The 57,671-nt window shown below is 54.4% G+C and carries 52 protein-coding genes (2 of these 52 cut by a window edge); 13 read left to right on the forward strand and 39 right to left on the reverse strand.

Going from position 1 to position 57,671, the window contains the following annotated elements; translation table 11 throughout:
* From B5F35_RS05185 to B5F35_RS05195, 3 genes are all read right to left on the reverse strand, one after another.
* A protein-coding gene (locus B5F35_RS05185; protein ID WP_087238744.1) for an aminopeptidase P N-terminal domain-containing protein crosses the window boundary here: on the reverse strand, positions 1-224 show its 5' portion. 1,018 nt of this gene lie to the left of the window's left edge; only the first 224 of its 1,242 coding nucleotides appear in the window; its start codon is at positions 222-224; the stop codon falls past the left edge of the window.
* A gap of 138 nt (positions 225-362) precedes the next feature.
* Positions 363-2,174, reverse strand: coding sequence for a sensor histidine kinase (locus B5F35_RS05190; RefSeq protein ID WP_087238746.1), 1,812 nt, complete (start codon positions 2,172-2,174; stop codon positions 363-365).
* Positions 2,171-3,253, reverse strand: a complete 1,083-nt coding sequence (locus B5F35_RS05195) for a response regulator transcription factor (RefSeq protein WP_087238748.1) — start codon at positions 3,251-3,253, stop codon at positions 2,171-2,173. Before B5F35_RS05195 ends, B5F35_RS05190 begins: the two co-directional genes overlap by 4 nt.
* Positions 3,254-3,490: 237 nt before the next feature.
* Here B5F35_RS05195 and B5F35_RS05200 point away from each other — a divergent pair, with 237 nt between their 5' ends.
* The 5 genes from B5F35_RS05200 (at position 3,491) to B5F35_RS05220 (ending at position 9,988) form a co-directional block, all read left to right on the forward strand.
* A complete protein-coding gene (locus tag B5F35_RS05200; protein ID WP_242969407.1) occupies positions 3,491-4,444 on the forward strand; it encodes an ABC transporter permease in 954 nt (317 codons plus the stop codon).
* 14 nt (positions 4,445-4,458) lie between these two features.
* Entirely contained in the window at positions 4,459-5,391 is a 933-nt protein-coding gene (locus B5F35_RS05205) for a carbohydrate ABC transporter permease (protein WP_087238749.1), read from the forward strand.
* Positions 5,392-5,480: 89 nt separating this feature from the next.
* Complete coding sequence (locus B5F35_RS05210) at positions 5,481-7,082, forward strand: ABC transporter substrate-binding protein (RefSeq protein ID WP_087238751.1); 1,602 nt, start codon at positions 5,481-5,483, stop codon at positions 7,080-7,082.
* 69 nt (positions 7,083-7,151) lie between these two features.
* Positions 7,152-8,609, forward strand: coding sequence for a sulfatase family protein (locus tag B5F35_RS05215; RefSeq protein ID WP_087238753.1), 1,458 nt, complete (start codon positions 7,152-7,154; stop codon positions 8,607-8,609).
* Positions 8,610-8,626: 17 nt separating this feature from the next.
* Positions 8,627-9,988, forward strand: coding sequence for an alpha-L-fucosidase (locus tag B5F35_RS05220; protein ID WP_087238754.1), 1,362 nt, complete (start codon positions 8,627-8,629; stop codon positions 9,986-9,988).
* 88 nt (positions 9,989-10,076) lie between these two features.
* On the opposite strand, the gene B5F35_RS05225 is transcribed toward B5F35_RS05220, so the two are convergent.
* The 5 genes from B5F35_RS05225 to B5F35_RS05245 all read right to left on the reverse strand — a co-directional run bounded on the left by B5F35_RS05225 (position 10,077) and on the right by B5F35_RS05245 (position 16,562).
* Positions 10,077-11,432 carry a sulfatase family protein gene (locus tag B5F35_RS05225; protein ID WP_206424015.1) on the reverse strand — a complete coding sequence of 452 codons (1,356 nt, stop codon included), beginning with the start codon at positions 11,430-11,432 and terminating at the stop codon, positions 10,077-10,079.
* A 57-nt stretch (positions 11,433-11,489) separates the two neighbouring features.
* A complete protein-coding gene (locus B5F35_RS05230; protein ID WP_087238756.1) occupies positions 11,490-12,965 on the reverse strand; it encodes a sulfatase family protein in 1,476 nt (491 codons plus the stop codon).
* A gap of 14 nt (positions 12,966-12,979) precedes the next feature.
* Positions 12,980-13,879 carry a carbohydrate ABC transporter permease gene (locus tag B5F35_RS05235; RefSeq protein ID WP_087238758.1) on the reverse strand — a complete coding sequence of 300 codons (900 nt, stop codon included), beginning with the start codon at positions 13,877-13,879 and terminating at the stop codon, positions 12,980-12,982.
* A 14-nt stretch (positions 13,880-13,893) separates the two neighbouring features.
* Positions 13,894-14,835 (reverse strand): ABC transporter permease, encoded by a 942-nt coding sequence (locus tag B5F35_RS05240; RefSeq protein ID WP_087238760.1) that lies wholly within the window; start codon positions 14,833-14,835, stop codon positions 13,894-13,896.
* Between the two features lie 116 nt (positions 14,836-14,951).
* A complete protein-coding gene (locus B5F35_RS05245) occupies positions 14,952-16,562 on the reverse strand; it encodes an extracellular solute-binding protein (RefSeq protein ID WP_087238761.1) in 1,611 nt (536 codons plus the stop codon).
* A 233-nt stretch (positions 16,563-16,795) separates the two neighbouring features.
* On the opposite strand from B5F35_RS05245, the gene B5F35_RS05250 reads away from it, so the two are divergent.
* A complete protein-coding gene (locus B5F35_RS05250; protein WP_087238763.1) occupies positions 16,796-18,940 on the forward strand; it encodes a helix-turn-helix domain-containing protein in 2,145 nt (714 codons plus the stop codon).
* A 103-nt stretch (positions 18,941-19,043) separates the two neighbouring features.
* On the opposite strand, the gene B5F35_RS05255 is transcribed toward B5F35_RS05250, so the two are convergent.
* From B5F35_RS05255 to B5F35_RS05270, 4 genes are read right to left on the reverse strand one after another with little or no spacing between them, the layout of a single operon-like run.
* On the reverse strand, positions 19,044-20,828 hold the full coding sequence (locus B5F35_RS05255) for an L-fucose isomerase (RefSeq protein WP_087238765.1): 1,785 nt from the start codon (positions 20,826-20,828) through the stop codon (positions 19,044-19,046).
* A 22-nt stretch (positions 20,829-20,850) separates the two neighbouring features.
* The gene (locus B5F35_RS05260; RefSeq protein ID WP_087238767.1) at positions 20,851-22,296 is read right to left on the reverse strand and encodes a rhamnulokinase; all 1,446 of its coding nucleotides are present in this window, start codon (positions 22,294-22,296) and stop codon (positions 20,851-20,853) included.
* A complete protein-coding gene (gene fucU, locus B5F35_RS05265; RefSeq protein ID WP_087238768.1) occupies positions 22,293-22,727 on the reverse strand; it encodes an L-fucose mutarotase in 435 nt (144 codons plus the stop codon). Before fucU ends, B5F35_RS05260 begins: the two co-directional genes overlap by 4 nt.
* Before the next feature lie 18 nt (positions 22,728-22,745).
* Complete coding sequence (locus B5F35_RS05270) at positions 22,746-23,453, reverse strand: class II aldolase/adducin family protein (protein ID WP_087238770.1); 708 nt, start codon at positions 23,451-23,453, stop codon at positions 22,746-22,748.
* Between the two features lie 108 nt (positions 23,454-23,561).
* Between B5F35_RS05270 and B5F35_RS05275 the strand changes: the two genes are divergently transcribed.
* Positions 23,562-24,458, forward strand: coding sequence for a helix-turn-helix transcriptional regulator (locus tag B5F35_RS05275; RefSeq protein WP_162611337.1), 897 nt, complete (start codon positions 23,562-23,564; stop codon positions 24,456-24,458).
* Complete coding sequence (locus B5F35_RS05280) at positions 24,445-25,221, forward strand: GNAT family N-acetyltransferase (RefSeq protein ID WP_087238774.1); 777 nt, start codon at positions 24,445-24,447, stop codon at positions 25,219-25,221. The genes B5F35_RS05275 and B5F35_RS05280 overlap by 14 nt, the downstream gene beginning before the upstream one ends.
* Before the next feature lie 8 nt (positions 25,222-25,229).
* Here B5F35_RS05280 and spo0A read toward each other — a convergent pair whose 3' ends face one another.
* The 3 genes from spo0A to B5F35_RS05295 all read right to left on the reverse strand — a co-directional run bounded on the left by spo0A (position 25,230) and on the right by B5F35_RS05295 (position 28,920).
* Complete coding sequence (gene spo0A, locus B5F35_RS05285) at positions 25,230-25,991, reverse strand: sporulation transcription factor Spo0A (protein ID WP_087238776.1); 762 nt, start codon at positions 25,989-25,991, stop codon at positions 25,230-25,232.
* A gap of 134 nt (positions 25,992-26,125) precedes the next feature.
* Positions 26,126-28,159 carry an ABC transporter permease gene (locus B5F35_RS05290; protein ID WP_087238778.1) on the reverse strand — a complete coding sequence of 678 codons (2,034 nt, stop codon included), beginning with the start codon at positions 28,157-28,159 and terminating at the stop codon, positions 26,126-26,128.
* A complete protein-coding gene (locus B5F35_RS05295; protein WP_087238780.1) occupies positions 28,156-28,920 on the reverse strand; it encodes an ABC transporter ATP-binding protein in 765 nt (254 codons plus the stop codon). Before B5F35_RS05295 ends, B5F35_RS05290 begins: the two co-directional genes overlap by 4 nt.
* A 316-nt stretch (positions 28,921-29,236) precedes the next feature.
* Between B5F35_RS05295 and B5F35_RS05300 the strand changes: the two genes are divergently transcribed.
* A complete protein-coding gene (locus tag B5F35_RS05300; protein WP_087238782.1) occupies positions 29,237-31,144 on the forward strand; it encodes an SMI1/KNR4 family protein in 1,908 nt (635 codons plus the stop codon).
* A gap of 100 nt (positions 31,145-31,244) precedes the next feature.
* Entirely contained in the window at positions 31,245-31,607 is a 363-nt protein-coding gene (locus B5F35_RS19570) for a hypothetical protein (RefSeq protein WP_442856428.1), read from the forward strand.
* Here B5F35_RS19570 and B5F35_RS05310 read toward each other — a convergent pair.
* From B5F35_RS05310 to B5F35_RS05395, 19 genes are all read right to left on the reverse strand, one after another.
* Positions 31,520-32,236, reverse strand: coding sequence for a transglycosylase domain-containing protein (locus B5F35_RS05310; RefSeq protein ID WP_087238784.1), 717 nt, complete (start codon positions 32,234-32,236; stop codon positions 31,520-31,522). The genes B5F35_RS19570 and B5F35_RS05310 overlap by 88 nt on opposite strands.
* Positions 32,233-32,364, reverse strand: a complete 132-nt coding sequence (locus tag B5F35_RS19420) for a hypothetical protein (RefSeq protein WP_275532249.1) — start codon at positions 32,362-32,364, stop codon at positions 32,233-32,235. The genes B5F35_RS05310 and B5F35_RS19420 overlap by 4 nt, the downstream gene beginning before the upstream one ends.
* Before the next feature lie 189 nt (positions 32,365-32,553).
* Positions 32,554-33,258 carry an enoyl-CoA hydratase/isomerase family protein gene (locus B5F35_RS05315; protein WP_087238786.1) on the reverse strand — a complete coding sequence of 235 codons (705 nt, stop codon included), beginning with the start codon at positions 33,256-33,258 and terminating at the stop codon, positions 32,554-32,556.
* A 34-nt stretch (positions 33,259-33,292) separates the two neighbouring features.
* Positions 33,293-34,249, reverse strand: coding sequence for a sugar phosphate isomerase/epimerase family protein (locus B5F35_RS05320; RefSeq protein ID WP_087238788.1), 957 nt, complete (start codon positions 34,247-34,249; stop codon positions 33,293-33,295).
* Positions 34,250-34,270: 21 nt separating this feature from the next.
* On the reverse strand, positions 34,271-35,533 hold the full coding sequence (locus B5F35_RS05325; RefSeq protein WP_087238789.1) for a hypothetical protein: 1,263 nt from the start codon (positions 35,531-35,533) through the stop codon (positions 34,271-34,273).
* 12 nt (positions 35,534-35,545) lie between these two features.
* Positions 35,546-36,082: a D-lyxose/D-mannose family sugar isomerase gene (locus B5F35_RS05330; protein WP_087238791.1), complete on the reverse strand. Its 537-nt coding sequence runs from the start codon at positions 36,080-36,082 to the stop codon at positions 35,546-35,548.
* A gap of 16 nt (positions 36,083-36,098) precedes the next feature.
* Complete coding sequence (locus tag B5F35_RS05335; protein ID WP_087238793.1) at positions 36,099-37,049, reverse strand: D-2-hydroxyacid dehydrogenase; 951 nt, start codon at positions 37,047-37,049, stop codon at positions 36,099-36,101.
* Positions 37,046-37,990 (reverse strand): transketolase family protein, encoded by a 945-nt coding sequence (locus B5F35_RS05340; RefSeq protein ID WP_087238794.1) that lies wholly within the window; start codon positions 37,988-37,990, stop codon positions 37,046-37,048. The genes B5F35_RS05335 and B5F35_RS05340 overlap by 4 nt, the downstream gene beginning before the upstream one ends.
* A complete protein-coding gene (locus B5F35_RS05345) occupies positions 37,987-38,820 on the reverse strand; it encodes a transketolase (RefSeq protein WP_087238797.1) in 834 nt (277 codons plus the stop codon). The genes B5F35_RS05340 and B5F35_RS05345 overlap by 4 nt, the downstream gene beginning before the upstream one ends.
* A gap of 130 nt (positions 38,821-38,950) precedes the next feature.
* The gene (locus tag B5F35_RS05350) at positions 38,951-39,655 is read right to left on the reverse strand and encodes a FadR/GntR family transcriptional regulator (RefSeq protein ID WP_087238799.1); all 705 of its coding nucleotides are present in this window, start codon (positions 39,653-39,655) and stop codon (positions 38,951-38,953) included.
* 133 nt (positions 39,656-39,788) lie between these two features.
* Complete coding sequence (locus B5F35_RS05355) at positions 39,789-40,649, reverse strand: carbohydrate ABC transporter permease (protein WP_087238800.1); 861 nt, start codon at positions 40,647-40,649, stop codon at positions 39,789-39,791.
* Positions 40,646-41,566 carry a carbohydrate ABC transporter permease gene (locus B5F35_RS05360; RefSeq protein ID WP_087238802.1) on the reverse strand — a complete coding sequence of 307 codons (921 nt, stop codon included), beginning with the start codon at positions 41,564-41,566 and terminating at the stop codon, positions 40,646-40,648. The genes B5F35_RS05355 and B5F35_RS05360 overlap by 4 nt, the downstream gene beginning before the upstream one ends.
* Positions 41,567-41,644: 78 nt before the next feature.
* Positions 41,645-43,069 carry an ABC transporter substrate-binding protein gene (locus B5F35_RS05365; RefSeq protein ID WP_087238804.1) on the reverse strand — a complete coding sequence of 475 codons (1,425 nt, stop codon included), beginning with the start codon at positions 43,067-43,069 and terminating at the stop codon, positions 41,645-41,647.
* Positions 43,070-43,141: 72 nt separating this feature from the next.
* Positions 43,142-44,413, reverse strand: a complete 1,272-nt coding sequence (locus B5F35_RS05370) for a hypothetical protein (protein ID WP_087238805.1) — start codon at positions 44,411-44,413, stop codon at positions 43,142-43,144.
* 161 nt (positions 44,414-44,574) lie between these two features.
* The gene (locus tag B5F35_RS05375) at positions 44,575-45,714 is read right to left on the reverse strand and encodes a glycerate kinase family protein (RefSeq protein ID WP_087238807.1); all 1,140 of its coding nucleotides are present in this window, start codon (positions 45,712-45,714) and stop codon (positions 44,575-44,577) included.
* Between the two features lie 259 nt (positions 45,715-45,973).
* The gene (locus tag B5F35_RS05380; RefSeq protein ID WP_330396264.1) at positions 45,974-46,414 is read right to left on the reverse strand and encodes a divergent PAP2 family protein; all 441 of its coding nucleotides are present in this window, start codon (positions 46,412-46,414) and stop codon (positions 45,974-45,976) included.
* Positions 46,401-47,156 carry a TVP38/TMEM64 family protein gene (locus B5F35_RS05385; protein ID WP_087238811.1) on the reverse strand — a complete coding sequence of 252 codons (756 nt, stop codon included), beginning with the start codon at positions 47,154-47,156 and terminating at the stop codon, positions 46,401-46,403. The genes B5F35_RS05380 and B5F35_RS05385 overlap by 14 nt, the downstream gene beginning before the upstream one ends.
* A 108-nt stretch (positions 47,157-47,264) precedes the next feature.
* On the reverse strand, positions 47,265-48,491 hold the full coding sequence (locus B5F35_RS05390; RefSeq protein WP_087238812.1) for a HAMP domain-containing sensor histidine kinase: 1,227 nt from the start codon (positions 48,489-48,491) through the stop codon (positions 47,265-47,267).
* Positions 48,479-49,153: a response regulator transcription factor gene (locus B5F35_RS05395; protein ID WP_087238814.1), complete on the reverse strand. Its 675-nt coding sequence runs from the start codon at positions 49,151-49,153 to the stop codon at positions 48,479-48,481. Before B5F35_RS05395 ends, B5F35_RS05390 begins: the two co-directional genes overlap by 13 nt.
* 187 nt (positions 49,154-49,340) lie before the next feature.
* Here B5F35_RS05395 and B5F35_RS05400 point away from each other — a divergent pair, with 187 nt between their 5' ends.
* Positions 49,341-50,735 carry an MATE family efflux transporter gene (locus B5F35_RS05400; protein WP_087238816.1) on the forward strand — a complete coding sequence of 465 codons (1,395 nt, stop codon included), beginning with the start codon at positions 49,341-49,343 and terminating at the stop codon, positions 50,733-50,735.
* 285 nt (positions 50,736-51,020) lie between these two features.
* A complete protein-coding gene (locus B5F35_RS05405; protein WP_087238819.1) occupies positions 51,021-51,440 on the forward strand; it encodes a DUF4854 domain-containing protein in 420 nt (139 codons plus the stop codon).
* Positions 51,441-51,530: 90 nt separating this feature from the next.
* Here the strand turns inward: B5F35_RS05405 and B5F35_RS05410 are convergent, their stop codons facing one another.
* Positions 51,531-52,499 carry a Gfo/Idh/MocA family protein gene (locus B5F35_RS05410; protein ID WP_087238821.1) on the reverse strand — a complete coding sequence of 323 codons (969 nt, stop codon included), beginning with the start codon at positions 52,497-52,499 and terminating at the stop codon, positions 51,531-51,533.
* Positions 52,500-52,532: 33 nt separating this feature from the next.
* Positions 52,533-53,336: an AraC family transcriptional regulator gene (locus B5F35_RS05415; protein WP_162611338.1), complete on the reverse strand. Its 804-nt coding sequence runs from the start codon at positions 53,334-53,336 to the stop codon at positions 52,533-52,535.
* A 123-nt stretch (positions 53,337-53,459) separates the two neighbouring features.
* On the opposite strand from B5F35_RS05415, the gene B5F35_RS05420 reads away from it, so the two are divergent.
* The gene (locus B5F35_RS05420; RefSeq protein ID WP_087238824.1) at positions 53,460-54,776 is read left to right on the forward strand and encodes an alpha-L-fucosidase; all 1,317 of its coding nucleotides are present in this window, start codon (positions 53,460-53,462) and stop codon (positions 54,774-54,776) included.
* 66 nt (positions 54,777-54,842) lie between these two features.
* Here B5F35_RS05420 and B5F35_RS05425 read toward each other — a convergent pair whose 3' ends face one another.
* The 3 genes from B5F35_RS05425 to B5F35_RS05435 form a co-directional block, all read right to left on the reverse strand.
* The gene (locus B5F35_RS05425) at positions 54,843-55,574 is read right to left on the reverse strand and encodes an SGNH/GDSL hydrolase family protein (RefSeq protein ID WP_087238826.1); all 732 of its coding nucleotides are present in this window, start codon (positions 55,572-55,574) and stop codon (positions 54,843-54,845) included.
* A 180-nt stretch (positions 55,575-55,754) separates the two neighbouring features.
* On the reverse strand, positions 55,755-57,527 hold the full coding sequence (locus B5F35_RS05430; RefSeq protein WP_087238828.1) for an ABC transporter ATP-binding protein: 1,773 nt from the start codon (positions 57,525-57,527) through the stop codon (positions 55,755-55,757).
* A 15-nt stretch (positions 57,528-57,542) separates the two neighbouring features.
* Positions 57,543-57,671, reverse strand: partial view of an ABC transporter ATP-binding protein gene (locus B5F35_RS05435; protein ID WP_087238830.1) — the final stretch only. Its footprint extends 1,629 nt past the window's final position; the window shows 129 of its 1,758 coding nt (coding positions 1,630-1,758); its start codon lies off the right edge, out of view; its stop codon occupies positions 57,543-57,545.

The following is a 57,671-nucleotide window of genomic DNA, read 5'->3' on the forward strand; positions in this document are numbered from 1 at the left end:
ATATAGAGCCGTTCGGTCGTCACCCCCGCCGTCTTTTGCAGGTACAGGACAAATCCCGCAAAATCCACACCTGTGAGATACAGAAAATTACGGCTGCAAAAGAAGGGATAGTAAGCATCCGCGGACTGGCGGGGAGCATTCCCCGAAAACAGCACGGCCGCGGAATTGTCCGGCAGAAAGTCCAGCAGAGTTTTCCGGTTTGCCTGATAGAATGATGCTTCCATTTCATCGTCCTCTTTTCACTGGAATAAAAAATCAGCTTTACCAAGAGTTTTGTGAAATTGGAATGAAGCAATTTCACTATTATGAAATTATTATAAGATTATTTTGGGAAATGTCAAGACACCTCATGACAGACAAACTCACAAAATACATTCTCCGTGCCCGGATACCGTATGTACCGATCCTGAGGGAATGGTAATTCTCGCCAGCAGCTTTTTTCCTTCATAATTCAGGTACCGCAGTCCGCCGCAGCCCGGATAGCGAAGCTTCAGCCTTTCGTTTACATTGCGGATACCAAAGCCGTGCGTCACCTGCAGATCCACCTCTTGATAGTCCAGGTAAGCGTTCAGCTTTTCCGCGTCCGCTCCCGTCCCCGTATCCGTCACCTCTACCCGAAGCTCTCCGCCTTCCTCATACGCGCGGAGGAATATGGTAATTCCCGCGTCCTGCCGGGTAATCCCGTGCCGCATGGAATTTTCCACAAGCGGCTGCAAGGTAAATTTCGGTATCACAACCTGGTCGGCGGGCAGACCAGGAAGAAGCTCCAGACGGATTTCCTGGCGGAAGCGGAGAACATAGACGGAAATATATTCCCGGATATTATCCAGCTCGGTGCTCACGGTCACCAGGCTGTCCGGCTCGGTGATACTGTACCGCATCAGGTTGGCAATGGAATCCACTGTGGCGGCAATATCGTCCTGCTCCCGCTCAAGTGCCATATAATTGACGGCATTCATTGCATTGAGCATGAAGTGAGGATTGATCTGTGCCTGCAAAGCGCGCAGATCGCTTTCCCTCTTGAGGTTTTCCTTCTCCCGCACCTCCTCAATCAGCGTATTGATGCGCCGGAGCAGGCTGCCAAAGCTGCGGTTGAGCCTCTGGATTTCCAAAGGCCCCCGCACGCAGGCATCATCCCACTGGATGCCTCGCGTATCCTGGATGGCTTCCAGCTTTTTCGTGAACTGCACCACCGGTTTGGAAACTCCCCTCGACAGCACCAGCGACAGGATGATTCCAAGCACCATAAAAACAGCAGAACAAATCAGATAGGGAGACATCATCAGCCAGACCTGATGGCTGATGTCGCGGTAGGGCGTCAGAAAAACCAACTGAAGCCCCCACTGCAGTTCCTGAGAGCTGCACAGATACTGTTCGTTTCCGATCACCATCTGCGAGCTGAGTTTTGTGGGAACAAACGAAACGTCCGACACCGCAAGCTCTTCCAGTTCCTCAGAGCAGTACACCTGCTTGCCCTGATCGTTGAGCAGAAGAAAGCCGCTGTGCTCGGTGACCGGGACAAGGGAAAGCAGCCTGGGGATCTGGGAGATGGGAATGCTTCCCAGCAGAACCCCTACGCCCTCCTTTTGATGCGGGCCGGTATAGGAGCTGTTTTGAAGCTTGCAGGCAAAGCAGAGGCGAGACTGCTCCTCATCCACAAAAATATATTGTCCGCTTCTGCGCTCCAACGCTTTCTGATACCATTCCTCGTCAGCCACCTTCTCCCCGCTGAACACATTGCTGACATTGGCGATCGTGTTATTGGGAAGAAACAGATCGCTGATGGGAAGCTGCGGATTCACATACAGCTCCACCTGAAATCCATTGTTCAAAAGCAGCGACTGTGCGTAAAGCTGAGAGGACAGGCAGTTGTTGAGCGAATACTTCGTATTCAGATCCATCAGCTCATCCTGCCCGATGGATCGGCTCAGCAGGACTCCAAGCTGTTCATCGCTGGTATATTCGTAGGTAAGCTGATCCACCGTCTGCGTAAAAACGCTGCTCAGGCGGACGTTCGCCTGCACAACCGCGGCCTGTGACGTGATCAGATGCTGCGTGATGGAATAACGGAACAGCAGATAGGTTGCGGTGTTAAGCGTCAGAAGGATGGCCGAAATCATGCAGCAGACGATCAGAAACGTGCGCTTTGTGATACTCATCGCCGCGATATTCATAGGCTGTTTTCCTCGCCGATCAGATCGGAAACATTTCCGGCCGCATACAGGTTCCGGTATTCGCTGGGCGTCATGCCCGTATGCTTTTTAAAGAATTTCGCGAAATACTGAGGATTATCGTAGCCGGAAGCAAAGCAGATGTCCCGGATCGCGATGGAAGGATCCCGAAGCAGGGCCTGCGCATGATTCAGCCTCCGGGCGGAAAGATAGCTGCTGATATTCTGTCCCGTCACATTTTTAAACACCGTGCTGAGATACGAAAGGGAGAGATGCAGAGAATCCGCCAGATTGGAGATGTTGAAATTGGAATCCGTATAATTCTCCTGGATTGCCTTTAAACAATACGATACAATAGGATGGGCATATTCTGCCTTCTGCTCCTGTGCATACTCCATCAAATCGTAATACTGCGCGGCCAGGTACGCCAGACGTTCCCTCTGTGTGCTCAGCCTCCAGTATGCCGTCATCGCTTTTTGGCGCATGGCATCCAGAGAAGAGCGATCCTTTCCCAGCTCCTCCTGATAGGAGAACAGATAGTTCAGCAGCTGAATTCCCAATACATCTTTTCGGTCGGACAAGGATCCCGATACCTCATCGCTGATCAGCAGTTCGCCCATTGCGGCCATATCCCCCTTGTGAAGCGCCTCGCTGACACGCATCCGCAGGCTTTCATCCCCGGCGTACCACGGCGGGACATCCGCGCTCAGCTCGCTCTGAATGGCGATCAGCCGCTCCTCCAGGCTGTTGAGCTTGGCCCGGGTGATCGGTTTCAGAATATAGTCTGTGACGTGATATTGGAGCGCGCGCTGGGCGTATTCAAATTCACTGTGCCCGCTGATCAGGATCATGCGGGTATCCGGGCAATTTTCAAACAGATACCGCGATAACTCCAGCCCGTCCACATCCGGCATACAGATATCTGATATCACCACATCGGGCTTTTTCTCCTCGATCAGCTCGATCGCTTCCCGCCCGCTGGCGGCACAGCCTGAAAGCTTTCCGGAAAAACGTTCCCAGTGCAGCATGCGGGAAATCCCCTCCAAAGCCAGGCAATCATCGTCCACAAGAATGATCTTCATGATCTGTAGTTCCCTCCCCAAACAAGAGACTTATATTACCTCAACAAGTCTCAGTATAGCACATTTTACACAAAACGAGGAAATTTTCAAAGGGCTTTTGACTGTTTTTTCTTTTTTTCTCCTGAAAAAAGTACACTCCACTTAAAATTAGTCTCGTTGTGGAACAGACTTTGGACATTTATAATGGAGACAGAAAGAGAAAAGCGAACCAAATGCCGTTCATGAGGAGGGGCCGCAATGAAACAAGCGACAATGCACGCTGGCAGCGTGCGAAAAAAAGACGGTTTCGTCAAAACCTTCAAGAAAAACTTCCCGCTGACCCTGATGGCGCTGCCCGCGCTCGTTGTGATGATTCTGTTCCGGTATCTTCCCATGTCCGGACTTCTGCTTGCTTTTAAACGCTTCAGCGTGCGCAAGGGAATCTTCGGAAGCGAATGGGTTGGCCTGAAGAACTTTGAGTTCCTGTTCCAGACCTCCGACGCCTGGATCATCACCCGAAACACCATCTGCTATAACGCACTGTTTATCTTCCTGGATCTTGTCCTTGCCGTCGCAATGGCCATCGGCCTGAGCGAGCTTCTGAACAAAAGACGCGCCAAGCTGTATCAGACCATCTTTATGGCCCCTTATTTCCTTTCCTGGGTTGTGGTCTCCTTCATGGCCTTCTCCCTGTTCAGCATTGACGACGGCCTGTTCAACCATCTGCTGGCTTACTTCGGCATGGAAGGGGTCGACTGGTATTCGGAACCAAGCAAATGGCCCTTTATCCTGACCTTCTTCCAAATATGGAAAACGATAGGATACTCCACCGTTATGTACATCAGCAGCCTCACCGGCATCTCCAATGATTACTATGAGGCCGCCATCATCGACGGCGCCACCAAATGGCAGCAGATCAAGAGCATCACCCTGCCGTGCCTGCGCCCCATGATGATTGTTCTGACCATTCTTGCCATCGGCCGTATTTTTTACGCGGATTTCGGTCTGTTCTTCCAGCTCCCGCGCGATTCCGGTCCGCTGTATCAGGCCACGCAGGTCATTGACACCTACGTTTACCGTGCTCTGAAGGAAACCGGAAATGTGGGCATGGCCGCCGCGGCCAGCCTGTACCAGTCCATTGTGGGCTTTGTTCTGGTGGTGGGCGCAAACCTGGTAGTCCGCCGCATTGAGCCTGACAGCGCTCTGTTTTAAGGGAGGAGAGAACGATGAAGTATTTCAAAAAGAAAGCGGGCGGATCGGGGGACGATCTTGCCGTCAACCGGATATCCACCAAAACCAATGTGATTCTGAATGTTGTCTTTCTCTTCTGGACTCTTGTCTGTGTCCTGCCGCTGATTCTGGTCGTGATCGTTTCGTTCAGCAGCGAGCAGAGTATTTTCCAGAACGGTTACACCTTCTTCCCGTCTGAATGGAGCCTGGACGCCTACAATTTCTTCTTCAAGCTCGGCGATCAGCTCCTGCGCTCCTACGGCATCACCATTTTTGTGACCGTGGTGGGCACACTGTTCAGCCTGGCCATCACGGCGATGTTCGCCTATGTGCTCAGCCGGAACGACTACGCCTACAACCGCATCTTTACCTTCCTGATGCTGTTCACCATGCTTTTCAACGGCGGTATCGTGGCCACCTACATGGTCAACACACAGCTTTTGAAGCTGGGCGACAGCGTGGGCGCTCTGATTTTCCCCATGTCCCTCAATGCATTCTATGTGATTGTCCTGCGGACCTTCTACAAGGGAATCCCGATGGAAATCATTGAGGCCGCCCGCATTGACGGCGCGGGAGAGTTCAAAACCTTCTTCAGCATCGTGCTGCCGCTCTCCAAGCCCGGCCTTGCCACCATCGGCATGTTCACCACCATCGCCTACTGGAACGACTGGTTCCTCGGCATGCTCTACATTGTGGATCAGAAAAAGTATCCCGTGCAGACGCTGCTCTGGAGCATGCAGAACAGCCTGGAATTCATGAAGCAATCCTCTGCCAACGCTCTGGAATACGCGGAAATGGCCGCGAACGCCCCCACGGACAGCGGACGAATGGCTCTCACCGTGCTGGTTGTCCTTCCCATCCTTCTGGCCTATCCCTTCTTCCAGAAATATTTTGTCAAGGGCCTCACCGTCGGCGGTGTGAAAGGCTGAAATCCCCGGGTTTTCCGCGCCTCACCGGCGCGATGCCAAGATATACCAACATATTGCAAACCATGCAACATTGGATAAGGAGGAGCATTATGAAAAACTTGTACAAACGCGCAGCGGCCCTTGCCTTGGCGGCAACCATGACGGCAGGAGTTCTGGCTGGCTGCAATGGCAGCAACACCACCGCCAGCACCGGCGGCGGAGAGGTATCCACCCCGGCTTCCGGCGATGCCGCTGATCCGGCTTCCCAGCCTTCCTCGGAGCCGCAGGAAATCACCCAGCTGATCTGGTACATGTCCATTAACCCTGTGGCAGCCGACACCGAAAAGGTCATTGAAAAGCTCAACGAGTACACGCGGGAAAAGATTGGCGTGGAGATTGACTACAAGGTCATTGCCAACCCGGACTACAAAGAGAAAATGCCCAACCTGATCAATGCGGGCGAGTACTTCGACATCTGCTTTACCTCCAACTGGACCACCGACTATCTCCAGTTTGTCGGCAAGGATGCTTTCATGGACATCACGGAGCTTCTGCCGCAGTATGCCCAGGATACGTACAAATTTATCCCTGAAGCAATGTGGAACGCTGTGAAGGTCAACGGCTCCATCTATGGCGTCCCCTCCTACAAAGAGATGGGATGGCAGGGCGGCCTTGTCTACAACAGCGACATGGCGGAAGCCTATGGCCTGGACATGACGGCCGTCACCTCTCTGGAAGATTACACGGATGTGCTCAAGACCGTTTCGGAGAAATCCAAAGCGGAAGGCAAGGACGTTGTGGGCGTATCCGGCCTGACCAATGCCTGGCCGATGGCCGCTCCTTATGAGTCTCTGACGGGCACTCCTTCCCTCCCCGCCGCCGGCGCTGTACCGGAGTTCAAGAACTTCGCGGACGTCGCGGATCAGGGCGTCTTTAACCAGTACACCAGCGAAGAATACATGAACTACTGCCAGACCGTGCGCGGCTGGAACCAGAGCGGCTACCTGGGCGGCGACCCGGTCAACTATGACAGCGATACCGCTAACCGCGACAACGATTTCAACAACGGCGCTCTGTTCTCCTACTTCATTCAGTACGCTCCCGGCACGGCCGAGTCCATGAGCGCTTCGAGCGGCCACGGCGTTGGCTTCGCTCCCCTGATGCAGCCTCTGTTTGAAACCCGCAGCGCGATGGGCGGCCTGCTGGCCCTGTCCTCCGCGAGCGAGCATCCGGAAAAGGCTCTGGAATTCATCAACCTGCTGAACACCGATGAGTATGTCGGCACCCTGATCCGTCACGGCATTGAGGGCGAGCACTACACCGCTGTGGGTGAAAACCAGGTGGACAAGACCATGGGCGGCACTCTGACGGACAACGGCTATGACTACACCTATGGCTGGCAGTTCGGCACCCCCTTCAACCAGAAGTGGGATATCAGCTATCCTGAGAACATTGAGGAGCTGTTCATGGATTACAACGAGTCCGCGATCATCTCCCCCAACAACGGCTTCACCTTTGACACGGTTCCCGTAGAGACACAGGTCGCCGCTCTGACCAACACCATTGCGGAATATGCACCTTCTCTGGAAACCGGCTCTGTGGATCCGGCTGACTACATTCCGAAGTTCCTGGAGGCTCTCAACGCCAACGGTGCAGAGGCTCTGATTACAGAAGTCAAGACGCAGCTCGATGCGTTCAATGCATCCAAATAAACCCAACTCAAAAGGCCGGCGGCCCCTTCCGGGCATTGCCGGCCTTTCTTCCACAGGAGGGAAATCCCTATGAACAAACGACCCAATCTCCTCTTTCTGCTCACTGACGATCAAGGGGCCTGGGCAATGCGGTGTGCCGGAAACACCGATATCCACACCCCCAATCTGGATCGTCTGGCTTCCCAGGGCATGCGCTTTGACAATTTCTTCTGCGCCTCCCCTGTATGCAGCCCGGCACGCGCTTCCATCCTGACCGGCCGTATTCCTTCCCAGCACGGTGTGCACGACTGGATCCGCAGCGGCAGCCTGGACAAGCAGGCCTTGGGAGAACACGCTTCCCATCCCTATTTCGCCAGTGAGGACGTTCCCATCCAATATCTGGACGGCCTTGTGACTTACCCGGATCTGCTGGAACAGCAGGGCTACACCTGCGCCCTGTCCGGCAAATGGCATTTGGGCGACAGCATCCATCCCCAGCATGGATTTTCCCACTGGTATACCATTGGGCGGGGCGGATGTCTCTACAAGCAGGCGGATGTGATTGAGAACGGCGAGCTGCATTTTGAAACCCGCTACATCACGGATTTGATCACGGAGCATGCGCTGAACTATCTGGACTCCTTTGCACATCAGGACAACCCCTTCTACATCAGCGTTCATTATACCGCCCCTCACGATCCCTGGGATGAAGATCAGCATCCCGCCGAATATATCGATCTCTACCGTGACTGTGCCTTCACCGCCACGCCGGATGAACCCCCGCACCCCAATCAGATTCCCACCGCCCCCTGCGGAACCGGCGAAGAGCGCAAGCGCCTTCTTCGCGGATACTACGCCGCCATCTCCGCCATGGATGCGGGTGTGGGACGGATTCTGGATCGTCTTGACGAGCTGGGCCTTGCGGAAAACACCCTGGTGATCTTCACCGCGGACAACGGCATGAATATGGGTCACCACGGGATCTGGGGCAAGGGCAACGGCACCTTCCCCTTCAATCTCTTTGACACGGCGGTAAAGGTTCCGTTCATCGCCCGCTGGCCCGGACACATTCTGCAAAACCGGGTTACTTCCAGCATGTGCAGCCACTATGATATCATCCAGACACTCAACGACCTGCTGCATCTGGAAGCCGACCTGCCTGAGGATCTGCCCGGCCGCAGCTTCGCCCCCGTTCTGCTGGAAGGGGAGGACACCGACAATCATGTGGTAATCCTCGACGAATACGGAAACAGCCGCATGGTGCGCAACCGGGAATGGAAGTACATCCACCGCTATCCGTACGGCCCGCATGAGCTGTACCACCTGACGGAGGATCCCGGAGAAACCGAGAACCTTGCGGACAAGGCGGAATATGCCGATATCCAGGCTTCCCTGTGCGACACACTGCAAAAATGGTATGTCACCTATGCGGATCCGGCCGTGGACGGCAGCCGCGAGGCCGTGACCGGCTTCGGACAGATGCGGAGGCCCGGCATCTATGCAAACGGCAGGCCGGTTTATGCGCAGAGCCCCAAATACCAGAAATAAGAAGGGAAGGGAACAGCATGAAACAAAACATTGTCGCCAACGGGATTCACAACTATACCCCTCCGGAGGAATACATCCCGCCCCGCTCTCCCGAGGTGCAAAAGCACCTGGAATGGTTTATGGGGCTTAAACTTGGCTTCATGATGCACTGGGCGCCGGGCTGCCAGCTGGGAACCTATGAAAGCTGGCCGCTGAGCGACGGCGACGCCGCATGGAGCCAGGAGGATTTCACCTGGGCCCCGCGCGAGGAATGCAAACAGCAATATTGGGACGCAAACAAAACCTTCAATCCCGTGAAATTTGACGCGGCTTCCTGGGCGGAGCTTGCGAAGGAATGCGGCTTCCAGTATCTCCTGTTCACCACCAAGCACCATGACGGCTTCTGCATGTACGATACAAAAACCACGGATTACAAAATCACTTCCCCCGACTGCCCCTTCCACACGCACCGCGACGCGGATATCGTCGGCGCGCTCTACCGGGAATTCCGCAGCCGCGGCATGGCTATTTCCACCTACTTTTCCAAACCCGACTGGCACAGCCCGTATTATTGGGCTCCGCAGTTCGGCACGGCTCCCACGCGCAACGTCAATTATGACGTCAACGAGCACCCTGAGCTCTGGGAGCAATATGTACAGTTTGTTCATGAGCAGATTCGGGAGCTGTGCAGCAAGTACGGAAAAATTGACGTGCTCTGGCTCGACGGCGGCTGGGTCCGTCCCGACAACCTGGGGCAGGATATCCGTCTGGGTGAAATCGTGGAGGAGATCCGCTCCACCACACAGCCCCACCTGATCGTCTGTGAGCGCACCTGCGGCGGCGAGTATGAAAACTTCATCACACCGGAAAAAACTGTACCGGACACCGCTTTGCAGGTTCCGTGGGAAACCTGCACCACGATCGGCGAAAAATTCTCCTTCCATTACACAGACACCTTTAAGAGCGGACGGGAGCTGGTGCATCTGCTTCTGGAGGTTGTCAGCAAGGGAGGAAACCTGGCTCTCAACCTGGCTCCCCAGCCCGACGGCCTGCTGCCGGAGCGCGCGGTGCGTTCCCTGCGGGATCTCGGCGCGTGGCTCAAGCTGTTCGGAGACGGAATCTATGGGACGCATATTGTCAGCCCCTATTTTGAAAACCGTCTCTTCTACACACAGAAAGACAACCGTGTTTTTGCCTTCTGCACCTATGAGGAAATCCCGTCGCTTCCCGCAAAGCTGACGGTCCACTGTCCCCTCCCGGTGGAGCATGTGCAGAGCATGCGCACCGGTCAGACAGTAAAATTCCGCCAGAACGGCGACTCCGTTGTGCTGGACGTGTCCGGCCTTGCGATGGGCGGCGCGTTCTACGCTGAGGGCTTTGCTCTTTCCGTCTCCCTGTAAAAACAAACTCCTCCTTATCATAAAAAAGGCCCGTACCGGCCGGATCCACTGCGATCCTGAGCCGGTACGGGCCTTTTGATATGATGATTTATGATTCCCGGATTTCCGGATGCAGCCCTTCCTCTTTTGCAATATAGGACAGAAGGGTTTCCCGCAGGGAATCGCACACCTCACGGTATGCGGGATCCCCGCACAAATTATGCCGCTGATACGGATCGCTGGGAAGGTGATACAGGTATTTCTCCACATAGACCGGGGCATTGGGGAGACAGGTTTCCTCCCGGGAGGAAATGGGAGCCTCCACACAGTAGGTCCATTCCGGTGTGCGCAGCGCCCGCCCGATACAGCTTTCGCTGATCTGGATGAACACCTCCGGATGGATGGGCTCTCCCGGATGCTCAATCAAGCGCTGCATCGGCACGCCCCGCATCTCCTCCGGCTTCGGAATCCCCGCCGCGTACAGGAGTGTGGGAGCAATGTCAATCAGGCTGGTCAGCTCCGTGATCACGCGGCCCCCGTTAAAGATCCCGCCGCGCGCGAGGAACGGGACATGGATGCTGTCATCGTGGCAGGAGCGCTTATATTCGCTGTTTCGGGTGCAGAAGTGCGAGCCGTGATCTGAAGTATAGAATATGATGGTATCCTCATAAATCCCCTGCCGCTTCAGTTCCTCCATCAGTCTGCCCACATTGTCGTCAAGGCTCTTGCAGCAGCCAAGGTAATCGGGAAGCTGCTCTCTCCAATCCCCCTGGGTTCCTTCCAGATCGCCGGGAACGGGGAAATCCCGGAAACGCTCTTTGGAGCCCTCCGGCCCCTCAAAGCAGTTGCGATCGTTCTGATGGTGCGGTTCAATATAGGAAAGGAACAGGAAAAAGGGTTTATCCTTGGGCTTGCGCAGATATTCCAGCGCAAAATCCGTCACCGCGTCGGCGCGGTACCCGGTAAATTCCCGTTTTTTGTTGTCACCGTCGTACAGATAACCGCCATAACCATGCGAGGTATATTCCAGGACATCGGAAGCAATCCAGAAGTCACGGTAGCCGCCCCGATAAGGCTCGGGAATAGCGGTAATTTTATGATCTACGCTGTCCGGGCCAGGGCGGAAGGAACGGTGAGACGCCAGATGCCATTTTCCCACATAGGCCGTTTCATATCCGTATTCATGAAACCAGGAGGCAATCCCCTTTTCGTCAAGAGGCAGCATCCGATCGTTTACCTCACAGCCGATGGAGGTGGGATATTTTCCCGTCTGAATGCACGCCCGCGCCGGTCCGCAGACAGGCTGGCATGTCATCGCGTTCTCAAAACGGGTGCCCTCCGCCGCAAGCTGGTCGAGGTGGGGCGTCAGCTGAAAATGCTTTCCCAGCGGTTCCCCGTAGCAGCTCACCGTATCCCACCGCTGCTGATCGGAAAAAATAAACAGAACATTGGGTTTCGACAACATGATAATCTTCCTCTCTCAAAAATCAGAACCATCGTCTTTTTCTGTTTCATACAAGCCTTAAGCAAACGAAATCTGATCCGGATACCTGTTTTCCGTGCAGAGCATGGCGCTGAGAAGCTGCTCCCGCATCTTTTGCAGGATGGTCTCATAGGCCGGATCTCCCGCCATATTTCGTGTTTCGCGTGGATCCACGGCAAGATCGGTCAGCTCCTCCTCGCCGGTTTGGTATCTGACATATTTATAGCGCTGTGTGACAATGGAACGCGAAGCAACATCCATCGTTCCGAAGCCATTGCGGTATTCCGTCATACACCAGTTCCTCGCTTGTTTTTCGGGATCCAAAAGATGTTCCCTCTGAGACACACCATCCACATAGGACGGAATCGGCACACCAAGCAGCTCACACAGCGTTGGGGCCAGATCCACGGAGGAGAACAGCCCCTCATCCGTGCGCGCCTTCACGCCGGGAACCCGCATCAGCAGCGGCACGCCAACCAGTCCCTCATAGTAGAACGGCCCTTTCAGCCACAGGCCGTGATCGCCCAGCAGTTCGCCGTGATCCGAAGTGAACACCACCACGGTGTCCTCATCGAGCCCCAGTTCTGTCAGCGTATCAAGGATTTTCCCCACATTCTGATCGATAAGGGAGACCATCGCATAGGTATTGCGGATCCGCTCCTTAGACTGCACTTCTCCCAGACCGTCCGGCGTGGTATGTTTCGGCGTTACACCGGTGCGGTGCCACTCGCCTCGGAAATGCTTGCGGTAATGGGCAGGCCGTGTTTCCAAATCCTCCGGCCCGCCGATCGGAGAGGGCAGACCCTCCATGGGAAAGCGCGCGGCGGTCTCCTCCGGCGGATCGAAGGGATGATGCGGATCCGGAAAACTTGCCACAAGGAAAAACGGCTTGTCCGGATCCCGCTTCTCTTTGAGCCAGTTTACGGTACGTTCCCCAACAAAGGTGGAAGGATGCAGACGTTCCGGCAGATGCATGGAAACGCACATCGGATCTCCGGATTCGCTTTCCCCTTCATACATGGCGTCGCTGCCGCCGTTTTGCAGGAACCACTCCCGGTAATGGCCCTTTTCCCGGCTGTGTCCCACCGTAAGCTCCAGATAGTCAAAGCCCCAGTACGGCCCATGGAAGTTATAATGCGCGCAGCCGTCCGACCAGGTGCTCTCGGACTCAGGGCTTTCTCCCGGCGGTGTGGTCCCGTCCGTGGGTGTGAAATGGATTTTTCCGATATTCGCTGTCTGCCATCCGTTTTCCGAAAGATAATGCGGCAGGTTGCAGCCTGTATCGGGAAGCAGAAGGCCGTTTGTATAAACGCCATGGTTATGCGGATAACGGCCGCTGAACAGGCTGTGACGGTTTGGCATACAGATGGGATTCGCCACATAGGCACGCTCGAACTGCACCGCGCTCTGCGCAAACCGATCCAGGCAGGGCGTTTGCGCCCCCGGATTTCCATAACAGCCCAGAGAGTCTCTGCGCTGCTGATCGGTGATCAAAATCAGGACATTCTTCGGCATAGGATCCTCCTCTTTCAGCCTTTGATGGAGCCAATCATAACTCCCTTGACAAAATATTTTTGCAGGAAGGGATACAGGATCAGAACCGGAACACTTGCTACAATAATAATACCATATTTGATGGAAAATGCAATCGTCTCCATCTCCCGGATGGTTTCCGGATCGCTCATTCCATCCGCTGCCAGCGTCTGGCTGCTGATTAGGATATCCCGCAGGATCAGCTGCAGGGGATACAGCTTTTCATCGCTGACATAGATCAGGGCGTTGAAGAACGAGTTCCAGTGTCCCACCGCATAGTACAGCGCGATAACCGCAACGATCGCCTTGGACAGCGGAAGGACGATGGAGAAAAAGAAGCGCGGTGTGGAACAGCCGTCGATATCTGCCGCCTCCTGCAGCTCCACCGGAATGGTCGACTCAAAAAACGTGCGGGAAATAATAAGGTTAAACACCGTAAACGATCCGATGATGATCAGCACATAGCGGGTATTGATCAGATTCAGTCCCTGGACCACCAGATAAGTCGGAATCAGACCTCCCTGGAAATACATGGTGAACACCATGAGCTTTAAAATCAGTCCCCGGCCTGCAAAATCCCGTCTGGAAAGCGCATAGCCGGAAGGGATTGTGATGATCAGGCCGAACAGGGTACCAAAAAAGGTGTAGAAAATGGTGTTTCCATAGCCGGACCAGATACGCCGATCCTGGAAAATCATATTGTAGCTTTTGAAATTCAGGCCCACCGGATACAGCAGCGCCTCGCCGGAGGTGACCGCCGTGGGATCACTGACCGAAGCAATGACCACAAAATAAAGCGGATACAGCACACAAAGGCATCCCAGGATGAGCAGCGTGGTAACGACAATATCAAACACCAGGTCAAAGCGTGTCCTCTTAATTCTGTGCGCAGACATCAGCTCTCCCCCTTTCACCACAGGCTGGAGCCGGACAGGCGCTTGGCCACCCGGTTCACCGTCACAAGCAGAACAAAATTGATGACGTTGTTAAACAGGCCGATCGCGGTGGAATAGCTGTACTGCGCGCTTTGGATGCCCACCTTATACACATAGGTGGAGATAATCTCTGATACGCCGATGTTGATGTCGTTTTGCAGAAGATAGGCTTTTTCAAATCCCAGTCCCATGATGTTGCCTACATTCATGATCAGCATAATCACCGCTGTGGGAAGGATACTCGGCAGATCAATTTTTAAAATGCGCTGCAGCTTGTTTGCTCCGTCCACGATCGCTGCCTCATGCAGCTCCGGATTCACACCGGCCAGCGTAGCAATGTAAATGATGGAACCCCAGCCTGCCTGGCGCCACACACCGGACCAGACAAAAATATGCCGGAAATACTCGGGGCTTCCCATAAACAAAACCGGTTCCTGCATGCCAAACAGCTTTAAAAACTGGTTGATGGGGCCGTCCGGAGCAAAAAACACCTGGATCATACCGACCAGCACCACGACAGAAATAAAATACGGGGCATAGGTCACGGTCTGCGTGAATTTCTTGAATTTCCGGCTGATCGAATAGTTCAGCAGCAGAGCCAGAATGATAGGAATCGGGAAATTCATGCAAAGAGAATACAGGCTCAGAACGATCGTGTTTTCCATGAGCGTCCAAAATTGGTATGACTCAAAAAAACGCTGGAAATGGGTAAAGCCTGTCCATTTACTGCCCCAGATTCCCTGTGCGGCTGAAAAATCCTTGAACGCAAGCTGAATGCCATACAGCGGCACATAGTTGAAAATAATCAAATAAATCAGACTGGGTGCGACAAACAAATAAAGCATCCAGTTTTTCCGGACCTGCCGTACAATACGCTCGGAAAGCGGCCGTTTCACGGTGACAGCAGCTGCTTTCATCTTGTCTCCTCCTCACAAAAAGGAGTGCCTCGCAGGCGGCTGCGTGCCCTCTGCGCGGACACTCCTTTCTCTCCGGACTGTCTCAGATCAGCCGGTCTATGGTTCTGTTTTCATGCTTATCCCTGAATGCGATCCACAAAATTCTGGCAAAGCTTCTCATATTCTGCGGTTTTCAGCGATTCACAGGTTTTCAGATGCGCATCCCATCCGGCCTCATTAATGCCGTCCAGGATCGCGCTGGAGGTAAACTTTTTGAGATAGTTATCGATATCGACGAGCAGGATGGCGCGCTGGTTCGCGTTTTCCACATCATCCAGACCATCCGGCAGACCCTTATACATGTAAGGCAGATAGGACTCGACTGCCTCCACCTTCATAATGTCACGGTCGGTGGTGAATTCCTGTCCATCCGGTCCGGCGAGCTCAGACTGGAAGAAGAACGGCGCGGATCCGCCCGCAGAAATGGTGTGGCGCCACTGACCGTAGGGAATATCCTCCGGACGCTCATCCTGAACCACCATCCATTTTCCGTCCTCCGTGTAATCCCATGCCACGCCCTTGGGGCCTCTGTTCCAAAGAAGGGCTACCTCGAAGTCGGAGCGGATATAATCATACCAGCGAACCAAAACCTCCGGCTGCTCACACTTGACTGTGATGGAAAAGCCCGTACTGCTGATATTGCCGGTATCGTTCCACATCTGATCGCCATTGGGCCCTTTGAGGGGAGGCACCGCGACATAATCGTTAATCATCTCCGCTCCCACTACGATGGAGGGGTCAAACGCTATGACGGCTCCCAGAATATCCTTCCCTTTGAACTTGGAATTGAACTGCTCCTCGTTCTGGGTAAAGGTCTCGGGATCCAGCAATCCCTCACTGCTCAGTCCGTTCAACCATTGCAGACCCTGGTAGAAGCCATCCAGTGTGGGGGTAAACATTACCTTGCCGTCGATCGTGACAACGTGGCTGTTGTTGTCCAGCGCTCCGAACGATCCAAACAGGTTGCCGATCCTCGAAACCCCCTGCATGGAAAGAGGAATTTCGTCCGCCTGGCCGTTTCCGTTGGGATCCTCCGCTTTGAATGCCCGCAGAACCTCCGCAAACTCATCCGTGGTGGAGGGAATCTCTTTGCCCACCTGATCCAGCCACCGCTTATTAATCCAAAGCTGGTCGGCTGCTTTGTTGTTATAGGTTTCATCGCCGATCGGAAGAGAATGAATTTTCCCGTCTGAGGCGATGGAAGCCTCCCGCACATCCGGGCGGGCTTCAAAAAGCTCCTGAATGGCCGGAGCATACTGCTCAATGGCCGTATCCAACTCCGCAAGGGAGGGAAGATTGTTCGCCACATCAATCGTTCCAAGGAACGCATCCGGCAAATCTCCCGACGCAAGCATAATATTGGTTTTTTCCGTCCAGCCGGAAGCCGGAATCTCCATCCATTCAATCTTGACGTTGGTTGCCTTTTCCGTTTCCACCGTACATTCCTTTTCCGCAAAGGTATTCATGCACAGCGCTGCCTTGCTCACCGCAATCTTAAAGGTATCCGCTTCCTTTAGAATCGGCAGCCCTTCCGCATTCATATTCCCCGTATCCCCAGACTGCTGAGAAGTATCCGTGGAGTTTCCAGCGGGCTGAGAGGTTCCGCTCTGCTCCGCCGCACATGCCGCAGAAGAAAGAACAAGCGTGCTCAGAAGAAAGATGGAAAGCATTTGTTTGATTTTTTTCACAATTTTCCCTCCCTAACAGACTTTGTTTTTGATGCTTTCATTATATCCAAGCCTTTTTCCCGCGTAAATGAGCAAATCATGAAGGATAAGGCGAAATATGAATGAAAATAGGCCGAAATTGAACGATATATGCCAAACAGGAAATTAAAATTTTAAAAAACGTATTATTTCTACTGAAACACTGGAAAAAAGATAATTTTTTTATTATAATCGATCAAAAGAGGAGGAGTGATATGAGGAAACTACTGACACACCGGCGCGGCAGCACATCAAAGGAAGTTTTCTGGAAATACCTTGGTTCCTATGTCTGCATCGCTCTTCTTCCCATGATCATGAACAGTGTGCTGAGTTATACGCTGATCCGTGACTATCTGACCGGCCAGGTGGATCAGAACCGCACGGAAGCGATCAGCTACACGGAACACATGCTGGATCAACAGATTTCTTCGCTTGTCAGTATTGCAAGTGAAATGTCCATGAAAAGCTGTTTTACCATTGAAACGGAGAGCAGCATCGGCAATTTTTATGATATCACAGATTACCTCATGAGCAACAAGGCCAAAAACCAGTTTGTTTATGATATTCTGTATGCAGATATTTCCCGTGAACAGATTTACACAGCCAGCGGCCTGTATTCCAAAGAGGATTTCTCCGACAACCTGTATGCGTATACCGGAACGGACCTTTTTCGCTCCATGGAGGGCATTGGTCCCGGTCAACTTTCCCTGCTCCCTCTGGAAACCGCTTCCCAATACGGCCGTCCGCTTCAGATCGTGACGATTTCCATTCCCGTCAGCTATCGGTACCAAGAGAATAAACCGGCTGTAGATGGCTGTGCTGTGTTCATCATCGAAAAGAGCACGCTTGATGCCATGATACGAAGCGTCATGCAGAGCGAGAATGCTGTGGGAGCACTGTATTACGGGCAGACACCCGTCTATTGCTCCCAGGAAAGCCTCCTTTCGTTCCTTCCGCAGGAAGAGCTTCTGGCGGAAAGCATCGCGCTGGAGGGAGAACCATACGGTGTCTTTTCCGGGCGTGTCTCCCAGGAAAATTCGCTTCTGTCTGTTGTGGGGCTTGTGCCGGAAAATGAACTGAATGCTGTGCGCGACCTTATCCTGGGCTCCGTTGCCATCGTGGCCCTTCTGACTCTGGCACTGTGCAGTCTTCTGATTGCCTGCTTCATGAAACTGAATTATCAGCCCCTGCAAACATTGTTCCTCTTTGCCAGAAAGCAGCAGGGCGGCGAACTGCCCCGGATGAACGAGATGAAAACCATCCAATATGTCGTCTCCAAGCTTTCGGAGAAGCAAAATGAACTGCTGGCCCACAATCAGGTACTGCAAAGGGAGCGGTGCTTTTATGCCTTGATGGACGGAACGCTTCCTTTGGGGGAAAGCTTCCGCACACAATGCCTGCTGGCGGGGATCCGCCTGGACGGCCCCTGCTATCAGATTGTGATCCTCGAGAAGAAGGAAAATGTCGTGTTATATCTGCGCGATACCTATATTCCTTCATCCCGTCTATACTGGGATGACACCATCTCTCCCAATGAGATTATCCTTGTTCTGAGCGGAACACGGGAAGAACTGGAAAAGGACTGCGATCGGATCCATCAGTGGGAGATCGGAAAGGGAATCGGCACGGTATGCGATACTCTGGAAGGCCTGCGGGCCTCGCGGGACGAAGCTTCGCGCCAGCTTCACTGCACAGAGGGACATACGGACACCCTTCCTCTCGCGGAAATCCGATCCGCACAAGCTGCTATTTCGAGCGGCAACATGAAGCAGTTTCAATTTCTGGCACGAAGCGTGGCCGACCGTGTACGGCAGGCGGACAGCCTGGAGGGAGCTTGCATGGCCTACGCCTTGTTTATCATGGGAAGCCTGAATCAGATCCGTGCTCAGGAGGAACCCTTTGTCACATTGTCCCAATTGGAACAAAAATATGCTTTCCCACCTGCCAGTACGGAGAATGCCGCTCTCTTCCTGCTTCGTTTTGCGGATGAACTCTGCCGATCCGCCCGAGAAAAAAACGAAAAGGGAAAATTTTCCATTCAAACCGTTTTGGATTATATCGGCAGCAGCTGCTTTGATCCGACCTTCTCCATCAAAACCATGGCGGATCATTTCGGCGTTTCTTCCTCCAACCTCAGCCACTTTTTCAAAAATAAAACGGGACTTTCCCTGTCCCAGCACATTCAATCCATCCGTCTCACCAAGGCCCGGGAGCTGCTTCTGTCCACCTCTCTGCCGGTGGCGGAAATTATCAGCATGATCGGCTATACCGATGTTTCCTCCTTCATTCGCCGCTTCAAGCAGGAAACCGGCATGACGCCCGGCGAATTCCGCAGTTCTCCCCCGGCTGCTCAGATATAACGCACCGTCATATGACGGAAAATGCCGAAGCCCCGGAAAAGCAAATGCTTTTCCGGGGCTTCGGTGGTTTCAGAACCTTTTATTTGGATGTGGAAAGAAAGAATCAGCCATACAGCGGGCCATAATGTTTGCAGGCGGCGTAATCAGCGGCCTGCGCGTCCTGCGTGCCGAAGCTGGCCCAGGCATGCGGACGGTAAACCTTCTCCTCAGGAACATTGTGCATCGTCACCGGGATGCGCAGCATCGAAGCCAGCGTAATCAGATCCGCGCCGACATGGCCGTACACCGTCACGCCATGGTTGGCGCCCCAGTTGGCCATCACACTGTACACGTCCTTGAACGCGCCTTCGCCCGTCAAACGGGGAGCAAACCACGTCGTCGGCCAGGTGCGGTCAGTGCGCACGTCAATCGTCTGGTGGATCGCATCCGGCAGATCTGCCGTCCAGCCCTCGGCGATTTGCAGCACAGGGCCGACACCCTCCACGATGTTGTAGCGCAGCATGGTAACAGGCATCTCGGCACGGCAGCGGAAGTGGCTCGAGAAGCCGCCGCCGCGGAAATACTCAAAGTTGGCACGGCACCAGTCGGTCGCATCCAGGCAGGCCTTGACATCCTTTTCGCCCATCTGCCAGAAGGGCTTCATGACAGGCTCGCCCGCCTCGTTGCGGCAGGCGCCGGATCCGTCGAGCGCCGTGGCGCCGGAGTTGATCAGATGGATGAAGCCGTCCTTCGCGACGCCCTCGGGGCGCTTGCCCGTCACGCGCTCACATGCCTCGGGGCTCCAGTAGGTGCGCACGTCGTGGAAGCAAGGCGCGGTGTTCGTGACCAGCGTGCCGAGCAGCATGGAAACACCGTTGCAGGTGTCGTTTTCCGTGGCAAACGGAGTCGGCATCTTGGGGCCGTTCCAGTCAAAGGTGCTCGCGAGAATCGCCTCGGAGAAATCGGCGTTCGGCAGCCAGTCCGTCCACTGGCGCTGTCCCTGGAAGCCGCCCGCAACGGCGTTGCGGCCCAGTGCTTCCTCATGCCAGCCGAGATCATCCAGCTTCTTGTTGCCATAGAGAATGTCGCGCATGACCAGCGTCATCTTCGTGACAAACTCCCAATCCTTGTCCGCGGGAACAACCTTCGACTTTGTGATGACCTCCGGCAGATCCTTGCCGGCGTTGCAGTCGAAGCCCTCGCGGCAGTTGTCACGCACCCAGGCCAGAGCGCGCTCGTACTCCTGCGGATCGTAGATTTCCAGCTTGATGCGGCGCAGGATCTCCGTCATATCGACCCACTCGGCGCGCATACCGAAATACTTCTGGAACACGGACGCATCGCAGAAGCTGCCTGCAATGCCCATTGCCACGCCGCCAAGATTGACATATGCCTTGTTCTTCATCCAGCCGACCGCCACGGCACAGCGGGCAAAGCGCAGAATCTTCTCCGCGACGTCCGCCGGGATCTCCGTGTCGTTCGCGTCCTGCACATCATGGCCATAAATGGAGAAGGCCGGAATGCCGCGCTGGGCATGGGCCGCCATGACAGCCGCCAGATAAACCGCGCCGGGGCGCTCCGTACCGTTAAAGCCCCAAACCGCCTTGATGGTCTTGGGATCCATATCAAAGGTTTCCGTGCCATAGCACCAGCACGGGGTAACAGACAACGTGGCCGTTACATTCTGCACGGCAAATTCATCCGCGCATGCGGCCGCTTCCGCGCCGCCGCCGATGGTATGGCTGGCAACCACACACTGCACAGGTGTGCCGTCCGGGTAACGCAGCGTACCCTCAATCAGCTTTTTGGCGTTTTCCGCCATGTTCATAGTCTGTTTTTCCAGGCTCTCGCGCACGCCGCCCCAGCGGCCATCAATTACAGGCCGGATTCCAATCTTCGGATACAGCATGATAAACTCCTCCTTATTTTCCTTATACGCTTTCCAAAAGCGTCTGATATTTTTGATAAGCCGTTTCCCAGGCTTCACTTGTCTGCGGCAGATATTCCGTCAGCTTTTCCTCACGGGCAATCCAGCGCCGTCCCTCTTCCAGCGAGGGCATGGCGCCGAGCGCTGTGAGCTGAAGCATCAGATTGCCGAGCGCGGTCGCTTCCACCGGCCCCGCAACCACCCGCAGCCCGGCGGCGTCCGCCGTCATGCGGCACAGCAGACCGTCCTTTGCGCCGCCGCCCAGCACATGCAGCGTGCCGAAGCGCCGTCCTGTAGCCTGCTGAAGCTGGGAAATCGCCCAGCGGTATTTGAGCGCCAGGCTTTCATAAATGCAGCGCATGGTTTCGCCCACCGTCTGCGGCACAAACTGCCCTGTTTTGCGGCAGTATTCCTGCACGCGGCCCGGCAGATCGCCCGGCGGGGTAAACACCGGATCGTCGGGATCGATGAAGCAGCGCAGCGGCTCCGCGGCGAGAGCCAGACGCTCCAAATCCGCGTAAGAATACGATTCCCCTGCCCGTTTCCAGGCACGGCGGCTTTCCTGAATCAGCCACAGGCCGATGATATTTTTGAGATAGTTGATCTTTCCGTTCGCGCCCCACTCGTTGGAAAGGCCAAGCCGCATGCTCTCCGGCGTCAAAATCGGCGCATCCAGCTCACAGCCGAGCAGGCTCCACGTCCCGCAGGACAGGAAAGCCGCGTCCGGACCGGGATCCGGCAGAGCCGCCACAGCACACTGGGTGTCATGTCCCGCCGTGGCCAGAACAAGCGCGCCGTTTTCCGGCAGACGGCCCACAGCCGATCCTCCCGGAACAAGCGGCGGCAGAAGATCCTGCCCAATGCCATACCCGTTCAGAATGTTTTCGCTCCACTCGCCCTGCGGCAGCCGCAGCAGCTGAGCCGTTGAGGCCGCGCTGCGCTCCGTGGATACACCGCCGCACAGGCAGTACCGGAACAAATCCGGCATCCAAAGCAGCGTTTTGGCACGGGCAAGCGTTTCCGGCTCCTGCTCCCGCAGAGCCAGCAGCTGAAACAATGTGTTGATCGGCAGAAGCTGTGTGCCTGTTTCCCCATACAGGGATTCCCCGTCCATCACATGCAGAGCGCTGTCAAGAATGTGATCGGTGCGGGCGTCACGATAATGGACCGGATCGCTCAAAAGCTTTCCGTCCTCCCCCAAAAGGCCGAAATCCACGCCCCAGGTATCGAACGCCACACTGTCAAACGCGCCCGCCTTTTGAATTCCCGCGCGGATCTCGCGCAGCAAAGATTCAAAATCCCAGCGCAGATGGCCGTCCTTCTCGACAGGATTATTCTCGAAGCGGTGCAGCTCCTCCCAGCGGAAGGCTTCCCCGTCATACTCTGCCCGGATGGCACGGCCGCTCGACGCGCCGAGATCGAAGGCCAAAACCGTCGTCTTTTTTGTCATTTCACCACGCCCTTTTTCAGGAGGATATTCGCGTAAATCCGCTCCTCCCCGGTCGCGACAACGGCGTAAGCGTTCCGCGCGCGCTCATAGAAAGCGAAGCGCTCCGTCATCTCAATGTTCTGCGGGTTTTCTCCGTGCTTTTTCAGGATCTCCCTGTACTCATCCCAGATATCCGGTTTGCACGGATCGCCCGGCGTCACGGCCATAAGGGCGGCGGGCTTTTCCACATAGGAATCCAGCGGCAGAAGGGTGAGGACAGCGTCGAGCAGCTCCGGAAGCGGAAGTCCGTCCGCGCGCACCACAACGGCGTTTTTCCCCACGCTCTCGGACGGAAAATTCCCATCCGCCAGCACAATTTCATCCCCGTGTCCCATCTCACACAGCACCTTGAGCAGCTGGGGGCTGAGGATTTTCGGTATGTTTTTCAGCATGGCTGTCTCCTCCCGCTCTTACTTGTCGGTCGGTTCCCCGTGCTCACGGCGCGGATATTTCTTATAGCCGGGATGGCGGCCGGTGATCCGGTAATACTTGCGCAGGCCGATCAGCTTGTCCACGTTCTCGCGGCTGATGTCATAGCTGCCGCCAAGGATGATCGCGTTGATCGTGATCTTCGCCCACAGTTCCAGGCTCTCCATGCGGTAGAAGGCGGTGATCACATCGCTGCCGACAGCCAGGGCACCATGGTTCTCCAGCAGCATCACGTCGTGTTCATCCAGATACGGCTCGATGGCGTCCGGCACCTCGGAGGTGCTCGGCGTGCCGTAAGGGGTAAGCGGGACGCTGCCGATCGCGGCCACGTCCTCAATCATATTGTACATATCCATGCTGCGGTGCGCCACAGCAAAGCCCGTGGCTCCCGGCGGATGCGCGTGAATCACGCTGTTCACATCGGGGCGCTTCTCATAGCAGCGCAGGTGCATTTTAATCTCACTCGAGGGACGCAGGCCCTCCGCTGCTTCCAGCACTTCACCCTGCCCATTGATCAAAATCAGTTTGTCCGGCGTGATAAAGCTCTTGCTCATACCGGTGGGCGTGGCGAGGAAGGTGCCGTCATCCAGCTTTGCGGTCACGTTGCCGTCGTTCGCGGCCACCCAGCCAAGCTGCCACATCTTATGGCAGACGTCGCAGATCTGGTCTTTGATCTCCGAAATGTTCAAAAAATCAGCCCCTTTCTTCTGTTTTTTATTATACACTTGCAAAAAGGGAATTGCTTGGTATATACTGAAGAAAACTGGGACAATATTCACTTTTTGAAAGGAGCCCTCATGCGTTATTTGGCTGCACACGAGCGTGCCTCGCGCGGCACGTTTGATTTTCCAATTGAACTGTATCATGTTGACATCTCCCATCCCCGTTATGAGATGCCGTTCCACTGGCATATGGAAGCCGAGCTTCTCTTCGTTCTGGAGGGAGAATTTGCCCTTTCGGTGGAGGGAACCGAGTACGACGCACACCCCGGCGACTGCTTTTTTCTTCCCGGCGGCGCAATTCACGGAGGTTCTCCCGACCACTGCGTCTACGAATGCCTTGTCTTTGATATGGACCGCTTCCTGCCGGAAAGCGCTGTATGCCGCCGCAAATATGCCGCCGCACTGGGAGACGGAGCGCACATCCGCACCCATCTGCCTGCCAAAAGCCGCGCCGCGCAAGCCGCGCTCTCCCTCTTTTTCAGCATGGAAAAGGAGCAGCCCGGCTATGAATTCGTCACAACCGGGCTGCTCTGGCAATTTTTCGGATTGATTGTGCAGGAAAAGCTCTTTGTCCCCGATTCGGAGGAATCCCGCATCGGGCGGCAGAGAGCGGATCAAATGAAAAGCGTCCTGCGGCGGATCCGCCGGGACTATGCGTCTCCTCTCACGCTGGATGATCTGGCGGCGGAGGCGGGCATGAACCCGCGCTATTTCTGCCGCGTCTTTCGCCAGATGACAGGGCGCACGCCGATTGATTATTTAAATTACTACCGGATTGAGTGCGCGGCGGAGCTTCTGTGCACGGAGGGAGACAGTGTTACCGACGTCGCCCTCGCCTGCGGCTTCAACGATCCGGGCTATTTCGCCCGCCTGTTCCGCCGCCACAAGGGCATGTCCGCCGCCGCATACCGCCGTCAATACGGGGAATATCTCCCCCCGAAACAGGAGGAATCCGGAAATGAACCAGTCTGACATTCTGCAAACCGCGCTTGAGCAATCCGCCCGCGACTACGGCTGCGCACCGGGGGATTTTCTTCAGCCGGATCCCAAGACCGTCCTCTCCCGCCAAAACGAGGGGGCCAGGGTTTATCTTCCGCTTCCTCTGGCATGCAGCCTGGTCTCCTACGGAAACAACGTCGTCGCTCAGACCAGCGAAGATCTTTTGGAGCCGGTGCTGGCCTTTCTGCGCCGTTTTCCGCCGGAGCACTGCTTTGAAACACCGAACCTTTACGTCCTCAACAATCTGCTGGCTTCGCACGATCAAACGATCTGCTTCATGGCGGAATATTTCCTGCCAAGGCTCGAACGTCTGCGGCCTCTTTCCTGCCCCTATCCCATCCGGCTGCTCGGCCGGTCCGATTTCGCGGATCTCTATCTGCCGCAATGGAGCAACGCACTGTGTGACAAAAGGCCCGAACGCGACGTCATGGCTGTGGGCGCATACGACGGGGAAACGCTTGTCGGCCTGGCGGGAGCGTCCGCCGACTGCGAAACCATGTACCAGATCGGCATTGACGTGCTGCCTGCCTACCGCCGCCGTGGAATCGCATCCGCGCTGACCAGCCGCCTGGCGCTTGAAATTCTTGCGCTCGGGAAGGTCCCCTTCTACTGCGCCGCCTGGAGCAATCTGCGATCGGTACACAACGCCCTGCGCTCCGGTTTTTCCCCGGCATGGGTGGAAACCACCGCGCGGGCACGCTCCTTTGTTGATTCACTCAACGCGGGGGAGGGATGATCCCCGGTTCAGCTGGCGGACTTCATATGCAGGCGCAGACGGTCGGAGATCATAGCGATAAACTCGCTGTTGGTCGGCTTGCCGCGCGTGTTGTGGATGGTATACCCAAAATACCCTGTCAGCACATCGACATCTCCCCGATCCCAGGCCACCTCGATGGCGTGACGGATGGCGCGTTCCACGCGGGAGGGCGTGGTGTCGTAGTCCTTCGCCACGCTGGGATAGAGCTGCTTCGTAACAGCATTGATGATATCCGGCGTGCGCACCGCCATTAAAATGGAATCGCGGAGATAGTGGTATCCTTTAATATGGGCCGGAACGCCGATCTGGTGCAGGATCTCCGTCACCTGGATTTCCAGCGGCTCCTCCCCCTGCGCAGCGCCGGATGCCGGCGGCGGTGTGAGAGCCGCGATTTGCAGCACGCGCTCCGCCAGCTCACTTGCGTCAAACGGGGACACCATGAAATAGGATGCGCCCGATCCCATCACCTCACGCTCAATCGCGGGACTCGTAAAGTTGGAAAGGATAAGAAAAACGGGAACGTCCTTTTTGCCTGCGCAGGCCTTCATCACCCCAATTCCGTCCAAACGCGGCATAAACAGATCCGCCAGCACGACATCGGGGTGCTCCGACTCAATCTTTTCCAGCAGCACCCGGCCGTCACGCTCCGTGCAGATTACCGTCATTCCCGCCTCTTCCAAAGCAGGAACATATTCCTGCATAAATTCCCCACTGTTTTCCGAAATCAGAACTTTTAACCGCTTTTCCATGGATTGATCCCCCTATGTGATTGATTCTGTTACCAATATTACCATATATTGGAATAAATAGCAATACATAGAGTGGAATTTTTTGGAAAAACCTCGCTTTTCACGGGAGTCCTTCACAGACAGACGTTTTCCGCTCATAAAGCCTCGTCCCGAACACCGCTGACAATGCCGTAATAAGCCCGTGAGGTTACGCGGTAAATCAAAAGGTAGCACACGGCAAACACCAGATAACATGCCAGTGTGATGATCACCAGAAGCGTAACATTGGTCAGCCCGAACAGCATCAAAAGCTTCTGAAGCATCGGGAAAGCAAAGGCCAGATGCACGCCCGCGAGAATCAGCGGCAGGAAAAAGACGGTGAGGATCTGGGAATTGATGCTTTTGCGGATCTCGCGCTTTGTCATACCCACCTTCTGCATGATGGCAAACCGGGATTGATCCTCGTATCCCTCGGAGATTTGCTTATAATAAATGATCAGGACCGCTGCAAAAACAAACACCACGCCGAGCAGCACACCGAGGAACAGCAGACTGCCGTACAGGGAATAAAACCCTTCCCGCTCTGCGGCCACGCTGTCACAGCTGATCATCACAAGCGTTTCCTGCGACTGCTCCCGGAGCTCTTCGAGCTTTTCCCAAATCTGATCCTGAATGGCGATCTGCTGCGGATCCGGGCAGGAAAGATCAAAGGCATAATTCCAGGTATAATCGATCCATTCGCCCTGGCCCGCGTCGATCACCGGCTGCACCGCGGCTTCCAGATCGGGTACAAACAGATAAAGGGTGGGAATAATCTGCATGGCGGCTGTTCCGTTGCTCACAAACGAGGGCGCCATTTTCTTCACCCGAAGCTCCGGACCGTTTTCCACTTGGATTGTCCCGCTGGTGGAAAAGTTTTCATGGGTGGAATAGAGGATAACCTCATTCTCCGCCAACGTTTCCTGCGTACCCATCAGCGTATTGTAATCCTCAATGGGAATCAGGAAGATCTGCCAAACCTCAGACGCGTACTGCGCAAAGTTCAGATCCAGCTGGATTTGACCGTCCTGCACCACCCCGGCAAACAAGGCAGCGCGGTAGTCCAATACCCGCTCCGGCTCAAGCCCAGCTCCGGCGCAGATGTCATGAGCAGCTGTGCGCATCTCATCCACCCAGCCGCCCTCGAGATCGGACAGCTGCTCCATCGTCAGAGTCAGATCCAGATTACGTGGATAGCGGGTGCGCAGGCTGTCCTCCGCGCCGGCATACAGGCAGACGGTGGTGGAGATCATCACCAGAACCATTGTGCACAGAATACAGATGGAAGCCAGTCCCGCCCCGTTTCGCTTCATACGGAACACCATGGACGAGACGGAAACAAAATGGTTGGTGCGGTAGTAATACCGCTGATTTTTTTGCAGCGCACGGCAGAACGCCACGGACGCGGACACAAACAGGAGATAGGTTGCGGCAATCACCATAAGAACCGCCACAAAAAAGAGCAGAAGCGTTTGGACAGGATCCTGGATGCTCACGGCAATCCAGTACGCTCCGCCGAGGAGCAGAAGCCCCAGCACAGCCAGAAACCAGTTGGCTTTGGGCGGTTTCTCCCCCGCGTTTTCACTGCGCAGCAGCGTGATCGGGTTTGTGAGCCGGATCTGGCGCAGGGTGTCCAGCAGAATCAGCCCGAAAATCACCAGAAAGATAATCAGCGTGCGCTCCAGGGATCCGGGGGAGATCCAGAGAGTGTAGCCCGCTGTGCCGCCGAGCAGATAGAACACACACATTTCCGCCAGCTTGGAGAACACAATCCCGGCCAGAAGGCCGCCCGCCAGCGAAAGCACGGCGGTGATTCCCGATTCCCACAGCAGCACCACGGCAATATGGCGTTTTCCCATACCCAGAATGTTATACAGGCCGAACTCCTTTTTTCTGCGCCGGATCAGAAACGAATGGGTGTAAAACAGGAAAATGAGTGCGAAAAAGGTGATGACAAACGAACCAAGATTCAGACAGCCCTGCATCACATCGCCGCCCCGCATGGCACGAACCGCTTCGCTCGCGCTCAAAAAGGTGACGATATACGTCATCATGACCATGCCAGCGCAGGTCAGCAGATACGGCAGATACAGCCTGCGGTTGCTCCGGATCCCCGTCCAGGCCAGCCTGCGGTAAAACCCCTGCTTCATACCGGATCACCGCCTGTCGTCAGCACCGTGAGCGCTTCGGAAATTTTCTGATACAGCTCGCTGTCCGTGGAAGAACCGCGATAGATTTGGTGGAATACCTCGCCGTCACGGATGAACAGGACGCGACCCGCACGGCTGGCCGCCTTGACGGAGTGCGTAACCATCAGAATGGTCTGGCCGGAGCGGTTCACCGCGGCAAACAGATCGAGCAGTTCATCCGTCGCACGGGAATCGAGCGCTCCCGTCGGCTCGTCGGCCAGAATCAGGCGGGGATTGGTGATCAGCGCGCGTGCCACGGCGGCACGCTGCTTCTGGCCGCCCGAAACCTCGTAGGGGTATTTTTTCAGCAATCCCTCGATCCCGAGACTCTGCGCCACCTGCCGGACCCGCTCCTTCATCTCCTTCGGGCTTTTGCCCGCGAGCACCAGCGGCAGGCAGATGTTATCTTCCAGGGAAAAGGTGTCCAGCAGGTTGAATTCCTGAAAGACAAAGCCAAGATGATCGCGGCGAAACGCGGCGACCTGCGATTCGCGGATTCCGGCAAGATCCCGTCCGTCCAGACGGACGCTGCCGCCCGTCGGCTGATCAAGCGCCGCCAGAATGTTGAGCAGTGTCGTTTTGCCGGAACCGGACTCTCCCATAATCGCGACGTACTCCCCTTCCTCCACGGAAAAGGAAACGTTCCGCAGCGCCTCCACCTTATTTCCTCCCAAGCGGGTGGTATACACCTTTTTCAGCCCGCTGACATCCAACATACTCATGTGAAAACCTCCTTCTCCACCGCACCTCTCTGCGGCTTCTGAAAACAGGATACCACAATCCTCCGCGCCGCTTCCATCGATCCGTCTTACAATTTGCCCTCACTTCTTACGTTTTCGTAAGAAAGTGCGCAAGTGTCCACAGCAAATGAAACCACTTTTTGCGCTCAGGCTTTCTCAAAAGAAGTTGCAGGATACAGCAAAATATGCGATAGTAAAAGCAGGAAAACAGCGCTGTCTGAAAAACAGCTTTTGTGCCGGAGTCGTTTCGTACACAAAGGGCAGGCGCGGTTAAAAAATAAAAGAGAGGGAGCTTGTCATGAATTCTGATTTCCCCATCCAGGAATTGCGGGCTCAGCTGGAGCAGGCGGCAAAAGCGGATCCGGAGCAAAAATACTTCGGCGCGGACCTGCACAAATACCGTTGGAATCCCCCCGCTTCCCCCGAAGAAGTGGAAGCCTTTGAACAGAAAATCGGAGTGTCTCTGCCGGAAGAATACCGTAATTTTCTGCTGCAAGCCGGAAACGGCGGGGCTGGGCCATTTTGCGGCCTCTTTTCCCTGGAACAGGTCGAAAGCTGGATGGAATGGGAGCTGGAACCGGATCAGCCGCCCTATCTCTCCCCGGAACAATGCGATGAGGATTGGGAGGAAAGCGAGGAAAACTGGAAAAGGGGCTGCATCCCCATCGAGTCGCAGGGCGACACCTATTTTACCTGCCTGATGGTGACCGGACCAAACCGGGGCCGCGTGGTGTATCTGGATTATGAAGGCAGTTGGGTATTTTTCCCCAGAGAACCGGGTTTTTTGTGCTGGTACCAACGCTGGCTGCGGGAAATCTGTCTCCATTATAACAAATTTTGGTTCGGTACCAATCTGGACGGCGATGAGCAGGAGCTGCAAGCACAGTACAGAGAGGCAAAAACGGAAGAGGACAAGCTGTCCATCCTGCACAGTATGGATAAATTCCCCTCCTTCTCTCCTCAAACCATGGAGTTTCTGAAAGCAGCCATTTGCGAATGGCTGCACACGGAGGACGCCAGGGAATTTTTGCAGCTCGCATACCGTATCAGCCCCGAATTCCTGTTTGATTTCCTCGAAAAAAGGTGGGAAACAGGGCAGTATGACGCTGCCGTGCAGGAAATCTGGTATGCACAGTGGCACATCCGGCAGGAAACCGATCGCATCATCCAAAGCTGGTATGCTGCCATTTTGGAAAAGCTTCCGCAGCTTTCGGAGGACACGCAGGTTTGTGCGGTGGATCTTTTGCAGAAAAGCAGCGCAGTCCGGCTGGAACAAGTCCGCCCGATCTTTGAGCAGGCGAAGGATCCCGAGAACCGGCTCCAGCTGCTTACATCCTTGTCCCGTTTTGAAGAAACCGCCGAAAACCTGGATCTCTGGCTCCTGGCGCTGGAGGAGCGCAAAGATTTGAATTTTCTGAAAAAAGCGATCTTGTGTGCTCCAACCGTCTGCGATCCGCGGCTCAAGGAGTCCATTTCCCGGATCCAAAAGGATTTTTCCTCCTCTGTGGAGGCTCTTGCTCATTTTGACTATGACAAGGAAGATTCAACGAACCAGTTTTCTCAGCTGCGGCAGGAAGAGGATGTCTGGGAGAGAGCCTGCAACAAATGGAAAGATCTGTGGTACGAGGAAATCAATCCGAAAGTCCCATCCCTTCCCCGCCCTTACCGTTTGACGATCCGCTTCCATGACAGGATGGAACTGCACATGGACCAAACTCCGCCCGCAAACGGAATTCCTGTCCACCCCATCGTGGCCACCGCTATCCGCCATCAGTTTCAACGTCTGCCCTCCGTCGCCTTCTTTTGGAAACAAACCCTTGGAAAGATCAAAGCCCTGACCCTGACACCGAGCGAAAAGCTTGTCCGCCTTGACAACAAGACCCGCACGGCGGAAATCTGCGCGCCGGGCGACTATCCGCCGCCCAAGCCTTATTATTACACAATGGAAAACTGGTCCGTGATTAGCCTCATGAAAAAACTGAAAAAGCTGACCATTTCCCAAATCTGCGTGGAGGATTTTTCCTTTTTGCCGCAATGCCAATCACTGGAACATCTTTCGCTGTACAACACCAATTTTTCCGACTGCCGGGTGCTTCTGCAAATCCCGCAGCTGAAAAGCGTGGACTTGCGCCTGTGCCGGCTGGAGCATACGGAAGCACTGAAGTCCGCTCCGTTTTCTGTGTGCCTGAACGATACGGAGGAATAAGAAAAAGAGAGCGTGACACGCTCCGCAAAACGCGGTATATTGGAGGAAAAAGGAACCGCTGTCCATAACCGGACAGGCGGCAGGGAGGAGACTTGCCAACATGGAATGGAAGCTTAAAGTTCTGGAGACGGGCGGAGAAGCGGTGTTTGCGGCCCGCAACGCGATCGACGGCATCTATGAAAATTCCTCACATGGGGAATGGCCGTACCAGAGCTGGGGCATCAACCGGGATCCGAACGCCTGCCTGACGCTCTGCGATTTGAAAAAAGCGGAAGGCCCCCTTCCCCGCGCTGACGCAGATCGAAGCGTGGGGTGTGGAAGCCCCATAGTAAAAACGCCTGTTCCGAATACTGCACGGAACAGGCGTTTTTTATTTTACTGTTTACCAAACAAACGGCTGGCTTCCTCCTCAGAAAGAACGCCCTGCTCCGTCATGCACCGGATTACCTGGCGCATCCGCTGACCGGCCAGCTCCGGGCTGACGTCCGGCGAATAAGCAGACGGGGCATTCGGCAACCCGGCAAGCATAACACACTCGGTATCTGTCAGCTCCGACGGTTCCTTATTGTAATACCCCATCGCCGCATCGTAGATGCCATAGTACCCACTTCCAAAATAAATGGTATTGACATACAACTCAAAGATTTCCTGCTTGGAACAGACGGATTCCATCTCCACAGCCACAAAAATCTCGGCAAATTTCCGTTCCAGACGCTTCTCCTGTGTAAAATACTGGTTTTTGGCCAGCTGCTGGGTGATCGTGCTGCCGCCCTCGGCAAAGGAGAGCGTGCGCAGATCGTTCCAAAGTGCCCGGCCGATCGCAATGAGATCATAGCCCCCATGCGTCCAGAAGCGCTGATCCTCCGCAGCCACCACCGCTTTTACATAGAGATCGGGAAGCTCGTCGAAAGTGGTGAAATGCTCCATGGAACGGATCTCCTCCGCCATCTGTGCGACAGGCTCCTTTTCCAGGGCTTCCCGGGACATCAGATATCCCTTCACACCGAACACTGCCGCCGCCAGGATCCCCAGGCAGAAAACAGCTGTGACCACGGCAAGCACAAGCTTTCCGATACGCCGGATCCACTTCATTTTCTTTTCCTCCAAACCAGTCCGTACAGCAGCAGAACCGTGCAGAACAGGCCGCCCACCGTTAACCCAAACGTCATTTTGGGGTTTTTGGCTTTTTCTATGGTAAATTTCCTTTGTCTTGTGCGCATTCCGGCGCCTCCTTCCGCATACAGTCCCCGTAAAGTGTCGCCACGGGCTGTTCTCTGCTTTTCAGTGTACCAGAACGGCATTTTCTGTTCCATGGGATTCTCTTACTTTTTTCTTACATTTTTGTAAGGAGGATATGGCTTGCAGATAAAAACCGGGGGATTTCCGTACAGACGGAAATCCCCCGAATATCAGATACCGAACAACAGAGAGGTCAGATAATGCCTTCCTGTTTCCAGCTGCTGCGCATAGTCCATCCCCTGCGTCGCCATGTAATATTGCTTACAGAGAGCGATCGCCTTTAAATTGCACGGCGGAATACTTTTCCAGTATTCCATGGCTGCCGCGACCACATCCCCGGATGGAACAATCTGGTTTATCATCCCAAGCTCCAAAAAACGCTCCGCCGGAACCGGCTTTGCCAGCATCATCTCATAGCACAGCTTTTTCGGAAGGCTGTTGCGCACTCCCATGAAAGAAATCATCGGTGCGGATCCATTGTGCAGCTCCGGAAACTCAAAGGAAGCCTCCTTGCGCGCCACGGCCAAATCACACGCATCCACCAGACTCACGCCGCCTCCGCCGGTCTTTCCCGCGACGGCGGCAATGGTGATTTTGGGAAACGAGGCAATCGCCCGATGGACCGCACACAGAGCGACGGAAAACGCCGCAATCCCCTGTCCGGTACGCTCCGATGGGTTTCCCAAATCGCCGCCGAAGCAGAAATATTCTTCATTTCCTGCCAAAATCACCGCTTCACAGCGGCTTTCGCACGCATATTGCTCCAGCGCCCCGCACAGTTCCTGCATCGTCTCTACCGTCAGCAGGTTCCTGTGGTCCGCGGAACAAAGGGTGAGTACCACAAAAGGAAACTCCTCCCGGATTTGAAGAGCCATAGCCCCCTCCTTTCATCTCCTCTTTCCCTTTGGATTACAGCAACGAACGGATATAATCCAAAATCTCAAAGGTTTTCAGCTCTTTCTGCATCACAGCCAGCTTTTCCTCGTCAATCTTTTCCGCCACATCAAAAATGTAGTCCATCCATTCAAAGGTCTTTTCCATAATCAGAATCGGATCATGGCGCTGCGGGAACACATCCGCCGTAATCCAGCCGTCATAGCCGACCTTTTTCAGCGCCAGCGCAAACTCAATGTAATCCCACAGATTTACTGTACCCGGCACCATGTCCCAGTCCCAGTTGCGGAAATTGTCGTTGATGTGCACATAGAACAGCTTCCTGGTCTGTCCGAGGAAGGAAGCGGAATCCGCCGGAACCTCCAGCGCCTGAAGGGCATGGCCGAAATCCAGCGTCACTCCGACATTTTCCTTTCCTGTCATCTGCGCCAGATACGCCATTTTTCCCGCGTTGTTCAACAGACAGTGCACACGCGGCTCCGACTGCTTGTATTCCAGGCTGATGCGGATATCGCTGCGGTATTCCGCCGCCTCCCGAATCCCTTCCAGCGTGTACTGAAAAGCGTCGAGATAATTCAGCTCAAACGGATAATCCACACCATCGTTGAGAAGGGCGGTCGTAACCGTGGAGCAGTCCAGAGCAGCGGCGTGATCCATGGCCCGCTTGAGTTCATCCACCGCGTCACGGCGAATTTGGGGATCCGGATTGCTGAACGATCCGTAGCGCCACTTCATATCGCCCTTCACGTTCAGGTTCACCGTCGACACACCGAGACCGTAAGCTTCCAAAACCGGCTTGATTTCTTTGGGATCTGTAAAATTCTGCGGATAAACCAGCTCCAGGCCGGAGCACCCCTTAACCCGCGATGCCATTTCAATCATATCCTTGATATCCCTGGGAGGCTGGTAATCAATAAAGCGGTCCTGCACCTTCCCCATAAAGCCTGTAATGATTGAATATTTGCGTTTCATGATGAAATTCTCCTCTTTCTGTTAAAGTTTCGCTGTGCAGGAAACCGTCTCCCCACTGTGCAGATGGACAACCGCTTTGAATTCTCCGGCACCCTCCCGCGGGCAGTACGGCTTCTGCTCCCATGTTGTGAGCGCATAGAGCATAAACGGCTCGTCAAACGCGGTGTAAAGCAGGACATCATCCTCAAAGAACTCCACATAGTCTACTTTTTCCGGATACAGACTGGCCAGCTTCACATAGCGTTTTCCCTCAATGTGTGCGTCCGGTTCAAAGCCCTGCAGATAAAATTCGTTTGGCTCATCCTGTGCGCCGGACAACAGCTGCTCCAGACGGCGGGCAAAGAAAGCGTCCTCCCCGGCGGTGATGCCCCAATCGGCGGGAGGCTCCTGCTTTGTCAGATTGTTGTAATAGCCCCAGGAGGTGTGCGTGCCACGGCAGACGGCAAGCTGGCTGAAGCATTGCGAATCCTCATTGCACACGATCGGCTTGTCCGGTGCGAACTCCCGCACCGTGCGGATAAAGTCGTAATACTCCCGCCGTCTCAGACCGTTTCCATGTACCAGAATCACATCGCTGTTTTCCACAATTTCGGGTTTCCAGGATCCGCCTCCTCCGCTGCTTCCCACGGCAAAGCGTCCTCCCGACCACTCCCGCGCCATGCGGAGAAGAAAGCCCATCCCCTCCCCGCTGGAGATCAGGGGATGCTGCTGGAAATCGCCGACATCCTGCTCGTTGGCAATCTCGATGATGATATTTTCATAGCTGAGCCCGCGCAGGAATTCACAGGCTGTCCTCACCGCTTCCGCGATTGCCACGCCATCCCGGAGCAGATGCGCCTGCGCCTGATACAGGATACTGACAATCACAAGCATTCCCAGACGGTCACATGCTTCTATCACGCGCACCAGTCTGTCGCAGTACGCCGCGTCCATGTGTTTTCCGTCCGCAGAAAAACAGCCGGTATCGATCACGCTCCAATCCGCATAGGTGTAGATCGGGCCTCCCCCCTGCAATCCCACCGTGATGGCGCGGACTCCTTTCTGATACCAGTCCGGCAGAGCGGCAATCAGATCCTCCGTATTTTGCTCGGCGGAAAAGATTTTTCCGAAGCGATCGTATTTTCCCCGATTCTCCGGGTTTCGATCGTCAAATATCCCCTGGATAAACCGGGTGTTGAACAAAAGGCCCTGCATCTTTGGATCGCTTTCCGGAAGCTCTGCGTAAGTCTTTGCCCCGTTGATATAAAAATCCTGTCCCCGGATTTTATAGCTGGTCTGTCCCATCCCTGTCTCCTCCTATTCGGTGATTTGAGTCACCCGCACAATGTGCGGATCGGTGAATGGATCTCGTGCGTCGGAAGCGGTGGTGGACATGGAATAAAACACCACCGGCTCCTCACCAGCCTGAAACCAGTGCTTCTTCCCCGGTTCCAGGGTAACGGTATCTCCCGGGCCCAGCACAAGCTCATGGCGGCAGGTATAATACGCACGGCTTTCCTCCGGAATTTTCCCCCGGCTGAGCGTATCCTCCCCGTCCACATAAAGAAGAAGCGTGCCGGCAATCACCCGGAAGGTCTCTTCTTTTCCGGTGCCCTCCGGCTCATGCCAGTGCTCCGGTTCCGTCTGATACGGAAACAGTGTGATGACACGGGCCGCCAGACGCTTGGTATCAAACAGGGAAAAAATCTGAGCTCCCTCCGTCTCCAGACGGGAGAGACCGAAATCCGCAACCTCCAGCTTCTCCAGTTCCTGTTCCTGAAACACGACCCCTGCCTCCCGCATCAGCCGGGCGGCTTTTTCGCGTCCTTCTCTCTGCTGCCTTTTGGTAATCATTGCGCCTTCCTCCCCATCACGGATTCACAACATTCTGCGGTGCGCCGTTTTGGAAGGCCGCCAGATTTTCGGCTGCTATCCGCATCAGGCGTTCCCTGGCTTCCCGCGTCGCCCACGCGATATGAGGCGTCAGAATACAGTTCGGCGCACGCAGAAGAGGATTGTTTCCCCGGATCGGCTCGGTGGATACGACGTCCATAGCTGCCCCCGCCAGCCTGCCCTCCGCCAGGGCGGATGCCACAGCGGCCTCGTCGATCAACGGCCCGCGGGAAGTATTCAGCAGCAGCGTACCCGGCTTCATTTTGGCGATCGCCGCGTCGTTGATGATTCCCCTTGTGGAATCAAACAGCGGACAATGCAGCGATACCACATCGGAACAGGCAAGCAGCTCATCCAAAGGAAGCTTCTGTGCGAATGCGCAGTCCGCAGCAGGCTTTTGATCCGCATACACAACCTTCATCCCCAGTGCGGCGGCAATCCTGCCCACCGCCTGGCCAATCTTGCCGAATCCGATGATTCCCATCGTTTTGCCTGCCAGCTCTATCAACGGATAGTTCCAGTAGCACCAGTCCGCACTGTGCTCCCAATCGCCCGCGCGAACACTTTCCGCATGCGCTCCCACATGGTGGCACAATTCCAGCAGCAGCGCTGTCGTGAACTGTGCCACCGCGTCCGTTCCGTAAGTGGGAATATTGGTCACAGCAATGCCAAACTCCCGGGCAGCTTCCACATCCACAACATTGTAGCCTGTGGCAAGCACGCCGACATACCGCGCGGAGGAATCGAACAACAGCTCCCGGGAAAGCGGCGTTTTGTTTGTCAGAACCGCCTGGGCACCCTTCATGCGTTCCGCAATCTGCTCCGGCGGCGTGCGATCGTACACTGTCAGCTCTCCCAGCCGCTCCAACGGTTCCCACGTCAAATCGCCGGGGTTGAGCGTGTATCCGTCCAGCACAACTATTTTCACTGTTTCCCCTCCTGTTCCAGCAGCTCATGTGCGGTGGTGCACAGATTCTCCACCGTAATTCCGTTGAGAGCCAGCAGCGCCTCATACGGGGCAGATTCCCCAAAACGATCCAAAACCCCGATCCGTTTCACACGGCCATGTCCCATTTCCGCCGCCACCTCACAGACTGCGGATCCCAGGCCATTGAGGATGTTATGATCCTCCACCGTGATCACGCAGCCGCACTCCGTCAGCGCCTTCTCCACCGCTTCGCGATCCAGCGGCTTGATGGTGTGCATATCCAGAACACGGACGGAAACTCCTTCCCTGTCCAGCTGTTCCGCCGCGTGGAGGGCGAGGGAAACCGTATCCCCGTTTGCGAGGATGGCGATATCGCGGCCGTCCCGGAGATACTTTGCTTTTCCAATCTCAAATTCTTCTTCCTCCCCATAGAGATCCTCCACGGGGTCGCGCGTAAAGCGCAGATACACCGGCCCCTGATATGCGGCGGCCGCCCGAATCAGTTTGCGCGCGGCATGGTAGTCCGCGGGCATAATCACCATCATATTCGGGAGCGTGCGCATGATCCCCATATCTTCAATGCACTGGTGGGAAGCCCCGTCGTTGGCGGGCGTCAGGCCGCCGTGCGAACAGGCAATCTTCACATTCAGGCGGGGATAGCACACCTCCTGACGGATCTGCTCGCATGCACGCATACTGCCGAAAGCCGCATATGTCACCACAAAGGGAACCTTCCCCGCGGTCGCCAGCCCAGCCGCAATCCCCACGGCATTCTGCTCGGAAATACCCACATTGAGATGCTGCGCCGGGCATTGGTGGGCAAACGGCACCGTCTTGCAGGATTTGGAAACATCGCAGTCCACAACATATACCTCCTGCCGTTCCAGCCCCAGAGCCAAAAGCTCGTCTCCCAGCGCCTCACGGGTTGCCTGCTTGCTCATGCCGCTCCTCCTTCCAGCTCCCGCATGGCCTGGCGGTACTGTTCCTCATTTGGAGCCATCCCGTGCCACGCAGCCACATTTTCCATAAACGAAACTCCCTTGCCCTTCACAGTTCGGCAAACCACGCATTTGGGCATGCCGTTTTCCTGTGTTTGCAGGAACGAAACAGCCCCTGTGATCTCCTTCATGGAATGGCCGTCAATCTCCACCGTCTGGAAACCAAACGCGCGGAATTTCGCTGCCAAATCCCCGGAAGGCATGATCTCCTCGGTGCTTCCATCGTTTTGCAGGCCGTTGTGATCGACAAAGACCATCAGGCGGTCCAGCTGATATTTGTTCGCGGCCTGCGCCGCCTCCCAAATCTGCCCTTCGTTGCACTCTCCGTCTCCCAGCAGCGCGTATGTCCGGAAATTCTTCCCGTCATTTTTCCCCGCAATCGCCATTCCCACCGCACAGGACAGCCCCTGTCCCAGCGATCCTGTGGAAATGTCAATCCCCGGACACCGCTTCATATCAGGATGCCCCTGCAATAAGGACCCCTGACGGCGCAGCGTGTTCACCGCGTCCGCGGGCAAAAAACCTCTCAAAATCAGAGCCGCATACAAAGCCGGGCAGACGTGCCCTTTCGACAGCACAAACCTGTCCCTGTCCTCCCATTTGGGCTGTTCGGGATCCAGTTTCAAAAAATGAAAGTACAGAGCCGCTATCACATCCGCCGCAGAAAACGATCCGCCCGGATGCCCGGACTGCGCCTGATAAATCATAGTCAGAGCAGTTTTGCGGATCTCCTTCGCTCTTTCTTCCAAATACAGTATCTGCTCCTTTGTCATACAACCTCATCCCCCTTTGCAAACATACGACGTGGTATGTATTTGGTTCCCCGCCCGCCTGTTTCATCCCCGCCCGGTAAACCGAAGGCGGGGCGGCGGCATCCGCCGTGATGAAATCTGCGGGCTTTTCTTACAGCTGTTCTCTCCAGGTGATCAGCGAATCCGCCACCACCTGATGCACATGCTTGAAGTCCTTCTCTCGGATGCACTCCAACATTTTCTGATGATAATCGGGAGCCTTGGAATCCAGCTTTTCCTGCATCACATTCTGTCCGATGGAGCGCTCAAAGATTCCGTAAACACCTTTTACAATACGGATAAAAAACACATTTTTGCAGCTCTCAATCAATATCATATGGAACTGGATATCCAGCTCCTGTGCACGCTGCGGATCCCCCTGAACCAGTGCCCGGCGCATCTGGCGGATGTTTTCCTCCAGACGCAGATATTCCTCCTGCGTAATCTTTTCGATCGCCAGCCTGACTGTCGTCTCATCAAGGACCTGCCGCAGCTCCAGCATTTCTTCGCTGCTGGTTTCCCCGGATACCATGCTGTATACCACATTATCAAAGACGGACGGATTGACCTGTGAACAGACATAGGTACCGTCTCCGCGGCGAATTTCCACAATTCCCATCGCCGTCAGAATTTTGATTGCTTCGCGCAGAGAGTTTCTGCTGACCTGCATCTGCCGGATCAGCTCATACTCATTGGGAAGCTTGGTGCCGGGAGGATAAACGCCGCTGGTGATGTCCGACAAAAGCTGATCCATGATCAAATCGACCACAGATTTTTTATTGATTTTTTTGACTGCTGCATCAGATGGCTCCAACATATCCGCAACGCCCCATTCCGTTCAGGCTTGAATTGCCTTATTTTTGCTGAGATGAAATATATGGAAAATTATAATACTATCAGTATACTATCGCCGGGGCATTTTTTCAATTCCGAACTTCATAGAGAATCTGTTATTGCTTGAGCCCGCTGGCCGCGATGCTCTGCACAATATATTTCTGCATGAAGCAGAAGATAATCCCCAGAGGCAGGACGCTCAGAACAGAAAGCGCCGTCTGGATTCCCGCATGGACCTGACCGTTGGCGCCCGTATTATAGCGCACAAGACCGAGCTGGATAGTGCTCAAATCCACATCAGTCAAAACAATCATCGGCCAGAGCAGATCGTTCCACACATTCACCACATCCAGCACCACAAGCGTCGCTACTACAGGCCCCATAAGAGGCAGAAAAATCTGCGCGTAAATCCTGAATTTGCTCGCCCCGTCAATCACTCCGGCTTCATAGAGATCGCTCGGCAGATTGTCACAGAACTGCTTGATAAAGAAAATAAACATGGCGTTCGTCATCACGCCCGGCAGGATCACGCCGAAAAAGTTGTTGCTCAGTCCGATATCCTTGATAATATTGTAGATGGGCATCAGCTTGATTTCAAACGGCACCATCATATTGGAAAGGATAAACAGAAGCACAAACCTGCGCCCGGGGAAACGGCCCTTGGAAATGCAGAAGCCCGACAGTGTCGCCACCACCACATCCAGCAGGACGCAGAGGATCACCAGGATGAAGGTGTTGAGCAGATAGGACAGGATCGGCACGTTTTTGAGTGCCATTTCGTAGTTGAAAAGACTGGGCTCCTGCGGCAGAAGCCGCGGCGGAAACGGCAGGGAATAGGAATCAAAGTGGTCGAGACTGGTCATCACCAGCCAGAAAAACGGCAGCACCACACAGATGGCGAAAAGCGTCAAAACGGCGTAGTACAGGATGTGAAAGCCGTGAAATTTGATGTGCTGCGACTTTGCCTTTTTCTTCATTTCAACGACCTCCTTCTGCGTCTGGGCAGCCTGGTTTCCGTGTTGTCGCTTCCGGTCAGCTTGAAGTTGAGAAGTGTAATCAGAAGAATGATGATGAACAGAACCACCGACGCGGACGAAGCTTTGCCCAAATCCTTATAATTGAGGGTGGAAAAGGAATTGCGGTAAACGTACAGCATGATGGTATTCAGCGAGCCGGCGGGGTTTCCCGTTTCCCCGCTGATGGCGTACACATCCGTAAACCGCTTGAGCGCCGCGATCGCGGAGGTGATGATCACAAAGGTGAAAGAACTCTTCATGCTGGGGATCGTAATGTAAAGCCACTGCTTCCACTCGTTGGCGCCATCAATTTTGGCCGCTTCATACAGCTCCCGCTGCACTGCCTGAAGGCCCGCGAAAAACAGAATGATATTGTAGCCCATGCCCTTCCAGACCACCATAACAATCAGAGATTCTCTTGAGGTAGCGGGATCGTTGAGGAAATTGAAGGGCCCCAGTCCGATCTTTTCCAAAAGGAAATTCAGCACGCCCTCTTCCCCAGGCATCATCAGATACTTGAACAGCGTTGCCACCGTGATCATGGACATAATCATCGGAAGCAGAAACACTACCTTGTAAACGTTCTTTGCAACCGGCACACTGTTCAGCATGGTGGCGATCACAAACGCAATCGGCACATTAAAGCATACGCCCAGCACGGCCATATACAATGTATTGACAACCGATTGACGGAAGGTATCGTCTTCCCAAAGGATTTGATAATTGACCAGACCGATAAACATGCCTTTCATATTCTCAAAGCTGTCCATCACAGTCTGAATTAGAGGATACACATTAAACACCAGGGTTCCCACCAGCGGGATCAGCAAAAGGAGATACCAGCTGACATATTCCCTGAGCTTGTTTCGTTTGATCATGGCATTCCCTCTCTTTCCAAACAACGGGGAAGGAGCGCCGCCAAAGCGGCAGCGCTCCCTCTTCCGCCGAAGAAGGCATCACTGGCCAAGCTGTGCTTTCGTGTTATTCACCCACGTCTCAACGCCTTCATAGAACTTTGTTCTGGCTTCCTCGGGGGTGATCTCCTTGGAAACGACCAGATTGTTGACCTCCTGCAGAGGCGTTCTCCAGGTCCAGTAATCATCCGTGATAAACACACTGCTCATCTGCTTTTCATGACGGACCTTGTTGTACTCATAGTCGTACATGCTCATGCCTTCGGTGTCGCGCAGAGCGGAAATCTTATCGGAGGCATAGTTGGTCAGATAGAAGTCGACAATCTCCTTGTTGGTCACAACGCTCTTTACCACTTTCCAGGCGGTATCCGGATCGTTGGCTCCCTTGTTGATCGCAAGACGGAAAAACTCCGGGAAGCCCTGCTGGCCATTTTCTCCCGTCGGGATCGTGATGGGGATAAAGCGTTCCGTAACGTCTGTCTTTTCCGCGTAGATGTATTTCATTACAGAGGAGCTGACGGTATTGGTATCAAAGTTAATGGCAATATCATTGTCCTCCGTATAGAACTTTTCCGCTCCGGTGGAGGTTGCGATGCCTTCCGGCGAGTTCGCGACAATGGTTTCCATTCCCTTGAAATAGTTGAGAACCTCATCGGAATCCTTGATATAGTTGACATACTCGTCCATATCCAGCTCATTGAGCATCATGGTATCGCTGCTGTACGGTTTGACCGCATCATAGGAAATAGCATACCATTCCATCCACATGCTGGTGGCATACGCGCCATAGTTGGTTTTTCCCGTTTTGGGGTTGGTACCGGTCATCTGTGCCGCCTTGGCAATCAGATCGTCCATGGTGTCATCGGGCTGCGGTTCCTCCACACCCCAATCCTCAAAGAGCTGCTTGTCATACACAATACTGTTGCAGGCCATGGTAAGCGGCAGGCCGTATACCTTTCCCGTTGCCTCCGGATAGTTGAAGGACTTATAGGTGGTATAATGCACGGCGGGTTCCAGGAACCACTCGCTGAGATTATCAAAGTTTACGTCGGGATCCTTTTCCAGATACGGTGTCAAATCCATATACCAATCCGGAACCGCCACTTGGTTGGTAAAAAATGCGACATCCATCTCATTGGCTGTGGACATTGCTTCAATCTTCTGGATCCAGCCGTCCCACGGAATACTGATCAGATTGATATCCACATCCGGAATCTTTTCCTCCAGGAACTTTTCAAAATCCCCCAGGCCCAGAGAAGTCAGGCCGGAAATAGGATCCGTTGTGGACTGCTCGCTGATGCCGGGAACCACCATGCGCACCACAGGTTTCGCCCCGGAGCCGCCGTCCGCTGTGCCGCCGCCGGACGTTCCGCCCTCTGCTTCACCGGAATTGGAACATCCCACCGTCATGGGAACCAACATTGCCGCCGCCAACAGGATAGCCAGAATTCTCTTCGTCTTTTTCACTTTTCATTCTCCTTTCCTATTATCAGGGAAACCGCCGTACATCGCACCGGCTTCCCTCTCCCCCTGTTCTTTTCAGCTTTCCTCTGTCCAGACTGTCTTTTCCACGATCTCACCGCTGAACAGAAACACCTTCGCCGTCCACACCTCTCCGGGCTGTATCGTTTCCGGGAAAGGCTGCTGCAGCCAGTTGCTCCCCACGGAGTTGAGCATAAACGGATCCTCATAGGCCCGTCCCACAAACTCCTGATTCCGGTAAAATTCCACATACTCGATTTGTTCGGGATACAGGGAAGCCAGACGGATCCACCGCTTCCCCTGATCCGTCATATGCGGCTCAAGCCCTTGCAGGTAGAACCTGTCTTCCTGCTCCATCGGCTTTGTGGGAATTCCAAGAAGCTCCGCGAGCCGCCGGGCAAAAAACTCGTCCTCTCCCTTTGTGATTTCCCAGCGGGCGGGCGGTTCCTGCTTTGTCATGTTGTTGTAATAGCCCCAGGAAACCCCTTCACGGAACGCAATGGGAAGGCGGCTGATTGCCTGGGAATCTTCATTGATCACAACCGGACGTTTGGGACGGACCGCTTTCGCTTTTTGAATCAGGTTATACAATCTCTGCGGACTTTGATCGTTTCCGTGAATTAGTATGACGTCGGATGTATTTGCCACCTCAAAACTAAAGTATCCTCCCGTTCCGCTGCACCCTACCGGTAATCCTCCGGATTCCCTGCGGGCGATTTCCAGCAGCGTCACCATTCCTTCCTCCGTATAAAGAATAGGATGCCTGCGGAAATCCGGGATGTCATGCTCATTGGCCACCTCAAGAATTACATTGGTAAACTCCTGATCCCTGAGCCAGTTTGCAGCCGTCTTGACCGCCTGCATCACAGCCTTGTCATCCCGCAGAAAGCGCGTCTGTGCGCCATAAAACAAACTGACAATCACGACCATTCCCTCGTCATCCGCTGCCCGAATCAGCTTTTCCATGCGGGAAAGATAACGGGGATCGAGAGAGCTTCCATCTGCTGCATAGGGATTGTTTTCAATCGTGTTATTGTCCACTGTGAAGCAGGGGCCGCCGCCCTGGAAACCAACGGTGATGGCACGCAGGCCATGTGCGTACCACTGAGGAAGGGCAGCAATCAGATCGTCTGTGTTCTGCTCCGGAGAAAAATGCTTTCCAAATCTCTGAAAGCGTTCCGGTTCTGCCTTGTCGTCAAACACTCCCTGAATCATCCGGGCATTCATCAATAAACCATGGCAGGACGGATCCGCATGGGGCAATTCGCTGTAGACAAGGGAACCGTTGATCCGAAACCGATCCCCGTCTATTGACAATTTTGTTTTCATAGCCTCCCCCTATTCATCATACGTAGTACGTATTACGTTTCTTTATTTACATTATATAGTTTAATTTCTTAAAATCAATAGCATTTTACCTGAAAAGATCGTTTTTGTAAATAAATTCAATTTTCAAGCAGCTTTTATGTACAAATTACATATAGATGTTTTTAATTTTTTGCGCACACCTTCTCCATAAAATGCAATACATTCTGCACCGTGAAAAACAAATCCCGCTTGGCAGTCTTGCGTGCTTCGGTATACGGAACAGCCAGACGATTGATGGTAAAAATCCCGGCTACTCCCTCCTCATAGGCCTGCTCCGCCCCTTCCGCGATATCACCGACCACAGCCGCAACAGGAACACCGAGGGACGCCGCTTTCTTCGCCACTCCCATGACCACTTTACCGCGCAGACTTTGCCCATCGATACGCCCTTCTCCCGTGAGGATCAAATCCGCGCCGCGCGCCCGCTCTTCAAACCGGGCAATCGTCAGCACCGTTTCAATGCCCTTTTGAAGAGAAGCATGAAGGAATGCCGCTGTTCCCGCTCCCATTCCACCGGCTGCGCCTCCGCCTGGCAGCGAAAGGACATCCTTTCCCAAATCCCGTCGGATAACCTCTGCCAGATGCAGAAGTCCTTCATCCAGCAAACGGACCATGGCAGGATCGGCGCCCTTCTGCGGGCCAAAAACAGCAGACGCCCCCTGCGGGCCGCAAAGCGGATTGTCAATGTCGCACATAGCGCATACCTCCACCTCACGCAGGCGCGGATGCATTTGGGAAACATCAATGTGTGCAATCCGGGCAAGTGTCTCTCCGACCGGAACAAAGGTATTCCCTGCTTCATCAAGAAAACGGGCGCCCAGCGCGGCGGCTGCTCCGCATCCTCCGTCGTTCGTCGCGCTTCCGCCAAGGCCGATCACCACGCGCGTCACTTCCGGATGCTCCAGCGCACAGGCAATCAGCTGCCCCACTCCGTATGTGGTGGTACGCTCCGCATGGCGGTTTTCTCCCACCAGAGGAAGTCCGGCGGCAGCAGCCATTTCCACCACAGCCGTACTGCCGCACAAGCCGTAAAAGGCTTCCATCTCTTCCCCATACGGCCCCTGCACCCTGGCAAACTCCTTGCTTCCTCCGACTGCCCCCAGAAAAGCGTCGACACTTCCCTCTCCGCCGTCTGCCACAGGAATCTCCTCTGTCTGCACCTGCGGCCAGAGCGCACGGGCTGCACAGCGCATCTGCTCACAAATTTCCAGAGATGTCATGGTCCCTTTAAAGGAATCCGGGACAAACACAAGCTTTTTCATTCTTCTTCTCCTCCCCATTGTGACAAAAAAGAATTCAATTTATCCACTTTCCCCAAAATACATCCTATGTCAGTATTCTTCGTTAGTATAGCACACTTTCTTTCCACTTAGCAACCCCTGTTTTGTCATCCGTTCAATCTCCCTTCCATTTGTTTGCAATAGAAAAACGGCTTGGCTCCCCTCGTCCAGGAGTCAAACCGTTTTTAGAAAATATGCTTTCGTTTTACCGGAAACCTAACTCCGGTCCAAACCGCAGTTCTCAGGCTCCGGAAGGGACCAAAGAGCAGACAATCCAGGCGATCACAATGCCCAGCACCGCACCGCTCATCACCTCTGTGGGACGGTGACCGAGCTTTTCCGGCAGGTTGTCGCTGTCATCATCGCCAAGCTGCTTTTTGATTTCATTGATTTCCCTGGCATGCTGCCCCGCCGCCTGGCGCACACCCATCGCGTCATACATCACGACAGTCGCCAGAACCAGCGACAGCGCAAAGACAGAGGAGGTAAAGCCCTCCCGGATTGCCGCCGCGGCCGCAAGACCGCAGACGGTGGCAGAGTGGGAGCTGGGCATGCCTCCCGTCTCCCAAAACCGCTTCAGGCACAACTCACCCGCGCGGATAGAATCAATGATTGTTTTGAAGAATTGGGCAAAAAACCAGGAAAGGATTGCGGAAGAAAGCAGGGGGTTACTGGTCAACAACTGAAGAATCGGTGTCGCCCTCTTTCATTTGCTTTTTTTGGGTGTGTTGCTTATAAATCAGCGCCCCGATGGCACTGATAACAGCCGTGACAAGGAACACTACGACGGCCATGCCGTAATTCTCCGTTCCCAGCGCATTGCCCCCCAGCGTGGAAGAAACCACGGAGGGGATACGGGCCAGCGAGGTCAGCAGCAGAAAGGTCCGCAGCCGGATCGGGGTCAAGCCCGCAAAATAGGTCAGAATATCCTTCGGAGTACCGGGGATCAAAAACGCAAGGAAGATGACGAGGTTCAGCCGCTCCGCGTTTTGAAGGAATTGCAGCGACTGCAGCTTCTCCCTTGAGATGAACGCTTCCACCATCCGGATCCCCAGCTTTTTGGTAAACAGAAACACCAGCGAGGAACCAATCGCCGTTCCCACCAGGCACAAGATGGTTCCTTCCACCGCTCCAAAGGCATATCCCGCCCCTATCTCCATCGGTTCACCGGGAATCACCGCGACAATCACCTGCAAAATGACCATTCCTATAAAGATCAAACGGCCGAACATGGAGTGGCTGTCCACCCAGCTGCGAAACTCATCCGGATCTCCCAGCATTTCGAGCAGAGGGCCTCCAATCCACACGGTGACGGCGGCAAAGAACAGAAGCAGAATCAGCAGGGAAAGCAGGCTTACCATTTTTCTCCGCCTGCGGTACCGGCGTTCCTCCTGCGGCAGCGTTTCTTTTTGATTTTCACTCATAGTTGGACATACTCCTTACGACGGATCCGCAGTCCGCGGCTTCATCGCTCTCATTATAATATAAATTGTGATAAAACGGAAGAGGAATCCCACGTTTCCTGAAATTTTTCACCTTTCCGGAATGGGAAAGGAAACCGAAACCCGCAGGGAAAAGCGCGCGGTAACTCTGGCGCCGCCGTGCGGGCTATTTTCCAGCGAAAGCCATCCTCCATGACGGCCGCACAGCGTCTGGCAGATATTCAGTCCCAGGCCAAAATGCGCGCTGTTTTCATGGCTCTTATCTTTATAAAAAGCCTTTGTCGCCTGTGTCAGCTCCTCCGGGGTAAAGCCGCGTCCGTCATCCTCCACAATCAGATAAACAAACCGCGCGTCACCCCGCAGCGTGAGATCCACCCGGCTCTTTGCATAGCCGAGCGCATTGGAGACGAGGTTGTCCGAAACACGCAGCAGCAAAGCGGGATCAATCCGCACAATGCCGCTGTAAAGCTCCGGATGCAGATGCACGGCAATCCCCTGCGTTTCTCCCAGCAAAGTGATCTCTTCAAACAGGGCGTTTGTCAGCTCCTGTGTACTGACCGGCCGCGGCTGCGGGGAAATATCATCGAGCCTCTGCGCCTCATTCATCGTATCCACATAGTGTTCCAGGCGGTTGATATGGCTGGACATGGTGGCCAAAGTGGACAGCAGCTTTTCCTCCCGAACCTTCCCCTGCGGCACATAAGCAGCCAGGAAATCCACATATCCCCGCAGCACCGTCAGCGGGGTGCGCAAATCATGGGCAAAGGCCGCGTTCAAACGCTTGCGCTCCTCAATCATCCGCCACAGCTCCCGGTTATTTTGTTCAAACTGGGCGCGTGTGCGTTCAAAGGTACGGCAAAGCTCCCCCATTTCATCGCGGCTTTGGTAGGAGAGGGTAAAGCTGAGATCGTTATTTGCCATGCGCGCGGCAGCGTCGCGAAGCAGACGAAGCGGTTCCTTCAGCTTTACATTGTAAAACACAATCACTTCAAGGAAAATACCCAGAAGAGCCAGGAAATAAGTCGCAAACAGCCGGATGGAATCGGCAATCTGGAGCCTGCGGTACAGATTTTCCGGAAGCTGGGAAAGGGTCATTCCGTTCTCGGAAAGATAAGCGTATACGGAAAAAATGAAATGTTCGATGATCTGGAGCACGCACACCAGACTGGCAATATAAAACACCACAGCAAGCACTGTGAGCGCAAACAGGCAGATGCAGATCGGCGTATTTTTCAGCCAGACATACAGCCTGCGCGGAGCACTGGTCAAAGCGCGCAGCGTGCGCGAACACACGCTCCTGACCGTTAATTTTTCCATTTGTAGCCCACGCCCCAAACCGTTTCAATATGGTTCTGGCAGCCTGCCGCGGCCAGCTTGGCACGGATCCGCCGGATGTGCTCGGCCACCACACTGCTGTCGCCCTGTCCGTCAAACCCCCACACCCGCTCATAGATCCGCTCCTTGTCAAAGACCTGTCCCGCGTTGGTGGAGAGAAATTCCACAATGTCAAACTCCTTGCGCGCCAGGGGGAGCGCTTCTCCCCGGCACGTCACACACCGCTGTCCGTAGTCGACAGCCAATTCTCCGGAAAACCGCGCGCTTGTTTTCCTCCGTGAACGCTCCTCCCTGCGCAGGTGGGCCGCGACGCGCGCTCCCAGCACGTCCAGGCTGAAAGGCTTGACAATATAATCATCCCCGCCCGCGCCAAAGCCACGGATACGATCCGAATCCTCCACCCGCGCTGTCAGAAACAGAATCGGGCAGCTCACATGGCTGCGGATGCGGGTGCAGATGGAAAAGCCATCAATATCGGGCAGATTCACATCCAGCAGGATAATATCCGGCCCCCGCTCCGCCTGCCGGAGCGTTTCCGCGCCGCTGTACGCTGTGAGCACCTCATAGCCATTGATTTCAAAATAATCCTGCAAAAGCCGCACGATGTCCTGCTCATCGTCCGCTATCAAGATGGTTTCAGGCACAGTATCACCTCATTTTTTTCAGAATAACAGAAATCCTTCAAGGTTTCATCAACGAAATGGAAATATTTTTTCCCATCCCCGAAAAAAGCCATGTTTTTTGTCGTTATATTCTATATAAGAATATTGATACCGATCGAATCCGATAGAATAGAAAAGATACTGAATTGAAACGAATGGAGGGTGCTGGATGGATGAAATCAAGCAGCAAATGGTAAAGGAAAACAAGATGGGGACTCGCCCCATGCTTCCGCTGATTATTTCCATGGCTCTGCCCACTATGTTTTCCATGCTGGTGCAGGCGCTGTATAATGTGGTGGACAGCTATTTCGTGGCTCAGGTCAGCGAGGATTCCCTAACCGCCGTTTCCCTGGTATTCCCCATACAGACACTTTTGATCGCCTTCGCGGTGGGAACGGGCGTCGGCATCAACTCTTTGGTGGCGCGCCGCCTGGGAGAAAAACGGCAGGATGAAGCGGACAACGCCGCCACACATGGCCTTCTGCTCGGCATATGCAACTGGATTTTGTTTGCCCTCATCGGCCTGTTCGGCTCCCAGCCCTTCTTTGCGGCTTTCACCTCCGACGCGGCGCTGATCAAAATGGGCGTGGACTACATGAGCATTGTGTGCATCTTCTCCTTCGGCGTCTTTGTGGAAATCAACATTGAAAAGATGCTGCAAGCTACAGGCAATATGATTTACCCGATGATTTTCCAGCTGATCGGCGCTGTTGTCAACATCATTCTGGATCCTGTGTTCATCTTCGGATATCTGGGCATACCTGCCATGGGAGTGGCCGGCGCGGCGATTGCGACTGTCATCGGCCAGATTCTCAGCATGATCACCGCCCTGATCGTCCTGTTCACGCAGGAGCATGACGTGAAGGTGCAGCTGCGCGGCTTCCGTTTCCACTGGCAGACTGTGAAAAACATTTATGTGGTCGGCGCGCCTTCCATCGTGATGCAGGCCATTGGCTCCGTCATGACCATAGGCATGAACGCCATCCTGATTACATTTGGAAACACCGCCGTTGCCTTCTTCGGCGTATATTTCAAGCTGCAATCTTTTGTGTTCATGCCGGTGTTTGGCCTGACGCAGGGCGTCATGCCCATCATGGGATACAACTTCGGCGCCCGCAATAAGCATCGCCTGCTCTCCGCCCTGCGTATCTGCTGTATCATCGCAATCGTGATCATGGCGGTCGGGCTGGTGGTGTTCCAGCTGATCCCTGCCCAGCTGCTTTCGATTTTCAACGCTTCCTCCAATATGCTGGCCATCGGCGTACCGGCTCTGCGCACCATCAGCCTGTGCTTTATCCCCGCCGCGCTCGGCATTGCTTTCTCCACGCTTTTCCAGGCTGTGGGCAGCGGCATTTCCAGCCTGATTGTCTCGCTTCTCCGCCAGCTGATCCTGCTGCTTCCCTGCGCCTATTTCCTCTCGCAGATCAGCCTCGACGCCGTGTGGTATGCGTTCCCGCTAGCTGAGGTCTTTTCCTTGATCGCCAGCATGCTCATGGCATACCGCATTTACCAGCTCCAAATCCGCAATATGCCGGACAACCCTTCCGTGCCGCAGCAAGGCTGACCTTCTGAAAATCCCAAAAAACGGCCCGCAGCTGGCCTGCCTGCGGATATTATACTACACTGTACGCCCGCCTGTGTAGCGCAAAGAGAACAGAATGGAAAGGCGACTCCACAAATTGCACAGATAACAAATTGAAAATGCCTTAAAAATTGAGTTGCCAAAATTGTGCAGACGTTGTATAATAGCCATTGTTCATTTGTTCGATTCCAATTTGGGAATCTGTACAAGGGTGTCTGGCCATGTGGAGGCCTTCACCATAAATTCAAACCACAGAGGAGAATGAAAATGAAAAAGAGAATCGTATCCCTGATGGCCGTTGTGTGCCTGCTGTTCACCGTTGTTCTCAGCGGCTGCGGCGGTAAACCCTCCCTGGAGGACTACTTCAACTCCGAGACTATGCAGAGCGCGATCAGCACCATGACTCAGCAGTATGAAGAGCAGGGCATGGGTGTGGAAGTCTATGCTGAGGGCGACGAAATGCACTACAAGTTCACCCTCAAAGATCTGGAAACCACCGACGAGGACCGTGCAACCTACACCGAGCAGCTCCAGGCCGGCCTGGACGCCAATGCCGCCACCTTTGAGAGCATTGCCAACGAGGCGAAGGGCGCTGTTTCCAACAGCAACGTGGTTGTGGTTGTTACCTATGTGGATGGCGCCGGAAATGAGCTGCTTTCCCAGTCCTACTCCTCCACCGCGGAATAAAACACAGAAACATAACAAACGCACAAAAAGGCTTTCCCAACAGGGTGAATCCCCGTTGGGAAAGCCTTTTTTGACAGCAGTGATTCCTTTTTAAAGAGCGGACTTCGTTTCGTTAATCCGATCAAAAAGCTTCGCACAGGCCATGGTGTCCACCCACGGTACGACAGCGCTCTCCGTGCGCCCCTCGCGGATACATGTCACAGCATCCTCGATTTCATAGGTAAACCCATTTTGGGTTTCCTTGTCATAATAGTGCTCCACCAGGCTGCCGTCCGAATCATACAGGCAGCATTCCGAAGCGTAATGAGGGAACGGAAGAACAATCTTCCCTTTTTCTCCATACAGGACCATACTGTTTTCCACATTTGCCGCAAAGGTGGCGGACAGGCTGGCGAGCGTGTGTTCAAAATCAATCGAAATTTGATTGCTGAGATCCACGCCTGTCTCTCCCCAGACTGCCGATACCGCCATATTCCGAATCTTTTGATTCAGTAGGAAGGTGGTGATCTCATAGGCATATACGGTGATATCCTTGGCCGCTCCTCCGCCCAAATCCGGGCTCTGATAGCGGTTTTTCGGATCTGGCGGCGCCAGGAATCCGATGCTGAACTGGGAAATCACCGGAACGCCGATCCTTCCCTCCTCTATCCATTCCTTCACCTTGCGGACCGCGGGCAGATAACGGCTCCATAAAGCTTCCATAACAAAGATTTTCTTCTTTGCGGCAGCTTCATAGACCTCCTCCGCTTCCCGGCTGTTCTGGAACATCGCCTTCTCGCACAAAACCGGCACATCATGTGCGATGCACAGCAGTGAGAGACGGGCATGATCGTTCGGCGTTACCGCGATATAAACACAATCCGGTTTTTCCTGCTCAAGCATGGCGGTGTAATCATCATAATAACGGTCAATATGGTTTTTTCCGGCAAAGGTTTTGGCCCGTTCGAGACTTTTACTCGCCACGGCACACACTTCACAGCCGTCCAAAAGCTGCACGGCTTCACGGAATCTCACCGCTATATTGCCTGCTCCCATAATAGCAAAACGAAATTTTTCCATGTTTTCCTCCTTTGGTTAACGCAATGGTATCTGTTAAAACGGATACCGTTTTCTGTACTGCTGCGGGGATAGCCCGTAACGCGCCCGGAATCTCCGGGAAAAATAGAACTGATCGCAAAACCCAAACCGTTCGCTGATCTGCGCAATGGACAGCTTGGTCTGCTTGAGCTGTCTTTCCGCCGCCAGAAAAATTTCTTCATCCACATATCTGCCGACGGTCATCCCCAATTCCGCGCGAAACGCTTTCTCAAGCGTACTCTCGGAGACATGGGCATGTTCAGCCAGCTGCTTGACCGTCAGCTGAACGGAAAGATTTTTCCGGATATATGCCACCGCGTCCAAAATGCAGCGCGCATAATCGGTGCGGTTCAAATGAACCTCGTGGCGCTCCAGCATCGACAGGATGGTTCCATACAGCTCCTGACGCAGGCGCAAAGCATCGTCCGGCTGTTTGCTCGCGGCCAGCTCAATCATGCGCTGGATGCGCTCTGTTCCCGGCGTATCCACCATCATTTCCGAACATCCGCGAAACAAATCCAACCCCGTGTCATCGATCAGCTGAATATGAAAATAGAGCTGCTCCATCTGGGTGCGGCAGGCATGGTCAAAGGAGAAGCCGGCGGGAAGGAAATAACAGCACCCCGCCTTCATCTCAACGGTACGGCCTTCCGCCGTGGTAAAATAAGGGTCTCCCCCGCAAATATAATACAGCCGGGAATAAGAAGGAGAAACCACATTTCCCACCCACTCCCGCGCGCTGCGCGCATGGCCGCAGTCGAGAATTCTCAAATGCAGTCCGTTCAGGCCGCAAAGGCTCTGGCACGGATGAATGATCATCGCAAAACCTCCATATTTTTCACTGTTTCTTCCCTTGAAAAAATCCATCTTCCCCAGTATCATTACGGTAAAAGGGGGAGCGAAACGCTTTCGTCCCCAACCGCAAGGGAGAGGAGACGTCTTATGTCCAGCTATGTTACAAAAAGCACCCCGGGCGACACCGCGTGGTTTCGCCATGACCGTTTCGGCATGTTCATCCATTGGGGCCTGTATTCCATGCCGGCGCGTCACGAATGGGTGAAAACCAATGAGAAAATCCCGGAAGAGAAATACGATCAATACTTCCGGTATTTTGATCCCGATCTCTACGATCCTAAAGAATGGGCAAGGCAGGCAAAAGCCGCCGGAATGAAGTATGCCGTGATGACCACCAAGCATCACGAGGGCTTCTGCATGTTCGATTCCCAGTATACCGACTACAAATGCACCAACACGCCCGCGGGCAGGGATCTGATCCGCGAATATGTGGACGCTTTCCGCGCCGAGGGGCTGCACATCGGCTTTTACTATTCTCTGATCGACTGGCATCATCCGGATTTCCCCATCGACCATCTCCACCCGCGCCGCGACGATCCCGACGCCTATGAGCAGTCCAAAGGACAGGATATGCACCGGTATGCCGAATATATGCGCAACCAGGTCACCGAGCTGCTCACCAACTATGGCAAAATCGACATTCTCTGGTTCGATTTTTCCTATGACAAACAGCCCAACTTCCCCGACTGGATGAGCGGCAAGGGAAAAGATGAGTGGGAATCCGAGGAGCTGATCGCCGTCGCAAGAAAGCTTCAGCCTGGAATCATCATCGACAACCGGGCGCAAATTGAGCAGGATCTCTGGACGCCGGAGCAGTATCAGCTGCTGGAATGGCCGCGCCATAAGGAAACCGGCGAACTGGTCACCTGGGAAGCCTGCCAGACCTTCTCCGGCTCCTGGGGCTACTACCGGGATGAAATGACGTGGAAATCCCCCAAAATGCTGATCCAGATGCTGATCAACACCGTCTCCATCGGCGGAAACCTTCTGATGAACGTTGGCCCCACCTCGCGCGGTTACTTCGACAGCCGTGCCGAAGCGGCGCTTCAGGTCTACGCCGACTGGATGAAATACAACAGCCGTTCCATCTATGGCTGCACCATGGCAGAGCCGGAATATCTCGCCCTCTGCCCGAACGGCTGCAAACTTACCCAGAGCGAGGACGGAAAACGGCTGTATATCCACTTGTTCGAGTATCCCTATCAGTACCTGGAACTGAACGGGTTTGCAGGAAAGGTGGATTACATGCAATTCCTGCACGACGGCAGCGAGCTGTTGTTTGAAGAAAGGCAGATCTCCCATTTCAGCGAGGGCTGCACACAGCGCGACGATCTTCTTGCCGTCAAGCTTCCTGTCGTGGAGCCGAATGTGCTCGTTCCTGTTATCGAAGTATTCCTCAAATAATGTAGGTTCTGTGTTTAAGCAGATCATCGGGCGGACGCTTTTCGCAAGCGATCCGCCCATTTTTTCTTACGGTTCGTTGAAAATGGAATGAAGAAGCGAAACGGCAAAGAGCCAGTTCATCTCCCGGGTGGGATGGTTCAGCTGGTTCGCAAGCAGCTCCGTCGTGTCCACCCCGGCCTCGTGCATCGTTTTCCACTGCGCGTAACAGTCGCAGACCGGCACGCCGTGCTCGGCGCAGACTTTTCTGGCCGTTTCCATATATTGGTCCATCACCCCGGAATTTTGCAGCTCGCTGGCTCCTTTTGCCATCTCAAGGATCGTTTCGTCCTCCAGATGGCAGCTGATCTCCGTACACATCATGTTGGGCGTCATAAAGAGCGTTTCAATCCCCGCTTCCTGGAGACGATCGAAAATCTTTCCCAGCGCGTCTCCGTAAGTGGAAAGGCCATCCAGGCCGCCCCAGGAATCGTTCAGGCCATAGCAGACCACCGCCAGATCGGGGTGATGCACAATCACATCGCGCTCCAAACGTTCCAGGCCATGGGGCGCATTGTCGCCGCCGATCCCTGCATTCAGGATATTGACCGGCACACTGGGATACAGCAGGGCCAGCATCCGCTTGAGATAATGATGGTAAGCGGCTTCTGCGTCGTAATAAGCATCGATGGAACCATCGGATTTCTTATACAGCTCAAAGCAGGTCTGCGTCACGCTGTCGCCCAAAAAGGCAAAGGTCAAAGGACCCTGCCCCCAGTTATCCTTTGCTTTTGCTTTCAGCAAATCCCGGATTTTCTGCATTTTTCATCTTCCTTCCCCAAAAAGTCTCTTTCGCTGTCAGACTTCATCGAAAGAGATCCAAGAACAAGATAACAGATTATGGGATTCAAATGCAACTGTTTTTTAAAGATTTCGCAATTTATTAATAAATACGTATCAAAAGAGCTTCTTTTTAAGAAAAAACCGCAAGATTTCGAAAACTCACTCAAACTGAGCTGCATATAGCCTGTAGTATGTTCCCTTTTTCCGCATAAGCTCCTCATGTGTACCCTGCTCCACCACCTCGCCGTGTTCCATCACAAGAATATTGTCGGCATGCTGAATGGTGGACAGACGGTGAGCAATCACGAAAGAGGTTTTCCCCTTCATCAGCTCCTGCATGGCGCGCTGCACCTCGCGCTCCGTGTTTGTGTCGACATTGCTGGTCGCTTCGTCGAGAATGAGCATCTGCGTATTGTACAGCATAGCTCTGGCGATCGTCAGAAGCTGCTTCTGGCCCTTGCTGATATTGCCGCCATCCTCGCTGATCACTGTGTTGTAGCCCTCCGGCAAACGCATGATATAGTGATGGATGCGAGCGGCCTTGGCCGCGGCGACTACTTCCTCCTTGGTCGCCCCCTCCTTGCCGTAAGCAATGTTCTCAAAGATCGTCCCCTGGAATACCCACGTATCCTGCAAAACCATCGCGTAGGCCCGGCGCAGGGAATCGCGCGTCACCTCGTGCAGCTCCTTGCCATCGACCAGAATCTCACCTGCATTCACATCGTAAAAGCGCATGAGCAGGTTGATGATCGTTGTCTTGCCCGCACCGGTGTGGCCCACAATAGCAACGGTTTGTCCGGGCTTTGCCTTGAGATTCAGATCGTGCAGAACAATTTTCCCCGGCAGATAGCCGAAGCTGACATGACGTGCCTCAACATCCCCCTGCACCTGTCCGAGCACCTGTGCGCCGGGAAGATCTGCCGGCTCTTCCGGCTGATCCAGCAGCGTAAACACGCGCTCCGCGGCTGCAAGGGCGGAATAAATCTCATTCATGATGTTTGCAATCTCATTAATAGGGCCGCTGAATTTACGCGAATACAGGACAAAGGAGGAGATCTGCTCCATCCCCGCCATACCAAGCATGTAGAGGGCCGCCCCCACCATGCCGATGAGCGACAGGCCCAGATTGTTGATCATACCAACCGTCGGGCCGGTTGTCATGCCAAGTGAATCGGCATTCCGGTATGCCACAGCGGCTTCCCGGTTGATGCCGCTGAATTCTTCGCAAACGTCATCCTCATAGGCATAGGCCAGGATCGTCTTTTGCCCCGAAAACATTTCCTCCACATAGCCGTTCATCCTTCCGTAAGCCGCGCTGCGTTTGGAATACAGCGGCCTGGTGCGCTTTCCCATGTAGCGGGTGAAAAAGATGGCAAGCGGAATCGGGATGCACAGGCAGGCGGTCATCGGCGCGGAAATGATGCACATCATCACGAACGAGCCAACCACGGTGACAACACTTGTCAGGATCTGTACAAGATCGGCTGAAATGCTTGTCGTCACCACATCGATATCGTAGGAGACGCGGCTGATGATATCGCCCGCCTGATTGCGATCAAAATAGCTTACCGGCAGAGCCATCAGCTTGGCAAACACATCGCGGCGCATCTTGTTGGCGATCCGGCGGCCAATACGCATCATAGCCTGGTTGACCAGGAAAGACATGAGATTGCTGAACACATAAGCGATCAGCATACACCAGGCATAATAGGCCACGGTATCGAAATCAACCTGTCCTTTTCCAACCGCCGCGCCAATCGCCTTTCCCGCAAAGGTCGGGCCGAGCAGATTGCCGATGTTGCTGGCAAAAGTACAAAGCAGCAGGGCTGCCACCGCGACACGGTAGCTCATAATATACTGAAAAATGCGGCGCAGCGTTCCCTTTGCGTCCTTTGGTTTTTCCTTTTTTCCTCTTGGGGGTCCGGGCGGCATTGCTTTCCCTCCTCCTTATGCCAGTGCGCCCATCTGCGCCTGGTAAATCTCTTGATAGGCCGAACAGTTTTGCAGCAGCTCCTCGTGCGTGCCGTAGCCGATGCAGTGCCCGTTATCCATCACCAGAATGTGGGTCATCGACTG

The organism is Anaeromassilibacillus sp. An200 (assembly GCF_002160025.1).
In the GTDB taxonomy this organism is placed as follows: Bacteria; Bacillota; Clostridia; order Oscillospirales; family Acutalibacteraceae; genus Caccousia; species Caccousia stercoris.

Excerpts from the sequence above, each read along its gene's own strand:
- B5F35_RS05370 (WP_087238805.1), bottom strand. The coding sequence starts at position 44,413 with ATGAAAACAAAATTGTCAATAGACGGGGATCGGTTTCGGATCAACGGT.
- B5F35_RS05390 (WP_087238812.1), bottom strand. The coding sequence starts at position 48,491 with ATGGAAAAATTAACGGTCAGGAGCGTGTGTTCGCGCACGCTGCGCGCT.
- B5F35_RS05425 (WP_087238826.1), bottom strand. The coding sequence starts at position 55,574 with ATGCAGAAAATCCGGGATTTGCTGAAAGCAAAAGCAAAGGATAACTGG.
- B5F35_RS05330 (WP_087238791.1), bottom strand. The coding sequence starts at position 36,082 with ATGATTACCAAAAGGCAGCAGAGAGAAGGACGCGAAAAAGCCGCCCGG.
- B5F35_RS05210 (WP_087238751.1), top strand. The coding sequence starts at position 5,481 with ATGAAAAACTTGTACAAACGCGCAGCGGCCCTTGCCTTGGCGGCAACC.
- B5F35_RS05190 (WP_087238746.1), bottom strand. The coding sequence starts at position 2,174 with ATGAATATCGCGGCGATGAGTATCACAAAGCGCACGTTTCTGATCGTC.
- B5F35_RS19570 (WP_442856428.1), top strand. The coding sequence starts at position 31,245 with ATGGAATGGAAGCTTAAAGTTCTGGAGACGGGCGGAGAAGCGGTGTTT.
- B5F35_RS05295 (WP_087238780.1), bottom strand. The coding sequence starts at position 28,920 with ATGAGTATGTTGGATGTCAGCGGGCTGAAAAAGGTGTATACCACCCGC.
- spo0A (WP_087238776.1), bottom strand. The coding sequence starts at position 25,991 with ATGGAAAAGCGGTTAAAAGTTCTGATTTCGGAAAACAGTGGGGAATTT.
- B5F35_RS05375 (WP_087238807.1), bottom strand. The coding sequence starts at position 45,714 with ATGAAAAAGCTTGTGTTTGTCCCGGATTCCTTTAAAGGGACCATGACA.
- B5F35_RS05400 (WP_087238816.1), top strand. The coding sequence starts at position 49,341 with ATGGATGAAATCAAGCAGCAAATGGTAAAGGAAAACAAGATGGGGACT.
- B5F35_RS05410 (WP_087238821.1), bottom strand. The coding sequence starts at position 52,499 with ATGGAAAAATTTCGTTTTGCTATTATGGGAGCAGGCAATATAGCGGTG.
- B5F35_RS05345 (WP_087238797.1), bottom strand. The coding sequence starts at position 38,820 with ATGACAAAGGAGCAGATACTGTATTTGGAAGAAAGAGCGAAGGAGATC.
- B5F35_RS05225 (WP_206424015.1), bottom strand. The coding sequence starts at position 11,432 with ATGTTGTCGAAACCCAATGTTCTGTTTATTTTTTCCGATCAGCAGCGG.
- B5F35_RS05415 (WP_162611338.1), bottom strand. The coding sequence starts at position 53,336 with ATGATCATTCATCCGTGCCAGAGCCTTTGCGGCCTGAACGGACTGCAT.
- B5F35_RS05420 (WP_087238824.1), top strand. The coding sequence starts at position 53,460 with ATGTCCAGCTATGTTACAAAAAGCACCCCGGGCGACACCGCGTGGTTT.
- B5F35_RS05310 (WP_087238784.1), bottom strand. The coding sequence starts at position 32,236 with ATGAAGTGGATCCGGCGTATCGGAAAGCTTGTGCTTGCCGTGGTCACA.
- B5F35_RS05280 (WP_087238774.1), top strand. The coding sequence starts at position 24,445 with ATGAACCAGTCTGACATTCTGCAAACCGCGCTTGAGCAATCCGCCCGC.
- B5F35_RS05195 (WP_087238748.1), bottom strand. The coding sequence starts at position 3,253 with ATGAAGATCATTCTTGTGGACGATGATTGCCTGGCTTTGGAGGGGATT.
- B5F35_RS05430 (WP_087238828.1), bottom strand. The coding sequence starts at position 57,527 with ATGCCGCCCGGACCCCCAAGAGGAAAAAAGGAAAAACCAAAGGACGCA.
- B5F35_RS05340 (WP_087238794.1), bottom strand. The coding sequence starts at position 37,990 with ATGAGCAAGCAGGCAACCCGTGAGGCGCTGGGAGACGAGCTTTTGGCT.
- B5F35_RS05250 (WP_087238763.1), top strand. The coding sequence starts at position 16,796 with ATGAGGAAACTACTGACACACCGGCGCGGCAGCACATCAAAGGAAGTT.
- B5F35_RS05360 (WP_087238802.1), bottom strand. The coding sequence starts at position 41,566 with ATGATCAAACGAAACAAGCTCAGGGAATATGTCAGCTGGTATCTCCTT.
- B5F35_RS05260 (WP_087238767.1), bottom strand. The coding sequence starts at position 22,296 with ATGACAAAAAAGACGACGGTTTTGGCCTTCGATCTCGGCGCGTCGAGC.
- B5F35_RS05255 (WP_087238765.1), bottom strand. The coding sequence starts at position 20,828 with ATGCTGTATCCGAAGATTGGAATCCGGCCTGTAATTGATGGCCGCTGG.
- B5F35_RS05325 (WP_087238789.1), bottom strand. The coding sequence starts at position 35,533 with ATGGGACAGACCAGCTATAAAATCCGGGGACAGGATTTTTATATCAAC.
- B5F35_RS05385 (WP_087238811.1), bottom strand. The coding sequence starts at position 47,156 with ATGAGTGAAAATCAAAAAGAAACGCTGCCGCAGGAGGAACGCCGGTAC.
- B5F35_RS05355 (WP_087238800.1), bottom strand. The coding sequence starts at position 40,649 with ATGAAGAAAAAGGCAAAGTCGCAGCACATCAAATTTCACGGCTTTCAC.
- B5F35_RS05275 (WP_162611337.1), top strand. The coding sequence starts at position 23,562 with ATGCGTTATTTGGCTGCACACGAGCGTGCCTCGCGCGGCACGTTTGAT.
- B5F35_RS05215 (WP_087238753.1), top strand. The coding sequence starts at position 7,152 with ATGAACAAACGACCCAATCTCCTCTTTCTGCTCACTGACGATCAAGGG.
- B5F35_RS05350 (WP_087238799.1), bottom strand. The coding sequence starts at position 39,655 with ATGTTGGAGCCATCTGATGCAGCAGTCAAAAAAATCAATAAAAAATCT.
- B5F35_RS05240 (WP_087238760.1), bottom strand. The coding sequence starts at position 14,835 with ATGAAAGCAGCTGCTGTCACCGTGAAACGGCCGCTTTCCGAGCGTATT.
- B5F35_RS05315 (WP_087238786.1), bottom strand. The coding sequence starts at position 33,258 with ATGGCTCTTCAAATCCGGGAGGAGTTTCCTTTTGTGGTACTCACCCTT.
- B5F35_RS05205 (WP_087238749.1), top strand. The coding sequence starts at position 4,459 with ATGAAGTATTTCAAAAAGAAAGCGGGCGGATCGGGGGACGATCTTGCC.
- B5F35_RS05200 (WP_242969407.1), top strand. The coding sequence starts at position 3,491 with ATGAAACAAGCGACAATGCACGCTGGCAGCGTGCGAAAAAAAGACGGT.
- B5F35_RS05220 (WP_087238754.1), top strand. The coding sequence starts at position 8,627 with ATGAAACAAAACATTGTCGCCAACGGGATTCACAACTATACCCCTCCG.
- B5F35_RS05230 (WP_087238756.1), bottom strand. The coding sequence starts at position 12,965 with ATGCCGAAGAATGTCCTGATTTTGATCACCGATCAGCAGCGCAGAGAC.
- B5F35_RS05320 (WP_087238788.1), bottom strand. The coding sequence starts at position 34,249 with ATGAAACGCAAATATTCAATCATTACAGGCTTTATGGGGAAGGTGCAG.
- B5F35_RS05235 (WP_087238758.1), bottom strand. The coding sequence starts at position 13,879 with ATGTCTGCGCACAGAATTAAGAGGACACGCTTTGACCTGGTGTTTGAT.
- fucU (WP_087238768.1), bottom strand. The coding sequence starts at position 22,727 with ATGCTGAAAAACATACCGAAAATCCTCAGCCCCCAGCTGCTCAAGGTG.
- B5F35_RS05405 (WP_087238819.1), top strand. The coding sequence starts at position 51,021 with ATGAAAAAGAGAATCGTATCCCTGATGGCCGTTGTGTGCCTGCTGTTC.
- B5F35_RS19420 (WP_275532249.1), bottom strand. The coding sequence starts at position 32,364 with ATGCGCACAAGACAAAGGAAATTTACCATAGAAAAAGCCAAAAACCCC.
- B5F35_RS05290 (WP_087238778.1), bottom strand. The coding sequence starts at position 28,159 with ATGAAGCAGGGGTTTTACCGCAGGCTGGCCTGGACGGGGATCCGGAGC.
- B5F35_RS05300 (WP_087238782.1), top strand. The coding sequence starts at position 29,237 with ATGAATTCTGATTTCCCCATCCAGGAATTGCGGGCTCAGCTGGAGCAG.